The organism is Myroides albus (genome assembly GCF_024722315.1).
GTDB lineage: Bacteria > Bacteroidota > Bacteroidia > Flavobacteriales > Flavobacteriaceae > Flavobacterium > Flavobacterium album_A.
In genome coordinates this window covers 980,416-1,035,924 of sequence record NZ_CP102754.1, presented here as the reverse complement: position 1 = coordinate 1,035,924, position 55,509 = coordinate 980,416, and the positions used below count along the sequence as shown (strand labels likewise).

At 34.5% G+C, this 55,509-nt stretch carries 67 protein-coding genes (2 of these 67 cut by a window edge); 58 read left to right on the top strand and 9 right to left on the bottom strand.

All coding sequences use genetic code 11. From position 1 onward, the window contains the following. The 3 genes from NWE55_RS04955 to NWE55_RS04945 all read right to left on the bottom strand — a co-directional run. A protein-coding gene (locus tag NWE55_RS04955) for a four helix bundle protein (protein WP_155091356.1) crosses the window boundary here: on the bottom strand, nucleotides 1-247 show its 5' portion. Its footprint begins 122 nt before the window's first position; 247 of the gene's 369 nt are visible here — the first part of the coding sequence; the start codon lies at nucleotides 245-247; its stop codon lies off the left edge, out of view. Between the two features lie 114 nt (nucleotides 248-361). Next, on the bottom strand, nucleotides 362-841 hold the full coding sequence (gene purE, locus NWE55_RS04950) for a 5-(carboxyamino)imidazole ribonucleotide mutase (RefSeq protein ID WP_155091357.1): 480 nt from the start codon (nucleotides 839-841) through the stop codon (nucleotides 362-364). A 5-nt stretch (nucleotides 842-846) separates the two neighbouring features. Continuing rightward, nucleotides 847-2,001, bottom strand: a complete 1,155-nt coding sequence (locus NWE55_RS04945; protein WP_155091358.1) for a 5-(carboxyamino)imidazole ribonucleotide synthase — start codon at nucleotides 1,999-2,001, stop codon at nucleotides 847-849. Between the two features lie 1,476 nt (nucleotides 2,002-3,477). Here NWE55_RS04945 and hpt point away from each other — a divergent pair. The 13 genes from hpt to NWE55_RS04880 all read left to right on the top strand — a co-directional run bounded on the left by hpt (nucleotide 3,478) and on the right by NWE55_RS04880 (nucleotide 17,237). Then, nucleotides 3,478-4,011 carry a hypoxanthine phosphoribosyltransferase gene (gene hpt, locus NWE55_RS04940; protein WP_155091359.1) on the top strand — a complete coding sequence of 178 codons (534 nt, stop codon included), beginning with the start codon at nucleotides 3,478-3,480 and terminating at the stop codon, nucleotides 4,009-4,011. Nucleotides 4,012-4,040: 29 nt separating this feature from the next. Continuing rightward, nucleotides 4,041-4,616 (top strand): adenylate kinase, encoded by a 576-nt coding sequence (locus tag NWE55_RS04935; protein ID WP_155091360.1) that lies wholly within the window; start codon nucleotides 4,041-4,043, stop codon nucleotides 4,614-4,616. An 82-nt stretch (nucleotides 4,617-4,698) separates the two neighbouring features. Next, nucleotides 4,699-5,703, top strand: coding sequence for a GTPase ObgE (gene obgE / locus NWE55_RS04930; protein ID WP_155091361.1), 1,005 nt, complete (start codon nucleotides 4,699-4,701; stop codon nucleotides 5,701-5,703). A gap of 159 nt (nucleotides 5,704-5,862) precedes the next feature. Next, nucleotides 5,863-8,181 carry a hydrogen gas-evolving membrane-bound hydrogenase subunit E gene (gene mbhE / locus NWE55_RS04925; RefSeq protein WP_155091362.1) on the top strand — a complete coding sequence of 773 codons (2,319 nt, stop codon included), beginning with the start codon at nucleotides 5,863-5,865 and terminating at the stop codon, nucleotides 8,179-8,181. Next, entirely contained in the window at nucleotides 8,159-8,602 is a 444-nt protein-coding gene (locus tag NWE55_RS04920; protein ID WP_155091363.1) for a Na+/H+ antiporter subunit B, read from the top strand. The genes mbhE and NWE55_RS04920 overlap by 23 nt, the downstream gene beginning before the upstream one ends. A gap of 11 nt (nucleotides 8,603-8,613) precedes the next feature. Beyond that, nucleotides 8,614-8,967, top strand: coding sequence for a Na+/H+ antiporter subunit C (locus tag NWE55_RS04915; protein ID WP_155091364.1), 354 nt, complete (start codon nucleotides 8,614-8,616; stop codon nucleotides 8,965-8,967). Then, entirely contained in the window at nucleotides 8,964-10,475 is a 1,512-nt protein-coding gene (locus tag NWE55_RS04910) for a proton-conducting transporter transmembrane domain-containing protein (RefSeq protein WP_155091365.1), read from the top strand. Before NWE55_RS04915 ends, NWE55_RS04910 begins: the two co-directional genes overlap by 4 nt. A gap of 7 nt (nucleotides 10,476-10,482) precedes the next feature. Continuing rightward, complete coding sequence (locus tag NWE55_RS04905) at nucleotides 10,483-10,965, top strand: Na+/H+ antiporter subunit E (protein WP_155091366.1); 483 nt, start codon at nucleotides 10,483-10,485, stop codon at nucleotides 10,963-10,965. Beyond that, entirely contained in the window at nucleotides 10,962-11,237 is a 276-nt protein-coding gene (locus NWE55_RS04900; protein ID WP_155091367.1) for a cation:proton antiporter, read from the top strand. Before NWE55_RS04905 ends, NWE55_RS04900 begins: the two co-directional genes overlap by 4 nt. Beyond that, the gene (gene mnhG, locus NWE55_RS04895; protein ID WP_155091368.1) at nucleotides 11,230-11,601 is read left to right on the top strand and encodes a monovalent cation/H(+) antiporter subunit G; all 372 of its coding nucleotides are present in this window, start codon (nucleotides 11,230-11,232) and stop codon (nucleotides 11,599-11,601) included. The genes NWE55_RS04900 and mnhG overlap by 8 nt, the downstream gene beginning before the upstream one ends. Nucleotides 11,602-11,695: 94 nt before the next feature. After that, on the top strand, nucleotides 11,696-13,849 hold the full coding sequence (locus NWE55_RS04890) for a S46 family peptidase (protein WP_155091369.1): 2,154 nt from the start codon (nucleotides 11,696-11,698) through the stop codon (nucleotides 13,847-13,849). Between the two features lie 90 nt (nucleotides 13,850-13,939). After that, nucleotides 13,940-14,953, top strand: coding sequence for a hypothetical protein (locus NWE55_RS04885; RefSeq protein ID WP_155091370.1), 1,014 nt, complete (start codon nucleotides 13,940-13,942; stop codon nucleotides 14,951-14,953). After that, nucleotides 14,913-17,237: a hypothetical protein gene (locus NWE55_RS04880; RefSeq protein WP_155091371.1), complete on the top strand. Its 2,325-nt coding sequence runs from the start codon at nucleotides 14,913-14,915 to the stop codon at nucleotides 17,235-17,237. Before NWE55_RS04885 ends, NWE55_RS04880 begins: the two co-directional genes overlap by 41 nt. A gap of 55 nt (nucleotides 17,238-17,292) precedes the next feature. Here NWE55_RS04880 and NWE55_RS04875 read toward each other — a convergent pair whose 3' ends face one another. Together NWE55_RS04875 and NWE55_RS04870 are read right to left on the bottom strand one after the other, a co-directional pair. Next, nucleotides 17,293-17,673: a hypothetical protein gene (locus NWE55_RS04875; RefSeq protein WP_155091372.1), complete on the bottom strand. Its 381-nt coding sequence runs from the start codon at nucleotides 17,671-17,673 to the stop codon at nucleotides 17,293-17,295. A 14-nt stretch (nucleotides 17,674-17,687) separates the two neighbouring features. Next, nucleotides 17,688-18,122 (bottom strand): DUF4190 domain-containing protein, encoded by a 435-nt coding sequence (locus NWE55_RS04870; RefSeq protein WP_155091373.1) that lies wholly within the window; start codon nucleotides 18,120-18,122, stop codon nucleotides 17,688-17,690. A 168-nt stretch (nucleotides 18,123-18,290) separates the two neighbouring features. On the opposite strand from NWE55_RS04870, the gene NWE55_RS04865 reads away from it, so the two are divergent. The 3 genes from NWE55_RS04865 to NWE55_RS04855 all read left to right on the top strand — a co-directional run bounded on the left by NWE55_RS04865 (nucleotide 18,291) and on the right by NWE55_RS04855 (nucleotide 21,226). Next, nucleotides 18,291-19,649 (top strand): UDP-N-acetylmuramate--L-alanine ligase, encoded by a 1,359-nt coding sequence (locus NWE55_RS04865; protein WP_155091374.1) that lies wholly within the window; start codon nucleotides 18,291-18,293, stop codon nucleotides 19,647-19,649. A 128-nt stretch (nucleotides 19,650-19,777) separates the two neighbouring features. After that, on the top strand, nucleotides 19,778-20,470 hold the full coding sequence (radC, locus tag NWE55_RS04860; protein WP_155091375.1) for a RadC family protein: 693 nt from the start codon (nucleotides 19,778-19,780) through the stop codon (nucleotides 20,468-20,470). Between the two features lie 60 nt (nucleotides 20,471-20,530). Further along, nucleotides 20,531-21,226 carry a YjjG family noncanonical pyrimidine nucleotidase gene (locus tag NWE55_RS04855; RefSeq protein WP_155091376.1) on the top strand — a complete coding sequence of 232 codons (696 nt, stop codon included), beginning with the start codon at nucleotides 20,531-20,533 and terminating at the stop codon, nucleotides 21,224-21,226. 25 nt (nucleotides 21,227-21,251) lie between these two features. On the opposite strand, the gene NWE55_RS04850 is transcribed toward NWE55_RS04855, so the two are convergent. Then, nucleotides 21,252-22,529, bottom strand: coding sequence for a replication-associated recombination protein A (locus tag NWE55_RS04850; protein WP_160338884.1), 1,278 nt, complete (start codon nucleotides 22,527-22,529; stop codon nucleotides 21,252-21,254). Nucleotides 22,530-22,685: 156 nt separating this feature from the next. On the opposite strand from NWE55_RS04850, the gene NWE55_RS04845 reads away from it, so the two are divergent. Continuing rightward, nucleotides 22,686-23,444, top strand: a complete 759-nt coding sequence (locus NWE55_RS04845) for a rhomboid family intramembrane serine protease (RefSeq protein ID WP_155091377.1) — start codon at nucleotides 22,686-22,688, stop codon at nucleotides 23,442-23,444. Nucleotides 23,445-23,454: 10 nt separating this feature from the next. Here NWE55_RS04845 and NWE55_RS04840 read toward each other — a convergent pair whose 3' ends face one another. The 3 genes from NWE55_RS04840 to NWE55_RS04830 form a co-directional block, all read right to left on the bottom strand. Beyond that, complete coding sequence (locus NWE55_RS04840) at nucleotides 23,455-24,534, bottom strand: hypothetical protein (protein WP_230381497.1); 1,080 nt, start codon at nucleotides 24,532-24,534, stop codon at nucleotides 23,455-23,457. After that, complete coding sequence (gene rlmB, locus NWE55_RS04835) at nucleotides 24,509-25,243, bottom strand: 23S rRNA (guanosine(2251)-2'-O)-methyltransferase RlmB (protein WP_155091378.1); 735 nt, start codon at nucleotides 25,241-25,243, stop codon at nucleotides 24,509-24,511. Before rlmB ends, NWE55_RS04840 begins: the two co-directional genes overlap by 26 nt. Before the next feature lie 452 nt (nucleotides 25,244-25,695). After that, complete coding sequence (locus NWE55_RS04830) at nucleotides 25,696-26,550, bottom strand: AraC family transcriptional regulator (RefSeq protein WP_155091379.1); 855 nt, start codon at nucleotides 26,548-26,550, stop codon at nucleotides 25,696-25,698. Between the two features lie 84 nt (nucleotides 26,551-26,634). On the opposite strand from NWE55_RS04830, the gene NWE55_RS04825 reads away from it, so the two are divergent. From NWE55_RS04825 to NWE55_RS04625, 41 genes are all read left to right on the top strand, one after another. Further along, nucleotides 26,635-28,017 (top strand): MFS transporter, encoded by a 1,383-nt coding sequence (locus NWE55_RS04825; protein ID WP_155091380.1) that lies wholly within the window; start codon nucleotides 26,635-26,637, stop codon nucleotides 28,015-28,017. Nucleotides 28,018-28,019: 2 nt separating this feature from the next. Then, nucleotides 28,020-28,418 (top strand): hypothetical protein, encoded by a 399-nt coding sequence (locus tag NWE55_RS04820; RefSeq protein ID WP_155091381.1) that lies wholly within the window; start codon nucleotides 28,020-28,022, stop codon nucleotides 28,416-28,418. Between the two features lie 399 nt (nucleotides 28,419-28,817). Beyond that, complete coding sequence (rpsL, locus tag NWE55_RS04815) at nucleotides 28,818-29,198, top strand: 30S ribosomal protein S12 (protein ID WP_002987523.1); 381 nt, start codon at nucleotides 28,818-28,820, stop codon at nucleotides 29,196-29,198. 26 nt (nucleotides 29,199-29,224) lie between these two features. Continuing rightward, nucleotides 29,225-29,701, top strand: coding sequence for a 30S ribosomal protein S7 (rpsG, locus tag NWE55_RS04810; RefSeq protein ID WP_155091382.1), 477 nt, complete (start codon nucleotides 29,225-29,227; stop codon nucleotides 29,699-29,701). A 21-nt stretch (nucleotides 29,702-29,722) separates the two neighbouring features. Continuing rightward, nucleotides 29,723-31,858, top strand: a complete 2,136-nt coding sequence (fusA, locus tag NWE55_RS04805) for an elongation factor G (protein ID WP_155091383.1) — start codon at nucleotides 29,723-29,725, stop codon at nucleotides 31,856-31,858. 12 nt (nucleotides 31,859-31,870) lie between these two features. Further along, entirely contained in the window at nucleotides 31,871-32,176 is a 306-nt protein-coding gene (rpsJ, locus tag NWE55_RS04800; RefSeq protein ID WP_006259497.1) for a 30S ribosomal protein S10, read from the top strand. Between the two features lie 113 nt (nucleotides 32,177-32,289). Further along, nucleotides 32,290-32,907, top strand: coding sequence for a 50S ribosomal protein L3 (rplC, locus tag NWE55_RS04795; protein WP_155091384.1), 618 nt, complete (start codon nucleotides 32,290-32,292; stop codon nucleotides 32,905-32,907). After that, nucleotides 32,907-33,536 (top strand): 50S ribosomal protein L4, encoded by a 630-nt coding sequence (rplD, locus tag NWE55_RS04790; protein WP_155091385.1) that lies wholly within the window; start codon nucleotides 32,907-32,909, stop codon nucleotides 33,534-33,536. The genes rplC and rplD overlap by 1 nt, the downstream gene beginning before the upstream one ends. Before the next feature lie 7 nt (nucleotides 33,537-33,543). Then, nucleotides 33,544-33,834 (top strand): 50S ribosomal protein L23, encoded by a 291-nt coding sequence (gene rplW, locus NWE55_RS04785; RefSeq protein WP_155091386.1) that lies wholly within the window; start codon nucleotides 33,544-33,546, stop codon nucleotides 33,832-33,834. Nucleotides 33,835-33,840: 6 nt separating this feature from the next. Then, nucleotides 33,841-34,665 (top strand): 50S ribosomal protein L2, encoded by an 825-nt coding sequence (rplB, locus tag NWE55_RS04780; protein ID WP_155091387.1) that lies wholly within the window; start codon nucleotides 33,841-33,843, stop codon nucleotides 34,663-34,665. 11 nt (nucleotides 34,666-34,676) lie between these two features. Beyond that, nucleotides 34,677-34,955 (top strand): 30S ribosomal protein S19, encoded by a 279-nt coding sequence (gene rpsS / locus NWE55_RS04775; RefSeq protein ID WP_155091388.1) that lies wholly within the window; start codon nucleotides 34,677-34,679, stop codon nucleotides 34,953-34,955. Between the two features lie 9 nt (nucleotides 34,956-34,964). Next, nucleotides 34,965-35,375, top strand: coding sequence for a 50S ribosomal protein L22 (gene rplV, locus NWE55_RS04770; protein ID WP_155091389.1), 411 nt, complete (start codon nucleotides 34,965-34,967; stop codon nucleotides 35,373-35,375). Nucleotides 35,376-35,383: 8 nt separating this feature from the next. After that, nucleotides 35,384-36,103, top strand: a complete 720-nt coding sequence (rpsC, locus tag NWE55_RS04765; RefSeq protein ID WP_155091390.1) for a 30S ribosomal protein S3 — start codon at nucleotides 35,384-35,386, stop codon at nucleotides 36,101-36,103. A gap of 18 nt (nucleotides 36,104-36,121) precedes the next feature. Beyond that, nucleotides 36,122-36,541 carry a 50S ribosomal protein L16 gene (gene rplP, locus NWE55_RS04760; RefSeq protein WP_155091391.1) on the top strand — a complete coding sequence of 140 codons (420 nt, stop codon included), beginning with the start codon at nucleotides 36,122-36,124 and terminating at the stop codon, nucleotides 36,539-36,541. Nucleotides 36,542-36,554: 13 nt separating this feature from the next. Next, the gene (gene rpmC, locus NWE55_RS04755; protein ID WP_155091392.1) at nucleotides 36,555-36,746 is read left to right on the top strand and encodes a 50S ribosomal protein L29; all 192 of its coding nucleotides are present in this window, start codon (nucleotides 36,555-36,557) and stop codon (nucleotides 36,744-36,746) included. A 17-nt stretch (nucleotides 36,747-36,763) separates the two neighbouring features. Then, complete coding sequence (gene rpsQ, locus NWE55_RS04750) at nucleotides 36,764-37,021, top strand: 30S ribosomal protein S17 (protein ID WP_155091393.1); 258 nt, start codon at nucleotides 36,764-36,766, stop codon at nucleotides 37,019-37,021. 2 nt (nucleotides 37,022-37,023) lie between these two features. Beyond that, entirely contained in the window at nucleotides 37,024-37,392 is a 369-nt protein-coding gene (rplN, locus tag NWE55_RS04745; RefSeq protein WP_155091394.1) for a 50S ribosomal protein L14, read from the top strand. A 12-nt stretch (nucleotides 37,393-37,404) separates the two neighbouring features. Beyond that, entirely contained in the window at nucleotides 37,405-37,722 is a 318-nt protein-coding gene (gene rplX / locus NWE55_RS04740) for a 50S ribosomal protein L24 (RefSeq protein ID WP_155091395.1), read from the top strand. 2 nt (nucleotides 37,723-37,724) lie between these two features. Continuing rightward, the gene (rplE, locus tag NWE55_RS04735; protein ID WP_155091396.1) at nucleotides 37,725-38,276 is read left to right on the top strand and encodes a 50S ribosomal protein L5; all 552 of its coding nucleotides are present in this window, start codon (nucleotides 37,725-37,727) and stop codon (nucleotides 38,274-38,276) included. 2 nt (nucleotides 38,277-38,278) lie between these two features. Continuing rightward, nucleotides 38,279-38,548, top strand: coding sequence for a 30S ribosomal protein S14 (rpsN, locus tag NWE55_RS04730; protein WP_155091397.1), 270 nt, complete (start codon nucleotides 38,279-38,281; stop codon nucleotides 38,546-38,548). 22 nt (nucleotides 38,549-38,570) lie between these two features. After that, complete coding sequence (gene rpsH / locus NWE55_RS04725) at nucleotides 38,571-38,969, top strand: 30S ribosomal protein S8 (RefSeq protein ID WP_155091398.1); 399 nt, start codon at nucleotides 38,571-38,573, stop codon at nucleotides 38,967-38,969. Between the two features lie 17 nt (nucleotides 38,970-38,986). Beyond that, on the top strand, nucleotides 38,987-39,529 hold the full coding sequence (gene rplF, locus NWE55_RS04720; protein ID WP_155091399.1) for a 50S ribosomal protein L6: 543 nt from the start codon (nucleotides 38,987-38,989) through the stop codon (nucleotides 39,527-39,529). 11 nt (nucleotides 39,530-39,540) lie between these two features. Then, nucleotides 39,541-39,891, top strand: coding sequence for a 50S ribosomal protein L18 (rplR, locus tag NWE55_RS04715; protein WP_155091400.1), 351 nt, complete (start codon nucleotides 39,541-39,543; stop codon nucleotides 39,889-39,891). Between the two features lie 6 nt (nucleotides 39,892-39,897). Next, nucleotides 39,898-40,422: a 30S ribosomal protein S5 gene (gene rpsE, locus NWE55_RS04710; RefSeq protein ID WP_155034705.1), complete on the top strand. Its 525-nt coding sequence runs from the start codon at nucleotides 39,898-39,900 to the stop codon at nucleotides 40,420-40,422. A gap of 13 nt (nucleotides 40,423-40,435) precedes the next feature. Beyond that, the gene (rpmD, locus tag NWE55_RS04705; protein WP_155091401.1) at nucleotides 40,436-40,618 is read left to right on the top strand and encodes a 50S ribosomal protein L30; all 183 of its coding nucleotides are present in this window, start codon (nucleotides 40,436-40,438) and stop codon (nucleotides 40,616-40,618) included. An 11-nt stretch (nucleotides 40,619-40,629) separates the two neighbouring features. Beyond that, entirely contained in the window at nucleotides 40,630-41,082 is a 453-nt protein-coding gene (gene rplO / locus NWE55_RS04700) for a 50S ribosomal protein L15 (RefSeq protein ID WP_155091402.1), read from the top strand. A 16-nt stretch (nucleotides 41,083-41,098) separates the two neighbouring features. Further along, the gene (secY, locus tag NWE55_RS04695) at nucleotides 41,099-42,448 is read left to right on the top strand and encodes a preprotein translocase subunit SecY (protein ID WP_155091403.1); all 1,350 of its coding nucleotides are present in this window, start codon (nucleotides 41,099-41,101) and stop codon (nucleotides 42,446-42,448) included. A 5-nt stretch (nucleotides 42,449-42,453) separates the two neighbouring features. Continuing rightward, the gene (infA, locus tag NWE55_RS04690) at nucleotides 42,454-42,669 is read left to right on the top strand and encodes a translation initiation factor IF-1 (protein ID WP_155091404.1); all 216 of its coding nucleotides are present in this window, start codon (nucleotides 42,454-42,456) and stop codon (nucleotides 42,667-42,669) included. A gap of 13 nt (nucleotides 42,670-42,682) precedes the next feature. Beyond that, on the top strand, nucleotides 42,683-42,799 hold the full coding sequence (gene ykgO / locus NWE55_RS04685; RefSeq protein ID WP_002987490.1) for a type B 50S ribosomal protein L36: 117 nt from the start codon (nucleotides 42,683-42,685) through the stop codon (nucleotides 42,797-42,799). A 2-nt stretch (nucleotides 42,800-42,801) separates the two neighbouring features. Next, nucleotides 42,802-43,176, top strand: a complete 375-nt coding sequence (rpsM, locus tag NWE55_RS04680) for a 30S ribosomal protein S13 (protein ID WP_155091405.1) — start codon at nucleotides 42,802-42,804, stop codon at nucleotides 43,174-43,176. Nucleotides 43,177-43,187: 11 nt separating this feature from the next. Continuing rightward, nucleotides 43,188-43,571, top strand: coding sequence for a 30S ribosomal protein S11 (gene rpsK, locus NWE55_RS04675; RefSeq protein ID WP_155091406.1), 384 nt, complete (start codon nucleotides 43,188-43,190; stop codon nucleotides 43,569-43,571). Between the two features lie 85 nt (nucleotides 43,572-43,656). Beyond that, a complete protein-coding gene (gene rpsD / locus NWE55_RS04670; RefSeq protein WP_155091407.1) occupies nucleotides 43,657-44,262 on the top strand; it encodes a 30S ribosomal protein S4 in 606 nt (201 codons plus the stop codon). 25 nt (nucleotides 44,263-44,287) lie between these two features. Beyond that, nucleotides 44,288-45,280 carry a DNA-directed RNA polymerase subunit alpha gene (locus NWE55_RS04665; protein WP_155091408.1) on the top strand — a complete coding sequence of 331 codons (993 nt, stop codon included), beginning with the start codon at nucleotides 44,288-44,290 and terminating at the stop codon, nucleotides 45,278-45,280. A gap of 32 nt (nucleotides 45,281-45,312) precedes the next feature. After that, a complete protein-coding gene (gene rplQ / locus NWE55_RS04660; protein WP_155091409.1) occupies nucleotides 45,313-45,786 on the top strand; it encodes a 50S ribosomal protein L17 in 474 nt (157 codons plus the stop codon). A 106-nt stretch (nucleotides 45,787-45,892) separates the two neighbouring features. Continuing rightward, entirely contained in the window at nucleotides 45,893-47,005 is a 1,113-nt protein-coding gene (gene carA / locus NWE55_RS04655) for a glutamine-hydrolyzing carbamoyl-phosphate synthase small subunit (RefSeq protein ID WP_155091410.1), read from the top strand. Nucleotides 47,006-47,125: 120 nt separating this feature from the next. Then, on the top strand, nucleotides 47,126-48,415 hold the full coding sequence (gene eno / locus NWE55_RS04650) for a phosphopyruvate hydratase (RefSeq protein WP_155091411.1): 1,290 nt from the start codon (nucleotides 47,126-47,128) through the stop codon (nucleotides 48,413-48,415). A gap of 282 nt (nucleotides 48,416-48,697) precedes the next feature. Further along, on the top strand, nucleotides 48,698-49,981 hold the full coding sequence (locus NWE55_RS04645; protein WP_155091412.1) for a citrate synthase: 1,284 nt from the start codon (nucleotides 48,698-48,700) through the stop codon (nucleotides 49,979-49,981). A gap of 116 nt (nucleotides 49,982-50,097) precedes the next feature. Further along, nucleotides 50,098-51,012 (top strand): dimethylarginine dimethylaminohydrolase family protein, encoded by a 915-nt coding sequence (locus NWE55_RS04640; RefSeq protein WP_155091413.1) that lies wholly within the window; start codon nucleotides 50,098-50,100, stop codon nucleotides 51,010-51,012. Nucleotides 51,013-51,022: 10 nt separating this feature from the next. Further along, entirely contained in the window at nucleotides 51,023-51,958 is a 936-nt protein-coding gene (gene ctlX, locus NWE55_RS04635; protein WP_155091414.1) for a citrulline utilization hydrolase CtlX, read from the top strand. Nucleotides 51,959-52,088: 130 nt separating this feature from the next. Then, on the top strand, nucleotides 52,089-54,206 hold the full coding sequence (locus NWE55_RS04630; protein ID WP_155091415.1) for a TonB-dependent receptor plug domain-containing protein: 2,118 nt from the start codon (nucleotides 52,089-52,091) through the stop codon (nucleotides 54,204-54,206). A 12-nt stretch (nucleotides 54,207-54,218) separates the two neighbouring features. Further along, on the top strand, nucleotides 54,219-55,509 hold the 5' portion of the coding sequence (locus tag NWE55_RS04625; protein ID WP_155091416.1) for an HmuY family protein. The gene runs 152 nt beyond the window's last position; the window shows 1,291 of its 1,443 coding nt (coding positions 1-1,291); its start codon is at nucleotides 54,219-54,221; its stop codon lies beyond the right edge, outside the window.

The window sequence follows — 55,509 nt, the reverse complement described above, 5'->3', positions numbered from 1 at the left end:
CTAAAAGGCATATCCAATAATGGGTTTCACGAGCTTCTTTATAAGCAATAGATAATTTAGAAAGAAAGTCTTTTTCACTTTGCGCACCAATAGTTTCTTCTATGTTAGCACCAATAGAAGTGCCTGAACGAAGTAATTGTTTGCTTAATATGTACTCCTTCTTTTCAGTTGTTAAATGTTGGTAAACTTTAATGATTCTTACAGCGAATTTGAAGCTCTTAATCTGTATAATATTGTCTTCTTTCATGCTTTTGATTAAGCTATAGAGGATTGTTTTATTTTAAGTATTACGGCGCTCTTCATATTAACTGCGATTACCTACGTAATTCGTAATTAGCTCGAAGAGCGCCGTAATTTGTAATTATTTAATTGACTCTGCTGCTTTAAGCACCGCTTCTCTTAATCCATTTTTATAATCTACCATCTTATTGAGAAGGTCTTCATTTTGACTACCTAATATCTGTATTGCCAGAAGACCTGCATTTTTAGCACCATTAAGGGCTACTGTAGCTACTGGTACACCTCCAGGCATCTGTAAGATAGATAGTACGCTATCCCATCCATCGATAGAGTTGCTCGATTTAACAGGTACTCCAATCACAGGAAGTGGAGACATTGAAGCTACCATACCAGGTAAGTGTGCTGCTCCTCCTGCTCCTGCGATGATCACATTAACACCGCGCTTATGAGCATTAGAAGAAAAGTCTACAAGTTTCTCAGGTGTTCTATGAGCAGATACGATATCCACTTCTACTTCTACACCGAATTCTTTAATAATATTGATTGCATCTTGCATGACAGGCATATCCGATATGCTGCCCATTACTACTGCTATTTTCATAAGATTTATTTGCTGATTACTTTAATAGTTTCTTTTACTTGCTGAGCTATTTCTCTCGCTTTAGTCATATCACTATTGACAATTGTTACGTGTCCCATTTTTCTAAAAGGACGAGTTTCGCGTTTACCATAGATATGAGGAGTCACACCCTCTATCGCTAAGATATCTTCCATTCCTTCATAGTACACTTGTCCAGTATATCCTTCAGCGCCTACTAAGTTTACCATGATACCAGCCACTTTGCTATCCGTATTCCCTAAAGGTAAATCTAAAATAGCACGGATGTGTTGTTCGAATTGGGAAGTATAACTCGCCTCTATAGAGTAGTGTCCAGAGTTATGAGGGCGAGGAGCCACTTCATTCACTAATACATCGTCATCTTGCGTTTGGAACATCTCCACAGCTAATAAACCTACATGATTAAATTTCTCAGAAACTTGTAGCGCAATAGCCCTTGCCTTATCCGCTACAGCGCTATCGATACGCGCAGGACAGATCACATATTCTACTTGGTTAGCTTCTGGGTGGAACTCCATTTCTACTACAGGGTATGTTTTGATTTCTCCAGAAGCAGAACGGGCTACGATCACAGCTAATTCGTTTTTAAAAGGAACCATTACTTCTGCGATACACTCTACATTAGGTAGTACATCTAAGTCAGTAATCGAGCGAACTACTTTTACTCCATTGCCATCATACCCAAACTGAGCTGACTTCCATACGAATGGCATCGTTACTTCATTAGCTGTAGCTGCTGTTTTTAGAGCTTCTATATCTGAGAATCTCTTATAAGGAGCAGTTGGGATATTATGAGTAGTATAGAAATCTTTTTGATTTCCTTTATTTTGGATTAATCGAAGTGTCTTAGGAGAAGGGAATACTTTAAGCCCTTCTTCTTCTAACTTATCAAGTGCATCTAAGTTGACATTTTCTATTTCGATCGTTAAGACATCCACTGTTTTACCAAAGCGATAAACAGTTTCAAAATCCATTAAATCCCCTTGGAAGAACTGATGTGCTCCATACTGAGAAGGGGCATCTTTGCTGGGATCTAGTACATTGGTAGCGATGTCAAATTTACGAGTGTCATATAGGAGCATTTTACCTAATTGACCTCCTCCTAATATTCCCAAACGGAAATCAGTAGAAAAGTAATTCATTGTGTAGTTGTATTGTTATTAAGGCAAAGATAATTTAAAAAAATATAAAATGAATCATATTGCTATTCGTCTTGTATTGCTTAACTCAATCTAATTGTTGTTCAAGAGAATTTGTTGTTTTTGAAATCAGAATTATTGGTAAAGAATAGGTCTTTTTAAGGCTTAAGTACTAAGATGTTGAGGTTTAAGTCCTGAATATAGTGTGTTTTTCATTTGAGTTTAATGCGAGTTCGATATTAGAATGGCAATTAGACTATCGCCTTCGATTTAGTAATTTATATGTATTTATTCACTATAGAAGATTATCTCTTTTTTATCTATTGACGAAATTACCGAAAATGATGATCAAGTTGTCGAATTTTAAAAAGCAGATTAATCTATTTTATTCGAGGGGTTAGCTTGCACTTTCTTGGAGATTGCTTGCGCTTTTCTTGGAGTTTTCTGGCTTAGAGAGCCTTTTTGTCGAAGAAAGGAGCAAGAAAGCCCCAAGAAATGTGCTTGCATCTCGCTACAAAGCTATAGGAAGATTGTCAATTAATATCAGGTAGTAATTAACTGCTGACTTAGATCGAATTCAGGTTTTTTAACAGAAGGAGGGAGGTCATTTATACAATCTATTTATTAGTTGATTGTTTTGTTTTAGGCAAATGTATTTCTCTTTTAAACGATAAGTAGTCATTGCTGTATTTATGCCTTATTTGCATAAGTTCTTCACAGCAGCTTCAACATTTTTCCGAGATAATACTACTTGAAGGAGGGGGGAAGAAATGTTGAAGGAGTATTAAGGAGATTTTGAATATAATAAGCATAGGTGTAGTGGTTGATGATGTTGTTTTAGTTTTACTGCTTGTATTGGCTGTTTGACTTGTATCTGAATAATTCTTATCAATCTTTTGATCTTGTGGTTGATGATGCCATGAGGTGTCAGTAAAAACACATTCGACAAATGGTTTGAAGTACGGTCCTTGTATTCGTTTGGTTAATTTTATGATATTGTGTTTTTTTGTTTTATTTAAGTGTAGTTTTTTATATTTATAATATTTATGTCTTATTTTTATAAGATATATTTTCATATTTTACAGATGTATTGGTTATTATTCTTTTTTAAGATATTGTTTTGCTAATAAAAAGTTAATTTCTGTTTTGATTTTAATAATAAATTGCGCTATATTTGAAAGGATAGAAATTACAATAATGTTTTTGTAAGATATTTAAAAGTAATCTCAACGATAAGACTCTACTTTGGTTTTAGAGTTAGATTGAATTAGTTTGTTTTAGACGTAGCGTTGTGAAGCGCTACGTTTTTTGTTTCTATTTTTTTGAATAATTGATAAATTTGAATGTTTTTATTTTAGAGAAAACGGAGTTTAAAGAGGAATAATAAGATTATTTATGTGTTTATGTAATTCCTTTGTTAATAAACTGATATAGGTTTTTTCTTTTTGTATATTTGCAAATTATCAATAACACAACACAATGGAAATACAAGTTTTAGACAAAACGTTTGTGCCGTTTATATCAGCAGAGCGTATCCAAAATCGATTAGAAGAAATTGCAACTCAAATAGAAAGAGATATGCAAGGAGACATTCCTGTATTTATTGGAGTTCTTAATGGATCTTTTATGGTATTTAGTGACTTGATAAAAAAGTATAAGGGAGACTGTGAGATGAGCTTTGTGAAAATGGCATCTTATATTGGAACTCAATCTAGCAATCAAGTGAATCAGTTACTTGGTTTAGATATAGACGTGACTGATCGTACAGTTGTAATCATTGAAGATATTGTAGATACAGGTAATACATTAGTAGCTTTAAAAAAGCTATTTGATCAACAACGTCCGAAACAAGTTAAAATATGCACACTTTGTCTGAAGCCAGAGGCATATAAAAAGGATATTCCTTTAGACTATGTCGCTTTTGAAATAGAAAATAAATTTATCGTAGGGTATGGTATGGACTATGATAAATTCGGTAGAAATATACCAGAGATATACCAAATTAAAGAATAATAATACACTAACAGGATAAACAATACATAATGATTGCAATCGTTTTATTTGGAAAGCCAGGTGCAGGAAAAGGAACACAGGCTGAATTTCTTAAAGAAAAATATAACTTAACTCACATTTCAACAGGTGACGTGTTTCGTTACAATTTGAAAAATGGAACAGAGTTAGGTAATCAAGCTAAAGTATTTATTGATAAAGGGGAACTAGTTCCTGATTCAATTACGATCAATATGTTAGCTGATGAAGTAGCTAAGAATATGGATAAAGCTGGGTTTTTATTTGACGGATTCCCAAGAACGATAAAACAAGCAGAAGCTTTAGAAGCATTGTTGGAGGAGAAAGGTATTGACTTTGTAGGTACAATTGGTCTTGATGCTAATGATGAGGTATTAGTAGCGAGAATCTTAGAAAGAGGTAAGACAAGTGGTAGAGCTGATGACCAAGATGAAACTAAAATCAGAAACCGCTATAAAGAATACAATGAGAAAACAGCACCTCTTATTGAGTTCTATAATAATAAAAATCAATATGCTGCTGTTGACGGGATTGGATCAATAGAAGAAGTGACTGAGCGTCTAAGTAAAGTTATAGATACTTTAGTATAAGCACTTTTGTATTTGAAAAAATACTATTTTTGCAGCCCAAAACTTTTTACATATTGTAAAGAGTAATAATAATAAAAGAAAGATGACTGAAGGGAATTTTGTCGATTATGTAAAAATATATGTTGCCTCTGGAAAAGGAGGTAGAGGATCTACACACTTACACCGCGAAAAATTTATTGAAAAAGGAGGACCTGATGGAGGTGATGGAGGTCGAGGTGGACATGTTTATATTGTAGGTAATGAAGGTCTTTGGACTTTGTTTCACTTAAAATTCATGCGCCATATTAAAGCAGGACATGGAGGTGATGGTGGTAGTTCAAGAAGTACTGGTGCTGATGGTGAAGATAGAATTATCGAAGTACCTCTTGGAACAGTTGTAAAAGATAAAGAGACAGGAGAAGTTCTATTTGAAATTACAGAACACGGAGAAAAACAAATTGTAGCTTTAGGAGGTAAAGGTGGTTTAGGTAACTGGCACTTTAGATCTTCTACTAATCAAACACCGCGATATGCTCAGCCAGGATTATCTGGACAAGAGTTAGATGTGATTTTAGAGTTAAAAGTGTTAGCAGATGTTGGACTAGTTGGATTTCCAAATGCAGGAAAATCTACACTTCTATCTGTTTTAACCTCTGCAAAACCTAAAATTGCGGATTATCCGTTTACAACTTTGAAGCCTAATTTAGGTATTGTGGCTTATCGCGATTTTAAATCTTTTGTGATTGCAGATATACCTGGTATTATTGAGGGTGCTGCTGAAGGAAAAGGTTTAGGACATTACTTTTTAAGACATATAGAACGCAACTCAACTTTGCTTTTTATGGTGCCGGCAGATGCTGATGATATCAAGAAAGAGTATGAAATTTTAGTTGATGAATTGCGTAGATATAACCCAGAAATGTTAGATAAAGATCGTCTTTTGGTTGTTACTAAGTGTGATATGCTGGATGATGAATTGAAATCTGAGTTAAAAGAACAACTTGATTCTGAATTAAGCGGAGTACCGTATATGTTTATTTCTTCTGTGGCTCAGCAAGGGCTTACAGAATTAAAAGATAAACTATGGGAAATGTTGAATAAAAAATAGTTAATTAAGGATATTCTATTTTAATCCTTAGAGCCAAGAAAAAGTGTAGAAAAATTAGCGTTAATTATTGTTCTACGGCAAGTTGCAGTCATATTTTTATTTTTTTTGTCTATATTTACCACTAAACTGGAAATATGTAATTAGAGAAATATAACTTATATGCTAACATTAATTTTTCTCACTTTTGTACTTGCTTTTATAGTACTATTTTTGAAAGAGTTCGTAAGAACTAAATATGTTGCAATAATATCCCTACTTCCATTTTCAATTTTTTTATATCTATTATCTTTTTTACCAACAATAAAAGATGGTACAAGTAGCCTAATTTATACGACTGACTGGGTTCCTTCATTGGGAATTAGTTTGGATTTTAAATTTGACGGATTATCTGTTCTTTTTGGGTTATTGATTTCAGGAATTGGAACATTGGTATATTTATATGCAATTTCTTATCTAAAGGGGCATCCGCTCTTACATCGCTTTTTATGCTACCTCACTATATTTATGGGGGCCATGTTAGGTGTTGTTACTTCAGATAACCTTATCACACTGTTTATCTTTTGGGAATTAACGAGTATTAGTTCCTTTTTCTTGATAGGATTTAACAATGAGGAAGAAGAATCCCGTAAAAGTGCTTTATGGGCTTTTTCAATCACTGGTTTAGGAGGTTTTTTCCTTTTGTCTTTTGGGATAATTGTTGGAACTATTACAGGAACTTACTCTATAAGTGAGTTGCTAAACCACAGTGATGTATTAAAAGATAGTCCATACTATTTATTAATCATCTTATTTTTGTTTGTGGCTGCTTTTACAAAGTCAGCTCAATTCCCTTTTCACTTTTGGTTACCTGGAGCAATGAAGGCTCCGACACCTGTATCTGCTTATTTGCACTCCGCTACAATGGTGAAGGCAGGAGTGTTTTTAGTGGCGAGGTTTACTCCTATTTTAGGAGGGGAGTTTTACTGGAATACAATTTTACTTGTGGTAGGAGGAGTGACTATGTTGTTTGGTGCTTTTCACAGCGTGTTCCGAAAGGATATGAAGGGTATTTTAGCTTATTCGACTATATCTGCTTTAGGTTTGTTGATGTTTCTATTGGGAATCGGAACAGAATTAGCAATGTATGCTATGGCGGTATTTGTGTTAGCGCACGCGTTGTATAAAGCTGCCTTTTTCTTAATCACAGGTATTGTTGATCACGCGTTACACACAAGAGATATCAATGAGTTGAGTGGACTGCGTAAGCACTTTCCTTTGCTTGCAGTAACAGCTGTTATTGCAGCTTTATCATGTGCGGGAATTCCTTTGACTTTTGGTTTTATTGGTAAGGAACTCATTTATGAAAGTGGATTGCACTTTTCGGATGACAGTTGGATATTGCTCATTACTGGAGCACTCTTTATTACCAATGTATTTTTGACTGCATCAGGTTTTTTAATTGGGTTTAAACCCTTTTTTGGCAAAGGTATGAAGAAGGTGCGCATTGCTCATAAGCCAGATTGGATGTTATTGACTCCTACGATAGTATTGAGTTTCTTTACTTTGTTATTGGGTATTTTTCCGATTATCGCCTATAAGGAGATTATACTTGCTGTTTTTGCTTCTCTTAATAGAGAAGTAGTTGAGATGCCTTTAAAGATTTGGCATGGTGTTAATAGTAGTTTGCTATTAAGCGGATGTACGATACTATTAGGAAGCATTATTTATTTTGTATTCAAAAAGTGGAAGAATCCGATGTGTTTTGTCCAGCGTTTTGATCGATTAGCTCCTCAGCATATTTTTTCTATACTGGCAGAAAAGTTCAGGTTACTCGCTTATAAGTATACTTTTATCTTTCACAGTAGTTATCTGAGATCGTATTTGGCTGTAATTATTGTTTTTTTCATCGGCTTGGTAGGATATAAATTGTTTACAGACGTGCCTTTGCGAGTGAATACAACAGGGCTATCGGAGTTTAGGATCTATGAGTTAGTTGTATTTTTGATAACGGTAGTGGCTGTAATATTTGCTATTAATACTTCTTCGCGATTGACTGCTATTGCAGCTACAGGAGTTGTAGGATATTGTATTTGTTTGATATTTGTCTTTTACGGTGCTCCAGATCTTGGTATGACACAGTTTGCAATCGATACGTTGACAACTGTTTTGTTTGTATTGGTCTTGTTCAAGCTTCCGCCATTTCTAAGATTCAATAATCGAAGATTACAGATTCGTGATGCTGTTATTTCTATCTCATTTGGAGTGTTAATCTCTATTATCACTCTTCAAGCACTTGTCTCTCCAGCAGATAAGGATATAAGTAGGTTTTATGCCGAGAATGCTTATGTACTTGCGAAAGGGAAGAATGTAGTAAATGTTATTTTAGTTGATTTTAGGGGGTTTGATACAATGATTGAAACTATTGTGTTGTCAATCGCTGCATTAGGGGTTTTCAGTATGTTAAAATATAAAGAAGATGAAGAAGAACTCGAGAATTAGAAAGAGAAGGTTAGACACTACGATTTTGCGAACGGCAACCAACTATTTGTTACCGCTCTTGCTGTTGTTTTCTTTGTTTGTATTACTTAGAGGACATTACCTTTCGGGTGGTGGATTTGTAGGAGGGTTGATCGCATCTATTGCTTTTGTTTTACACTCTTTTGCATATAGTACAAGACGCACACTGAGATTGTTTCAAGTGTCGCCTTTATTGTTAATACCTATAGGACTAACGTTGTCATTTGTCAGTGGCTTTTTACCAGTTATTTTGGGTTCTCCTTTTTTGACCGGTATTTGGTTTGCTGATTCAGTGGCTGTAATTGGTTCTGTAGGAACAGCACTTTTTTTTGATATAGGAGTGTATTTAGTAGTAATTGGAGTAGTATTGACAATATTGTTTACTATTTCAGAAAATGTATAAGAGAGAAGAATATGGAATTACTTTTAGTAGCATTAGTAGGTATTTTATATTCAGCAGGAATATACTTAATACTTAGAAGGAGTATGGTGAAATTACTTTTGGGGTTTATGATGCTTGGAAATGGAGCTAATATTCTCATTTTCTTGATGGGAGAACTGACCAAAGGTAGAGCGCCAATTATAGATGGGGATAGTATTCATTTTACGGATGTGTATGCAGATCCTGTACCACAAGCGTTAATCTTAACGGCTATTGTGATTAGTTTTGGATTAACAGCTTTTGCAATTATTCTATTGAAGAAAGTTCACGCAACAACAGGTACTGATGATCTCGATTCTCTTAATGTACAAGATTTAGATATATGATTTCGAACTTTATTTTAGCACCTATACTTGCACATATGTTAACTGCTATTGTCTTGATGTTCTTTTGGAAGAATGTGCAAGCGCAGAAGACAATTAGCGTTATTGGAAACTGTATTGCTTTCCTGGTTAGCTTGAGATTGTTTGCATTGGTATGGGAGAATGGAAATATGACAATGCAAATGGGAGGTTGGCAAGCTCCATTTGGAATCACTTTTGTTAGTGATACGCTTAGTGCAACAATGGTTGTACTAACTGCTATTGTATCTTTGGCTGTAGGTGTATATTCTACAGCAGCAACAAATATTAGTAGGATAAGATATGGGCACTTTTTTATTTTCCATTTTCTTATTATGGGATTAATGGGAGCCTTTTTGACAGGTGATATCTTTAATCTCTATGTTTGGTTTGAAGTTGTGATTATATCTTCATTTGTGTTGTTAACCTTAGGAGGTAAGAAAAGGCAAATGGAAGGGGCTGTAAAGTATGTAACCATGAATATGTTGGCCTCCTCTATATTTTTGACTGCTATCGGGATTTTATATGGAATCACGGGTAGTTTGAATATTGCGGATTTGCCAGAGCACGTAGCAGCGGTAGAAAACAGGGGATTGGTGACAGTAACTGCTTTATTGTTCTTCGTTGGGTTTGGTATTAAATCTGCGGTGTTCCCTATGTATTTCTGGTTGCCATCATCCTATCATACTCCCCCTTCAGCGATTGGTGCTGTATTCGGTGGGTTATTGACAAAGATGGGGGTTTACTCTATGTTGCGTATTTTTACTGTTGTCTTTGAACCAGATGATTTTATCCTTGGTGTGTTTATTGTTATTGCAATTTTAACGATGATTAGTGGCGCATTAGGAGTAATCAATAAAAGGAATATGCGTCGTATATTTTCCTATTTCATTGTATGTCATATAGGGTATCTGATTGCTGGTATTGGTATCTATACGGAGTTGGCTTTAGTAGGAGTAGTGTTTTACTTGATTCACGATGTGATTGTCAAGAGTAATTTATTCATGATGAGTGGAATCATTCAAAAGATTCGAATGACCCAAGATGTGTACCGCTTAGGTGGTTTCTATAAAGATTACCCAAGGTTATCACTTGTTTTTGCTGTTATCTTGTTTTCACTTGCAGGTATTCCACCTTTATCAGGTTTTTGGCCCAAGATAATGTTGTTTCAAGAAGCATTTAAACAGGAGAGTTATGTGTTGTTGGCGACGTTGATTTTTGCCAGTTTTATTACCTTGTTTATTGTAGCCCGTATATGGTCTGAAGTTTTTTGGAAAGATCTGCCAAAACCTAATGCAGAAGAGATTGACCACTTTGCTACTTTTCACAAGAGAGGAAAGATTGCCTTGGTTTTACCTGTAGTAGGATTGGCGATGGTATCTTTGTTTATAGGTTTGAAGGCATCATTCGTTTTCGAAATAACCGAACGCATTGCTTATGAATTAAAGAATCCAAGTATTTATATAGAATCAGTGATGCATCACTTAAAATAGGGAGAGTATGTTAAAGTATTTTTTATTAAACTTATTACTGGCATTTGTTTGGGTTGCTCTAACGGGACAGCTGAACTACTCTAACTTTATATTTGGTTCCGTAGCAGGTTTCTTTATTTTGTGGATGCTGACGCGTAGATCCAATATGGCAGAGAAAGAGTATTTCTATCGCGTACCTAAAATATTAGTTTTCATTCTGTATTTTTTATATGATATGATGGAAGCAAATTTAAGAGTAGCTATTGATGTAATGACACCGAATTTCCACACAACTCCAGGTATTATTAAGTATCAACTGGATGCCAAAACGGATTTTGAGATTACAATGCTGACAAATATTATTGCACTAACGCCTGGTACAATGGTAATGGATATTGCAGATGATAAGAGCTATGTGTATATACATACGATGTATTTGAAAGACAAGAAAAAGTTCGTCAAGAATATGAAAGAACGTACGGAAACTAAATTATTAGAGATATTGCGATGACAGTAGATGATTATTTATTATATGTTATAATGCCTATTATCAGTTTGTCTTTGATATTTATTTTTATCAGATTTATTAAAGGACCAACTGTTGCAGATCGCGTAGTCGCTTTAGACTTATTGATTACGGTGGGTGTAGGAGTGATAGGTTTATTCAGTTTGATTGCTGATAACCCTATATTTTTGGATGTGGCTATCATTTTGGCTCTAATTGCCTTTTTAAGTACAGTAGCCTTTGCATTTTATTTAGTTAAAAGAAATAGAGATGATTGATATTTTTATAATGATACTTTGTACGGTAGGGGCTATCTTCGTGTTGATCGCTTCGATAGGAATTGTGAGGATGCCTGATTTTTACACCAGGTTATCTATCACTATTAAAGCTGCGACCTTGGGTATAGGATGTATTTTAGCAGGTGCTGCAATTCATTTTTCTGAGTTTTCTACTACTACAAAAGTGTTGGCTATTATATTTTTCTTGTTTATTACATCTCCAGTAGCTGCATTTCTTATTGCGAGAACGGCCTATATTACTGGAATTAAATTATGGGATAAATCTGTAGTCGACGAACTACAAGATCGCTATGATAATAACAATAACATACCGAATAAGGGGTGTAAAGAAGACGAGGAGTAAAGAGTCTTGTTTAGTAGCGTTTGAATTATTTTTTTTATTGTGAAGAAATCTATTGAATTACTTTTATCTTCGCAATCTAACATCTATAACAATTATGAAAAAAATCGTGTTATTTTTATCAGCATTATTATTTGTATTACCTGTAAAGGTTAAGGCTGATGAAGGAATGTGGTTCTTGATGTTTCTTGAGCGTTTGAATCAACGTGACATGGAAAAAATGGGACTACAATTAACTGCTGAAGAAATCTATAGTATTAACAATCATTCATTAAAAGATGCTATTGTGCAATTTGATGGAGGTTGTACAGCGGAAATCGTATCAAGTCAAGGTTTAGTTTTAACAAACCACCACTGTGGATATGATAAAATTGCTAATCTATCTACGCCTGAAGATGATATTCTAACAAATGGATTTTGGGCAAAGGATAAGCAATCTGAAAGAGAGGCAAAGGGACTATCTGTTCGCTTCTTTGTTCGTATGGATAACGTTACAGACCGTATTTTATCTGTAGTTGATGACAAGATGTCTGAATTAGATAGAGAAAAAGCAATTAACAAGGAGATTGCTAAGATTCAAAAAGAGAATGATGAAGGCGGAAAATACACTGTTTCTGTTCGTTCTTTTTTTCAAGGAAATGAATTTTACTACTTTGTTTACCAAGATTACACTGACGTTCGTTTAGTAGGTACACCTCCAAATAGTATTGGAAAATACGGTGGTGATACTGATAACTGGGAATGGCCAAGACATACAGGTGACTTCTCTATTTTTAGAGTATATACTGATAAAGAGGGGAACCCTGCGCCATATTCACCAGAGAATATTCCAATGGCTCCTAAGCACTATTTACCTGTTTCTACAGCTGGTATTAAAGAGGGAGATTTCTCTATGATCCTTGGATATCCAGGACGTACAAATCGTTGGATGCCTGCTCAAGGTGTTGAACAAAATATCAAGTTTGCGTATCCTGCTTGGGTTGAAGGGTCTAAGTTAGGTATGGATGTAATGAAAAAGTATATGTCTGAAAATGACGAAGTACGTTTGAATTATGCCTCTAAATATGCTGGTGTTGCAAACTATTGGAAAAATAGACAAGGGATGATTGATGCCTTAACACAGCATCAAACTGTAGCAGTAAAAACGGAGAATGAAAAGGCATTTGACAGTTGGGCTAACAAAGAAGAAAATAAAGCAAAATATGGCGATGTAATAAATGATATCAATGCGTATTATGCTGCGACTAATGAAAAAGCACGTCATGATAATTATTTGATCTCTATGATGAGAACATCTTCTATGGTGGCTATTCCATACAGATTGGCTGGTGGAGTTGAGAAATTTGCCTTAGGAAAAAAATCTACTCGCGATGAAATGCGTGGAGAGTTTGAAGATTTTGCATCAAATTTATATAAAGGTAAATATGAACCTTTAGAAAGAGAAATGTTGGCAAAACAATTAGAACTTTACGTTTCTAAATCCGAAGGATATGAGATTGCACCTTATGTAGCTCAGATTCAAAAGGAGTATAAGGGCGATTTTACAAAGTTTGTCAATGAAGCATTTTCAAAGAGTATTTTTGCTAATATCAATACATTAAAGGCATTTTTAGATAAACCAAAAGGTGTCGTTATTTCAAGAGATCCGTTGTTTAAATTGTCTTTGGCTTTAATGGAGAAAAGCAGACATAAAACAGAGGAATTAGCTAAGTTAGAGGACAAGTATCAAAAGGCATTTAGATTATTAGTTGACGGATTGCAAAAGAGTAATCCTGATAAAAAGTATTACCCAGATGCAAACTCAACCCTGCGTTTAACTTACGGTACTGTTAAAGATTTACCAAGAGGAAAGAAGGTGAATGATGCAGCGGAAAATTGGTTTACTACTTTGAAGGGAACAGTTGCTAAACACATACCAGGCGATGAGGAATTTGAAAATCCTCAAAAGTTAATTGATTTGTACAATGCAAAAGATTATGGACCTTATGCGGATAAAGCGGGACATCTACCAGTTAACTTCCTAACTAATCACGATATTACAGGAGGTAATTCAGGATCTCCAGTGTTAAATGCAAAAGGAGAATTGATTGGTTTAGCTTTTGATGGTAACATTGAAGCTATGGCAGGAGATGTTATTTACGACCCAGAACTACAAAGAACAATCAATGTGGATATTCGCTATGTACTTTTTATCATTGATAAATTTGCTGGAGCTAAACACATCGTTGATGAAATGACAATAGTAAAGTAATTTGATTTACAGAAAAATATTTATCTTAAGAGCACCTGATTTCAGGTGCTTTTTTTTGCATCTTTGTACCGTGTAACCTAAGTTTAAGGTATGAAATTCATCTTTTTTTTATCCTCTTTTATTTTATTGATCAGTTGTAGTAAGCAACCCAATAAATTAGAAGGTGAAACCAAGCTCTCTTACTACTATTGGAAGACTACTTTCGAATTAGATAGTATAGAGAAACAATCTATTCAAGAGCTTAATGTCACTAAATTGTATATGCGTTACTTTGACGTTGCAATGCAAAATGACGTGGCAATACCTATAAGTCCTATCCTATTTAAAGAGAAAGTGAGTGAAGGTATTTCGATCGTCCCTGTGGTTTATATTAAAAATGAAGTGATGCTTCGAAATAATATTAATCTTCAGGCGTTAGCACAGAAGATCGTTCACTTCATTAAGCAGGTGAATGAGCGGAATGCACTCTCCATTACAGAAGTACAACTTGACTGTGATTGGTCATTACAATCTCGAGAAAACTTTTTTACTTTAATAGAAGAAATTAAGAGAATAGAACAGTGGAAAGTTTCGTCTACTATTCGCTTACACCAGATTAAATATGCTGAGAAAACAGGAATACCCAATGTTGATCATGGTGTCTTGATGTATTACAATATGGGTAGTATAGCTGCGGATAGCCTTAACTCAATCTACGATAGGAATATTGCAAATAAGTACATCGCTTATATCAAAGGATATCCTCTGCGCCTAAACTATGCTTTGCCAATCTATTCTTGGTTGATTCAGAGTAGAAAAGGTAAAGTTGTTCGGATGATTAGCCGCATACGCTTAGAAGATGTGTCAGCAAATGACGCTTTTAAATTAGTGAATGCTAAGCAGTTTGAAGTGGTCAAAACAGGGGATTATTTCGGACAGTTTTTTAGACAAGGTGATCTTATTAAGATTGAAAGTATTACTTCAGAACAGTTGTTAGAAATGAAAAAGGACCTATTAAAGGTGAGTAATGCTTGTCCCAATGAAATTATATTATACGATTTGAATTCAAAAAATATAAACTCTTATGAAAAAGAAGTATTTAAAGAACTTATTACTTGCAAGTAGCTTCTCTGCAGTTGTAGGTGTAGGTATTTATAGTTATGCTTGTGCAGATGGGTATTGGAGTTACGCTATGACTTCCTCTTTTACGCCTGAAGCATTCGTTGATAAATCTTATCAACCCATGTTTTTTGCTCCTTACGAACGGTTTTACAATAATCAATATATTTCGAATACGGATGTTTTTCACAATAATATTGTAGAAGATTGGAGTGTGTATTTAGGAAATAAGGTTTCTAAAGAAGCTATTGCTTATTACCTATTGGATGATTCAGATAGTGAGAATAATAGTCGATTACTGTATTTAGATTTGAATAAGAAAAAGAATAAATCAGGTAAATACGGTTTAGATTTAAAAGATGAAAGAGTAATGAATTTTGTTACTTTTTTGAATATTGCAAAACGGATAGATGCCTATAGTAGTCGTACATATGATTATTGGAATTATTCAGAGTATGTAGAAATTCCTGTGGACAATGATATTGTGACTTTATCACAGCAATTCTACGATAAAATGAATAAGTCAGATAAGTTTTTTAGTAACCGCATGTGGTTTCAAGTGCTAAAAGCAAAGTTTTATTCGGGTAATCGTCAGTCTGTCATAAGCTATTTTGAGCGTACAGCACATAAACAAGAAAAGAACACATTGTATTATAGAGGACTTGGCTATGTGGCAGGTGCTTATTATCAAGCTGGAAATTATGAAACCTCTAATCTATTGTATGCTGAAATTTACAATGCTGAACCTCAATTACGTCAAATAGCCACTTATAATTTTAAACCATTAGATAACACTGCTATCCAAAGGATAGTAGAAATGACAGATGATGTTAATGTACAAACTGCTATTTGGGCTATCATGGGGTATTATAAAGATGAGATTAGCAGCATGAAACAAATTTATGCTATTGATCCGAGTAGTCCACATATTGATTATTTGTTAACGAGATGGGTTAATGTACAAGAGCAGGAAGTCAATATTCCTACGGAGCATAGGTTTAAATCTAAAGCAGATTATTTTAAATCTGTCGAAGGAAAGATTGATCAAAGTACATATCAATGGATAAGGGATGTTAGCAATAAAAAACAGAAACTACACAATCCTGTGTTGTGGAAATTAACGCTGGCCTATTTAGATATTTTTCAAGGAAACTTTAGCAGTGCATCAAAGTATTTGGAGGATGCTAAAGCGTTAGTGAAAAGTGATGATGTAATGATTCAAGATCAGATACGTTTATTTTCTTTAATCAATGCTGTTTCTCAAGTTGAAAAAGTGGATTCAAAGGTGGAGGCACGTCTTTTAACTGAAATGCAATGGTTGTTTCAAAATTTGAATACGCGTGATTATTCAGATCCTTTTAGATATGAATATGCAGCACATTGGGTGAAACGCTTTCTTTCAACAGTGTATAAAGAGAATAATAATACTATTATGGCTGAAGTATTAGTTTCAGAAGGACCTTCTTATTACAGTAATTTGAAGCAATCTCGTGAAATGGAAGAGTACCTATTGAGCAAGAATAAAAGTGCTTTCGAACAATTGTTTGTTGATAGTTATGGGTTTAATCTAAGTGATATTTATGAAAGTCGTGCGCTGTATTTTTTCTATCAAGATAAAATTGAGGAAGCTATTGTTGAAATGGAGAAAGCACAGCCTGTCAAGAGAAAAAATGCTTATTTTTCTAATGAATATGAGACCTTATTATATAAGGATACTGAATTATTAGGAAATCCATTTAACGGAAATATCAAAGATTGTAACGATTGTGATCATCAAGCAAAACAAAGAGTGAAGTATACCAAGCTTTCTTTCTTGAAAAAAATCAAGGAAATGAAAGATAAGATTGCAAAGGGAGAAGATGTTTATAATAATGCTCTTTTATTAGGTAATGCGTTTTACAATACGACTTACTTTGGAAATGCAAGGGTGTTTTATTACAATAGTATCCTAAACGAATATGGCAGTAACTCTATTAGTAGTAACAATAAAGCTATCTTATTAAGTATGAAGTTAGCTGAAAAATACTATGCAATTGCCCAAAAACAGGCTACTACAAGAGAACAAAAAGCGAAGTTAGCCTATTTCGAAGCAAAAATTGAGCGAAACAATTTTTATGTAAAAGAATACCATAGCAAGGATTATTATTACGGCGCGTGGGGGGATGATATTATGTTTAAAAAGTGGAAGGGATTCGCTAAATTGAAAGAACAGTATAGCGACACGAATTTCTACCAAGAAGTAATTCAGGAATGCGAATACTTTGATCGTTATCAGGCAAGTAGAAGATAATGTTTTTTATTTATAGGGTAAATAGTATTTATTATCTGTATTTACATGTGTTACTTTACCCAAGGAGTAAGGGAAAGAATGCATACGCAAATAAGAGTGTAAGCACCGTTATATCTAATATAAAAACTTTTTTACTCGTGAACCATTGCAAGACAATTGTGCTGAGTATTCTCGTAACAAAGGCATAGATGAAGAATGTAAATATGCGTTGACTATATGGATTAATGTATATGGTCTGGCTATACCCCTTTTGCATAATTGAGATAAAGTCTCTCGTCAAACCTCTACTTCTACAATATTGGATAGGCATTCCTTCACAAGAGGAACGTATATGGATTCCACTTATGTCTGTAAAAGCTAAGATGCTGATATAGCCAAATAAGATTGCAAGTAAGGCAGCGAATATACTATTGATCAGTACGTATTCTCTCTTCAAGATATTAATTGTATTTAATCGTCTTCTTCTGTATCTTCTGTCCAAATGTATTCTGTATCTTCTTGTATGCTATCCGTTTGATATTCATCTTGATATAGTGTATTGTCGTAGTATGAGTTTGTATTATCTATATCTCTGGCAACAGAAGTTAATGCCGCAGCAAATATGGTATGCCAGACAATACAAATAAGCATTCCTACACTGCCAACGACTGTGGCTGCGATAGCAAACCCCTTAGGAGTACGGTTTTTTGTAGTCTTGCTAATCGCTACGATTCCAAGTATTAATGAAGGAATTAAAAACAACAGAGCAAACCAGTAAAAACATGGGATAAAAGAGGTGATTAAACCTATAATACCCAGTACTAAACTGATAATCTCTAAAGTGTAGTCAGGTGATCTTTGGGGATACTGGTTGTTATTTTGGTATTCGAAATTTTGATTTTCCATAGTTTTAAATTTTTGTTAAAATTAAACAATAAAATTGATTTTCATTCTACTGCATTTTTATTTCTAAAAAGCGTAATTTATACCGAAATAGTATACTTCATTTCAAAAAGTGTTCATGTTCAAGTTTAAAGTATTAATTTTACATTTCAAGTTTAAAAAATATATAAAATGCGTGTACATTTTATCGCAATAGGAGGGAGTGCAATGCACAATTTAGCTTTGGCATTACACGATAAAGGTGATCAAGTGACAGGTAGTGATGATGCTATCTTTGAGCCATCTAAATCAAGATTACAAGAGAAGGGACTTTTACCTGAAAAGGAGGGATGGTTTGAGGAAAAGATAACAGGTGATATCGATGCTGTTATTTTGGGAATGCATGCTAAGAACGACAATCCTGAATTGATTAAAGCAAAAGAATTGGGTTTAAAAATTTACTCTTACCCAGAATTTATATATGAACACTCAAAGAATAAAACAAGAGTTGTAATTGGTGGATCTCATGGGAAGACGACGATTACTTCAATGGTTTTACACGTAATGCATTATCACGATAGAGAAGTTGATTATTTAGTTGGAGCACAGTTAGAAGGTTTTGACAGGATGGTGAATTTAACAGCGGAAAATGACTTTATGTTGATTGAAGGTGATGAGTATTTATCTTCTGCTTTAGATCTTAGACCTAAATTTCATTTGTATCAACCTAATATTGCTTTGTTGAGTGGAATCGCTTGGGACCATATCAATGTGTTTCCTACATTTGAAAATTATGTAGAGCAGTTTAAGATTTTTATTGATAAGATTGTCAATGGTGGAATACTTGTGTACAATGAAGAAGACCCTATTGTTGAAAAACTTGTCGAAGAAACAGCTAATCCCATTCGAAAGATAGCTTATAATACTCCTGCTTATTCGATTGAGAATGGAATTACTTATCTTGAAACTTCAGAGGGACCTATGCCACTTGAAGTTTTTGGAGCACATAACTTAAGTAATTTGAATGGAGCCAAGTGGGTATGTCAAAATATGGGAATAGATGAAGATGACTTTTATGAAGCAATAGCTACCTTTAAAGGTGCTTCTAAGCGATTAGAAAAGCTATTCGACAAGGGAGGGGCTATCGTCTATAAGGATTTTGCTCATTCACCAAGCAAGGTGATTGCAACCACAGAAGCTGTAAAATTGCAATACCCAAATAAGAAAGTTATTGCATGTCTTGAACTACATACTTACAGTAGTTTGAATGTTGACTTTTTGCAACAGTATAAAGGAGCCTTAGATAAAGCAGACGAAGCAGTTGTGTTTTATTCTTTGGATGCATTGAAGATCAAACGTATGCAAGAGATTTCCTCTGATCAAATGCTAAGTGCTTTTGCAAAAGAGGGATTGAAAACTTATACTAATGCTGAAAGTTTTAAATCTTACCTTTATGCTTTGGATTTATCTGATACTGTATTGTTATTTATGAGTTCAGGTAACTATGGAGGGTTAAATATGGAAACCTTTATTTCAGAAAGATTACAATAATTTTATTTTAAAAGTATAAATACTTAAAGCTTCTAATTGAATTCTATTAGAAGCTTTTTTTATAACGATCCGCAAGTTTTAACAGGCTTGATTTTTGTTGCTCTTGTACAAGTGTTAATCTAATATGTATGGAGCAAACTAATTTTACTATTAAACATTGGGCAGAAGATGATAGACCAAGAGAAAAATTGATTCTCAAAGGTAAGGCTTCTTTGAGTGATGCAGAACTTCTCGCTATTCTGATTGGATCGGGAAGTAAGCAGGAAACAGCAGTGGAATTATCAAAGCGATTATTGCAATTCTATAGCAATAACTTAGCTTTACTCGCAAGACAAGGAGTAAAGCAATTAACCACCTTTAAAGGGATAGGAGAAGCTAAAGCTGTTTCTATTATAGCGGCCTTAGAAATTGGTCAAAGAAGAAGATCTGCAGATCAGCTGACTCAGGATCAAATTACTTGTAGTCAAGATGTATTTGAAATTATGCAACCTGTTTTAGGTGATTTAGATCATGAAGAATTTTGGGTTTTACTTTTGAGTAATTCGAATAAGGTTAATCACAAATTATCTTTGAGTAAAGGAGGAATGACGGGAACAGTTGTCGATGTTCGCATTCTTTTTAAGTCGGCTTTAGACTATCGCGCAACAGGATTGATTCTTGTTCATAATCATCCTTCGGGTAAGCTAAAACCAAGTGAGGCAGATATTGCGATTACCAAGAAGATTAAGGAAGGTGGGAAAATCATGGATATCTCTTTGTTGGACCATGTGATTATAACAGAACACAGCTATTATAGCTTTGCGGATGAAGGTTTAATGTAACTTGTACAAACAGTATTTAATTTTAAGTCTTACTTTTGCAGTTATTAAAAATAACGAGTTATGAATTATCCTTTTAAGGACAAGACAGATATATTTTTTGATTTAGATCATACATTATGGGATTTTGAACGCAATTCGGCTTTGGCTTTTGAACAAGTTATCGACGAGATGAAATTTCCCTTTTCTATTGAAGACTTTCTGAAGTTTTATGTAGATATCAATGCAACATACTGGGATAAATACAGTCTTAATCAAGTGTCACAAGAGGAATTGAGAATTGGCAGAATACGCGATACGTTTGACCAATTAGGTTATTCAACTACGACTACAAAACAACTTGAAATGGGAGATAAGTATTTGAACTATTTACCTAATTACAATTATTTGTTTGATGGGGCTATCGATCTCTTAGACTATTTACAAGAGTCCTATCGTCTACATATAATTACAAATGGGTTTAATGAAGTTCAGAACAGAAAATTAATAAACTCTGGTATCTATGATTACTTCCAGACAATTACAAACTCTGAGAATGCTGGGGTTAAGAAACCGGATCCTAAAATATTTCAATACGCGTTATCTCAAGCACAGGTTCACGTTGGCAAGACTGTCATGGTAGGAGATAATCTCTTAGCAGATATCGAAGGAGCAAGGAGTGTTGGTATGGATGCTATTTACTATCATCCTCAAGAAGTTGTTAGTGATAAATCTCTTGTCCAAGTGCAAGAGTTACTACAAATAAAAAACCTGCTTTAACAGCAGGTTTTTGGTTCTATATATATTAGTATTCATATTTGATCTCCCATCTGTTTTTCAGAAATTCACGTGTACTCTTTTCTCTTGCATTATCTCCTGGTTCATAAAATACTGTACCACTTAAATCATCTGGCAAGTATTCTTGAGTGATGAAGCTGTTATTAAAGTTATGCGGATAGTCATACTCCTCCCCATAACCAAGCTCTTTCATTAATTTTGTAGGAGCGTTTCGCAAGTGGATTGGAACAGAGAGGTCTCCAAACTGTTTGACTGCTTGTTGTGCTTTGCCAATCGCCATATAAGAGGAATTGCTCTTGGGAGAAGTAGCCAGGTAAATAGTACATTGACTCAGTAATATTCTACTTTCTGGATAACCAATGACAGATACAGCCTGGAATACATTAGTTGCCATAATCAGTGCAGTCGGATTAGCTAATCCTATATCTTCAGATGCGTGAATTACTAAGCGTCTTGCTATAAACTTCAAATCTTCACCTCCTTCAATCATCCTGGCTAACCAATATACAGCACCATTGGGATCACTTCCTCTTATGGATTTGATAAAAGCAGAAACTATATCATAGTGTTGTTCTCCTGTCTTGTCGTATAGTACAGTATTTTGTTGTACTACTTTGAGCACCATCTCATTATTGATTTCTATATAGTCACCACCTGTAGCATTGATGATAAGTTCAAAAGTGTTTAGCAGCTTCCTACCATCTCCTCCCGAAAGCCTAAAGAGAGCTTCGGTTTCTTTTAATACTATCTTTTTTGTTTTTAACACCTCGTCTTGGGTAATTGCTCTTTCTAACAAGGCTTGTAAGTCGTCTTTGCTAAAAGCATTCAAGGTATAGACTTGGCATCTGGAAAGCAGTGCAGGGATAACTTCAAAACTTGGATTTTCAGTAGTAGCACCTATTAAAGTAACCCATCCTCGTTCGACAGCAGCAAGTAGTGAATCTTGTTGTGACTTGCTGAAACGGTGAATCTCGTCAATGAATAAGATTGGATTTTTCGTCGTGAATAATCCTGTGTTTTGCTTGGCTTTCTCAATTACTTCTCGAACATCTTTTACTCCTGAATTGATTGCACTTAGCACATAGAAAGGACGTTCGCTTTGTTTAGCAAGTATTTCTGCCAATGTGGTTTTACCTGTACCTGGAGGTCCCCAAAAAATTAGGGACGGTATAAAGCCCATTTTCAATTGGTTTGTTAGTATTCCATTTTCACCTACCAAGTGAGCTTGGCTGACGTAATCTTCTAAGTGATTTGGTCTTACTCTTTCTGCTAATGGTGCATCCATCATAATCATATTCTTAGTAATTGTAGAAACAAAAATACAATGCTTTTTGAAACTTCCTTTCATTCTTGAAAAGACTTTGTTCGATTAATTAAAGTACTGCGGTTAGTAGCCGGAGTTTTGAATGGATTTTATGAATAAATGTCTTACATTAGTTTTATGAAGAAAGTGCCTGCCTTTTCAATAAACATCATTTTATTGCCCCTATTTTATGTTTTATTCATATGGGGTGCCTTTTGGTGTGATTGGACTTACTTCTTAGAATTGTATGAATATGGTGTGTATCCAAGGACTTGGTCTGGGTTAAGGGGAATCTTTTTTAGTCCTTTTATTCATGGAGGGTTAAAGCATTTGTACAATAATTCGGGTGCATTGTTTATTCTACTTATCATCCTGCAGTATTTCTATAAGAGGCAAACGTGGAAAGTTGTTGTTTTGGGTATTCTGCTGTCGGGATTTGGTACTTGGTTGTTTGCAAGACCAAGTTATCACATTGGAGCAAGTGGTCTTGTTTATGTGCTCGTCAGTTTTATTTTTTTTAAGGGGATGCAGACGCGTTATTATAGATTAATGGCTGTGTCGTTAGTCATTGTAGTCTTGTATGGAGGAACTGTCTGGTATATGTTTCCATCTGTAGAAGAAGGGATTTCTTGGGAAGGTCACTTGAGTGGATTTATCGCAGGTTTAATTCTTAGCTATGTGATTGAAGAACCTGAAATACCTGAGAAATACTATAAGTACGATTGGCAAAAACCTAGTTATGATGCCTCGCAAGATCCCTTTATGCAGTGTTTTGATGAAAATGGTAATTTTATTGTAATCCCGAAGGAAAAACCTATTGATTATTCTAACTGTTATCGACCTACTTTACCCATAGTTTACGTGGATTACCTTCAGAAGTATAGGGAGTATAAATAAAAAGCGTCTTCTAAAAGACGCTTCTGTAATTCTTAATTGTAAACTTTATTGCCGTTTCAAGTATCTCTCCCATATTGTTACAATACTTAAAAGCTTTTTCATGAACAAAGTCATACATCTCCATTTTTAATTGGTCAATGTGCTCTTTAGGAGCTATTGTATCTTGTTTCATGACATTGAGTATGTCTTGAATCCTGTCTTGATTACTTATAACCCTTCTCACTAATACTGAGCGAATCTCTTTTCTATATTGTTCTATAGAAATATCTTTAAACTTATCTAATACTAATTGTACGATTGTGTTATTCTCTTTAAAGAATTGAGGTAGATAGAACTTTAGATTGCCCTCATAACATTGTTGATCAAAGTCAATTGGTCGTATGCGATAGACAACGTGATCAAAATCGTGAGTGGGAATAATGACATAATTGTACGAACGCATATCACCTAATAATCCAATTAGACAACGCTCGTTGAACTTTACGTATTCCTTTGCGATTTGTGATTTTTCTAACTCAGTACATTGAGGCAAATACTCTTTGATGAACACATCTCCTGGTATTCCCATGATGTGTTCTTCAATCAATGTATCTTTGTGTACAAGGTAGTTTACGGTATTTGGAGACATCATTTCTTCTAATTCTAATCCGTAGATACGAGAGGCATCTGCTTTTTTGACGTAGAAATTAGTATAGATGTCATTTAATTTGTTTCTAATTTTAATGCGGAACGGTTGTGAGTTTCCAAAAGAACAAAAGTCTATGGTATCGACCACCAAGTGCTCTAATAGGGTCACATCTCCATCAGAATGAAGTAAAGTGTACACTTTCGCAAGATTGGCTTCGATTTCTGCATATTCATGTTCTGGATAATAAACTCTGTACCACAGCGTGTCATTACCAAATTTATCTTCCACGCTTACATAGCCACTAAAGCGCAACAAGTCCTCATATAAAATACTAATCTTTGTAGTACGTTTATACTTTTTAAGGTACCTCGCTAAATCATCTGATACAGGATAGCTTGGTTTGCGCATTTGTCTTTTAGCGGGTTGTTCCATTTGTCTATCTTCTTTGACGAATTGCTTCATATAAGAATGCTCCACATGCCACAGAAACATTTAATGAATCTATTGTGCTAAACATAGGTAATTTTGCTTTCTCATCTATGATTTTAAGTACAGAGGGGTTAATACCTTTATCTTCACTACCCATAATGATTGCTAAAGGAGTATTAAGATCTATATCGTAGATTTCTTTTTCTGCTTTTTCTGTCGCTCCTAATGTAATAACTCCAGAACCTTGTAAATAAAAGACAGCGTCTTTGATGTGGTCTACTTTACAAATAGGTATATTAAACACTGCTCCTGCAGAAGTCTTTACCGTATCACCATTCACAGGTGCTGCACCATTTTTAGAAACAATGATTCCATCTGCACCACAGCATACAGCTGTACGGATAATCGCTCCAAAGTTACGAGCATCTGATATTTGGTCTAAAATAACAAATAGAGGTTTCTCTTTTTCTGCTAATACACCTTCTACTAATGTTTCTAACGAGACAAAAGAAATGGGAGCAATACTTGCTATTGCGCCTTGGTGATTCTTTTTTGTTAATCGATTTAGTTTTTCAATTGGAACATATGAGAAATTAATGTTGTTCTTTTTAAGTGCTTTAAGCAGCTCATTCATTAATTCTCCACTTGCTTCTTTTTGAATAAAAACTTTGTCGATATCTTTTCCTGCCTCTATGGCTTCGATAATTGCACGAATACCAAATATTTGATTGTCCTGTTCCATGGTGCAAATGTAATATAAAATGTTAGGTTATATGACTGTACAATTACTGAAGTTAAAACTTAGTAATATACGACTACAAAATTACTGCGTATATATAGGATAATCAAGTGAAAAAAGAGGATGCGTATAGAGCGCCTTTTAATTCGATTACTTGTCTGCTCTTGCAACTTTTTGAGATTATTATCCTTTGAGCGGTATACAGTTACTAAAACTGAAAAAATAGTCAATTAACTAATTATACTGTTTGTAGAGAAATGCAATATAAAATCATCGATAAAGAGATATACACTGTACGTGTTATCAATAATTAATATAATGATTTTATTAGTTGAAATAGTATCGTGAAGGAATAAGTAAAATAGATTATCGATAATATCTTAATATATTTACTACTGAAACTATTCAATGTCTTGTACATAGACTAGATGCAGTATGATTGTTTGCATGTGTTTTTACTTTTCCCTGTGTAAGTTTCTATATTGTGTTGGGCTTAATTGTGTATGCTTTTTAAAGAATTTAGATAGATGACTCTCGTCATTGAAGTCTAATTCAAAGGCGATTTCCTTTAATCGCATTGTACTGTACTTCAGTCTTGTTTCTACTAGTTTTAGTTTGTAGTTTAAGATATAGTCTTGTAGGGATATACCTATTTGCTTTTTGAAGTATTCTCCGAAGTAGTTTTTTGAAATTCCAAAGGTGTTTGCTAAGACCTCTATGGATAGTTTCTCTCTATCCTTAATATTCTTTTGTACATAGGTGATGATACTCATGACATCTTGTACTTTCTTGTTTTCGTTTACTTGTTTGTAGTCACACTGTATAAGATTGCGTGCAATAAGATTGAGCAAAATAGACACACTCTGTCTGATAATTAAATAATCCAGTGCTTGCTGTTGGTACTCTCTCTGTATATTTCTAAGCAGGTGCTCTGCAAATGTTTCGTCTTCTTTGCTATGGAAGACACATCCTCCTTTTGCGTGATAGTTGTGGGTGATATAGGTTAGCTTGTTGATATTATCACAAGTCTCGATGCGGTCTGCCTCCATGCGTATCTGTGTGATGAAGGTTTGAGGGCATTCGATGACTAGTAGGGTACATTCTTTACTCAAGAAGAGGTAATGCGTATTAAAAGGAATAACGTATAGTTTTCCTTTTTGGAAAGGTACTTCATGGGATTCATATACACTGACTCCTTTGCCCTGTAGGATATAAACAAGCAGCAATTGGGAAGTGGATTGTATTTCTACACTATCTTCATGTAGAGTAATCTCTCGTATAGCTATTGATTCAAGTGTGTCGTAACGCATATTTCCGTACTAGAAAAACCTTTTATAGTACAATTAATTTTGTACTTAAGGTGCTTTCTTTGCAAAGGAATAAAAAAAATGAATATGAGTGCGTATAAAAATAGATGGAGTGTATTGCGCTATTTAGTAATCGGTGCTTTTCTTTCTCCTTTAGACTATTTTATTGTGAATATGGCTTTACCTGCAATAAAGGATTCTTTTGAAGCAACAGAAAATCAATTGCAAATGGTTATTGCTATTTATGGACTGACGTATGCTGCCTTAGTGGTGTGTAGTGGTAAGTTGGGGGATATATATGGTAGACGTACCATTTTTACTACTGGGCTTTGGATATTTCTATTGTCTTCTATAGCGTGTGCTTTTTCCCCTACGATTAGTTTACTTATCTTTTCTAGGTTTCTACAAGGTATAGGAGCATCGCTATTGGCTCCTCAGGTATTAGCATCTATTCGACTCCTATTTGATGATTCAGAGCGAGCAAAGGCATTAGGCTTTTTTGGTTCTGTATTTGGATTAGCTGCTATTGTAGGACAATTGTTAGGAGGTGTATTATTGAGTGTTCATTTGTGGGGAATGACTTGGGAGATTATCTTCTTGGTTAATGTACCAGTGGCAGCAGTTTGTTTATATGGGATATATACGCATATGTCTAAAGAAACATTAAAGAAACAGCCCTTAGATATAGGTGGTGTATTGTTAGTAATAGGAGCACTACTGTGTTTTATTACACCTTTAATATATGGGCGCGCTTATCAATGGGCTTGGTGGATTTTTGCGATTATTGGATTGAGCATTGTTCTATTGATTGGCTTTGTGCAATATGAATGTTATCGAGAACGACACGCTTACCCTGTATTGTTGTCTATGAAATTGTTTGACAATAAAGGTTTTGCTTTTAGCTTACCTATTATCTTGTTCTATAATTTTACAGCTGGACTCTTTGTTTGTTATCCTTATTATTTACAATCCTATTTGGATTGGGGAGTATTAGCGTCTGGATTGGCTATTGTTCCTTATGGAGTAGGATTTTTCTTTGGGCCAATCTTATTTGCGAAAGGAGGGAGAAAGAGTGGGTTTTGGATTAAGTTAGGTTTAGGGTTGTTGCTTGTTTCATTTATCCTCTTGGGAGGATTGTTTAGTAAGTATGAAACACCAACATTAGGAATGCATTTGATTTTCTTATTTGCTGGATTTGGACACGGAATCATTATGCCTGTGATGATGAAAGAGAGTATTCGATACATTGAAGTGGATCAAGTAGGACAAGCATCTGGAATAGTAAGTACTGTCATTCAAGTGGGAAGTGTCTTGGGTGGGGCTATTATAGGAACATTGTTTTTCAGTTTAAAAAGTGTATGTGGCTATTCTCAGGCTTTTGCAATTGCTTTAATAGGTTTAGGTGTAGTACAATTAATAGGTATAGTATTTTATAGCATGTTGAATAGAGAAGTTAATAAAAGTAAATAATTATGTATACAACAAAAGAAATAGGGTTAGGGGTACAACAAGTGCAAGACTTTTGTAAAAACATAGAGATGTGGTTCTGTGGAGAGTTAGCTAATCAAGATGAAGTATTAGGCCGTATAACAAGTACATTCGATCAGTCATTTGTTATGGTCAATGGAGATGAAAAGCAAATGGACTACGCAGCGTTTGTACAATGGTTGCCTTCTGTTTATGGAAAGTTTCCAGGAAGAAAAGTGTTTTTAGAAGATGTAAAAGCTAGTGCTACATTCTCACATATACTTGTTCAGTATAAAGAAATTCAAGTAACAGGAAAGGATAGAAATGAGCGAAAATCTTCTGCGGTATTTAGAATTATTGAGGGTAAAGCTTTGTGGTATCACTTAGTGGAAGTATGGCTATAATCTTAATGCTTGTGTAAGTTTATCAATCGGAAACCTATTTATACTATTTTGTATGGATAGGTTTTCTTTTTTACAAAAGAGTAACTATATGTATCTATATAATTACGCGGTGAGAACGTATTCTTTTGTATAAAAGTGCTATAGAATTGCTTGAAACGCAATAATATTGAATTTGGTTGCTTTGCATATAATGATTTAAATGAAGGTGTTTGATAATATTAGTTTAGGAGAAAGCTAATTTTTAATAGCAAAGCGCAATGAAATAAAATGATTTAAAAAAAAAGTTTAATATGATTGAAAATTAATGAATTGAGTTTTGAATAATTCAAAAAAGTTTTTACATTTGCAACCCCGTATAGTGTGCGGGAAAATTATTTGTGGAAATTATTAATAAACATTATGCCAACAATTCAACAATTAGTAAGAACAGGGAGAACCCAATTGACTAAGAAGAGTAAATCGGTTGCTTTGGATTCTTGTCCTCAAAGAAGAGGAGTTTGTACGCGTGTTTATACTACTACACCTAAAAAACCAAACTCTGCAATGCGTAAAGTTGCAAGGGTACGTTTAACAAATGGTAATGAAGTAAACGCTTACATCCCAGGAGAAGGACACAATTTACAAGAGCACTCGATAGTATTAGTTAGAGGTGGAAGGGTAAAAGACTTACCAGGTGTTAGATACCACATCGTACGTGGAGCTTTGGATACTGCTGGAGTAAACGGTAGAACTCAAAGAAGATCTAAATATGGTGCTAAACGCCCTAAAGACAAAAAGTAATCGTATAAACGTTTAAGAAGGAAGACATGAGAAAAAGACAGGCTAAAAAGAGACCTCTTTTACCGGATCCGCAATTTAATGATCAATTAGTTACGCGTTTTGTGAATAACTTAATGTGGGATGGTAAAAAGTCTACAGCTTTTAAAGTGTTCTATGATGCTTTAGCTATCGTAGAGGAGAAAAAACAAGACGAGGAGAAAACTTCATTAGAAGTTTGGAAAGATGCATTGACAAATGTTATGCCTCACGTAGAAGTACGTTCTCGTCGTGTTGGAGGGGCAACTTTCCAAATTCCAATGCAAATTCGTCCGGATAGAAAGATTTCTATGGCGATGAAATGGATGATTTTGTATGCGAGAAAAAGAAATGAAAAGTCAATGGCTGCAAAATTAGCTTCTGAAATCTTAGCTGCTGCTAAAGAAGAAGGTGCTGCAGTTAAAAAGAGAATGGATACTCACAAAATGGCTGAGGCAAATAAAGCATTCTCTCACTTTAGATTTTAATCCATACAGAAACTATATACAATGGCAAGAGATTTAAAATATACAAGAAACATTGGTATCGCTGCTCACATCGATGCTGGTAAAACAACTACGACAGAGCGTATTTTGTTCTATACAGGTAAAAACCACAAAATGGGAGAGACTCACGAAGGATCTTCTACAATGGACTGGATGGAGCAAGAGGCTGAAAGAGGTATTACTATTACATCAGCAGCTACTACTTGTACTTGGAATTTCCCTACAACTCAAGGAGCTGTGATTCCTGAGTCTATGGAATATCACTTCAACATTATCGATACTCCGGGACACGTTGACTTTACAGTTGAAGTTAACCGTTCATTACGTGTATTAGATGGATTAGTTTTCTTATTTAGTGCTGTTGATGGTGTTGAGCCTCAATCAGAAACTAACTGGAGATTAGCTGATAACTATAAAGTTCCTCGTATGGGATTTGTTAATAAGATGGACCGTCAAGGTGCTAACTTCTTAGCAGTATGTCAGCAAGTAAAAGATATGTTGAAATCTAATGCAGTGCCGATTGTTTTACCAATTGGTGATGAAGCTGATTTCAAAGGTATCGTTGATTTAGTGAAAAACCGTGCAATCGTATGGCATGATGAGAATCATGGTTCTACTTTTGATGTTGTTGAGATCCCAGCGGATATGTTGGATGAAGTTAAGCAATACAGAGGTCAGTTAATCGAAGAGATTGCTGCATACGATGAAAATTTATTAGAAAAATACATGGAGGATGAAAACTCTATCACTGAGGATGAGATTCACGTTGCTTTACGTGCTGCTACTCTTGATATGAGCATCATTCCTATGACTTGTGGATCTTCTTTCAAAAACAAAGGAGTTCAGTTTATGTTAGATGCTGTTTGTCGTTACTTACCTTCTCCAATGGATAAGGAAGCTATCGAAGGAACTAATCCTGATACAGAAGAGCCAATCTTACGTAAGCCTTCAGTTACTGAGCCGTTTGCTGCATTAGCGTTTAAAATTGCTACTGACCCATTCGTAGGTCGTTTAGCTTTCTTTAGAGCTTATTCAGGACACTTAGATGCTGGTTCTTATGTATTGAATACTCGTTCTGGAAACAAAGAGCGTATTTCTCGTATCTACCAAATGCACGCTAACAAACAAAACCCAGTTGAATATATTGAGGCTGGAGATATTGGAGCTGCTGTAGGATTTAAAGATATCAAAACTGGAGATACTTTATGTGATGAGAAGAATCCTATCGTATTAGAAAGTATGATATTCCCAGACCCTGTAATCGGTATCGCTATTGAACCAAAAACAAAAGCGGATATGGATAAAATGGGTACTGCTTTAGCTAAATTAGCTGAGGAAGATCCTACTTTTACAGTTAAAACTGACCAAGCGTCTGGACAAACTGTAATCTCTGGTATGGGTGAATTACACTTAGACGTTCTTATTGACCGTATGAGACGTGAGTTCAAAGTTGAAGTTAACCAAGGTGAGCCTCAAGTTGAGTACAAAGAAGCTCTTACTCGTTTCGCTGATCATAGAGAAGCTTATAAAAAGCAATCTGGTGGACGTGGTAAATTCGCGGATATCGTATTCAAAATGGGACCTGCTGATGACGTAGATGGAAAACCATTCGTTGGATTACAATTCGTAAACGAAGTTAAAGGTGGTAACGTTCCTAAAGAATATATCCCTTCTGTAGAGAAAGGATTTAGAGAGGCAATGAAACAAGGTCCTTTAGCTGGATTCGAAATGGATTCAATGAAAGTAACTTTAGTGGATGGTTCTTACCACGCGGTTGACTCGGATGCATTATCTTTCGAATTAGCTGCTAAGATGGGGTATAAAGCTGCTGCTAAAGCTGCTGGAGCTATCATTTTAGAGCCTATCATGAAATTAGAGGTATTGACTCCTGAAGAAAACATGGGTGATATCGTTGGAGATTTGAACCGTCGTCGTGGACAAATCAACAGTATGGATGATAGAAATGGTGCTAAAGTTGTTAAGGCTTCTGTTCCATTATCAGAAATGTTCGGTTATGTTACTACATTGAGAACATTATCGTCTGGTAGAGCAACTTCTGTAATGGAGTTCTCTCACTACTCTGAGACGCCATCAAACATTTCAGAAGCAGTAATCACTAAAGCAAAAGGTAACGCTTAATTTTAGAGTAAAATGAGTCAAAAAATCAGAATAAAATTAAAATCTTACGATCATATGTTGGTTGATAAATCAGCAGAGAAAATCGTAAAAACTGTAAAAAGTACAGGTGCTGTTGTAACAGGTCCAATTCCGTTACCAACTCACAAAAAAATCTTTACTGTTCTTCGTTCTCCTCACGTGAACAAAAAAGCAAGAGAGCAGTTTGAATTAAGTTCATACAAAAGATTGTTAGATATTTATTCATCATCTTCAAAAACAATTGATGCTTTAATGAAATTAGAGTTACCAAGTGGAGTTGAAGTTGAAATCAAAGTGTGATAATAACTAACTTTTCTTAACTGAAAATAATATTCTAGCTAAGTATTAAGAGTTGCTCTTAATACTTAGCTCTTTAAATGAATAAAACAATTTATAATTAATAATTAATATTTATGTCTGGGTTAATTGGTAAAAAAATCGGCATGACTAGTATTTTCGATGAGAATGGAAAAAACATTCCATGTACAGTAATCGAAGTAAGTCCTAATGTCGTTACCCAAGTCAGAACCAATGAGGTTGACGGGTATGAAGCGTTACAACTTGGTTTCGATGACAAATCAGATAAACATGCTACTAAAGCTGAGTTAGGTCACTTTAAAAAAGCTGGTACATCTGCTAAAAGAAAAGTTGTTGAAATTAAGGATTTTGCTGGAGAGTATAAACTAGGTGATGCAATCACTGTAGATTTGTTCTTAGAAGGTGAGTTTGTTGACGTACAAGGTGTTTCTAAAGGTAAAGGATTCCAAGGGGTTGTTAAACGTCACGGTTTTGGTGGGGTAGGACAAGTTACTCACGGTCAAAAAAACCGTTTAAGAGCGCCAGGATCTGTAGGTGCATCTTCTTATCCTTCTAGAGTATTCAAAGGAATGCGTATGGCAGGAAGAACAGGAGGAGTAAATGTAACAGTACAAAACCTTAGAGTTTTAAAAGTAGTTGCTGATAAGAATCTACTTGTTGTTAAGGGAGCAGTTCCAGGACACAAAAACTCTTATGTAATCATTCAGAAGTAATGGAAGTAAAAGTTTTAGATATCACAGGAAAAGATACTGGTAGAAAAGTTGAACTTTTAGATTCAGTATTCGGTATAGAGCCAAACAATCACGCAGTATATCTTGATGTTAAACAATATTTAGCAAATCAAAGACAAGGAACTCACAAGGCTAAAGAAAGAGCTGAGATTTCTGGAAGTACTCGCAAGATTAAAAAACAAAAAGGAACTGGTACTGCAAGAGCAGGAAGTATTAAATCTCCAGTATTCCGCGGAGGAGGTAGAGTTTTCGGACCAAGACCAAGAACTTACTCTTTAAAATTGAATAAAAGTTTAAAACGATTAGCAAGAAAATCTGCTTTCTCAATTAAAGCAAAAGAATCAAATTTAATCGTTGTTGAAAACTTTAACTTTGAAGCTCCAAGCACTAAAGATTTTATCAAAGTGTTGAGTGGTTTAGGGTTGGAAAATAAAAAATCTCTATTTGTGTTTGGTGAATCAAATAAAAATGTATATTTGTCATCACGCAATTTAGAGAAGGCTGCTGTTGTAACTACTTCAGAATTAAGCACTTACGGTATTTTAAATGCTGGTAGTTTAGTGTTAACTGAGGGTTCTGTAGCTGGAATTGTCGAAAATTTAAGTAAATAATAGGAAGATGAGTGTTTTAATTAAGCCTATAATTACAGAAAAAATAACTAAAGACGGCGAAATATTCGGTCGTTTTGGTTTTGTAGTTGATAGAAGAGCTAACAAAATTGAGATCAAAAAAGCAGTAGAAGCTGCTTATGGAGTTACTGTTGTTAGTGTAAATACTATGAACTATGCTGCTAAGCGTTCTGTTAAGTACACTAAAAGTGGAATGATCAACGCTAAAACTAATGCTTACAAGAAAGCAATAGTTGAATTGAAAGAAGGAGAGAGTATAGACTTTTATTCAAATATCTAATAAATAATGTCAGTTAGAAAATTAAAACCTATTACCCCAGGTCAGCGTTTTAGAGTTGTGAATAGTTTTGACGCTATAACAACTGATAAGCCGGAGCGTAGTTTACTAGCACCGAAAAAAAAATCTGGAGGTAGAAATAGTCAAGGGAAAATGACCATGCGCTACACAGGTGGTGGTCATAAACAAAGATACCGTGTGGTAGATTTTAAAAGAACTAAAGTTGGAATTCCAGCTACTGTTAAAACTATCGAGTATGATCCAAACCGTACAGCATTCATCGCTTTGATTGCTTACGCAGATGGAGCTAAATCATACGTAATTGCACAAAGCGGTATGAAAGTTGGTCAAACTGTAGTTTCAGGACCAGAAGCATCACCAGAAGTTGGGAATGCGATGCCTTTAAGAAATATTCCTTTAGGAACTGTTATTTCTTGTATCGAATTACGTCCAGGACAAGGTGCTGTTATTGCTCGTTCAGCAGGTACATTTGCACAATTAGTTGCTAGAGATGGTAAATATGCTACTATTAAAATGCCTTCAGGAGAAATCCGTTTAATTTTATTAGAGTGTGTAGCTACTATCGGAGCTGTGTCTAATCACGATCACCAATTAATCGTTTCAGGTAAAGCTGGTAGATCTAGATGGTTAGGTAGAAGACCAAGAACAAGAGCTGTAGCGATGAACCCAGTAGATCACCCAATGGGAGGTGGAGAAGGTCGTTCTTCAGGAGGACACCCACGTTCAAGAAACGGGATGCCTGCTAAAGGTTACAGAACTCGTTCAAAAGTTAAAGCGAGTAATAAGTATATTGTTGAACGTAGAAAGAAATAAAAGATTAAGACATGGCACGTTCGTTAAAAAAAGGACCTTATGTTCACTTTAGATTAGAGAAGAAAGTTCAACAAAACGTAGAGAGTGGAAAAAATGGAGTTATCAAGACTTGGTCAAGAGCTTCTATGATTACTCCAGACTTCGTTGGACAAACTATCGCAGTGCACAATGGTCGTCAATTTGTTCCTGTATATGTAACAGAGAACATGGTAGGACATAAATTAGGAGAATTTTCACCAACAAGATCTTTTAGAGGTCACGCTGGTGCAAAGAATAAAGGTAAAAAATAATAAGAAGCTATGGGAGTTCGTAAAAGAGAGAGAGCTGAGCAGATTAAAGAGGCTAACAAGCAAGTTGCTTTCGCTAAGCTAAATAATTGCCCTACTTCTCCAAGAAAAATGCGCTTAGTAGCGGATTTAGTTAGAGGACAGAAAGTAGAAAAAGCTCTAAATATATTAAGATTCAGTTCAAAAGAAGCTTCTCGTAATTTAGAGAAATTGCTTTTATCTGCAATCGCTAACTGGCAAGCGAAGAACAGTGATTCAAATATTGAAGAAGCTGGTTTAATCGTTAAAGAAATCAGAGTTGATGGTGGTATGATGTTAAAAAGATTACGTCCTGCACCTCAAGGAAGAGCACATAGAATAAGAAAACGTTCTAATCACGTAACAATCGTGTTAGGATCTAATAATAACACACAAAGCAATTAATAAGCAGTATGGGACAAAAGACTAATCCAATCGGGAATCGCCTTGGTATTATTAGAGGATGGGACTCAAACTGGTATGGTGGAAATGACTACGGTGATAAAATCGCTGAAGATCACAAAATCAGAAAGTATATCCATGCTCGTTTATCAAAAGCTAGTGTTTCTAAAGTAATCATCGAAAGAACTTTGAAACTTGTAACCGTTACTATCACTACTGCAAGACCTGGTATTATTATCGGGAAAGGTGGACAAGAGGTAGACAAGCTAAAAGAAGAGTTAAAAAAGATTACTGATAAAGAAGTTCAGATTAACATTTTTGAAATCAAACGTCCTGAATTAGACGGATATCTTGTGGCTGCAAGTATCGCTCGTCAAATTGAGAACAGAATTTCTTACCGTCGTGCGATTCGTATGGCTATGGCTGCTGCGATGAGAATGAACGCTGAAGGAATTAAAGTTATGATTTCTGGTCGTTTGAATGGTGCTGAAATGGCACGTTCTGAAACTTTTAAAGAAGGACGTATTCCTTTATCAACTTTCAGAGCTGACATCGATTACGCACTTGCTGAAGCTCACACTACTTATGGTAGAATGGGAATTAAAGTGTGGATCATGAAAGGTGAAGTTTATGGAAAAAGAGATCTTTCTCCGTTAGCTGGAATGGATAAAAAACAATCTAAATCAGCAGGATCTCCAAAAGGTAAAACTAACCAACGCAAAAGAAAGTAATTTTTAAACTGAAGAAAAATGTTACAGCCTAAAAGAACAAAATACCGTAAGGTACAGAAAGGTAAAATGAAAGGGATTTCTCAAAGAGGGCATGAACTTTCAAATGGTATGTTTGGAATCAAATCGATGGACACTTCATTTATTACTTCTCGTCAAATTGAGGCAGCTCGTATTGCAGCTACTCGTTTCATGAAACGTGAAGGACAGTTGTGGATCAAGATTTTCCCAGATAAACCAATTACTAAAAAGCCTCTTGAAGTACGTATGGGTAAAGGTAAAGGTGCAGTAGAGTACTGGGTTGCTGTGGTAAAACCAGGAAGAATTATGTTCGAAGTTGGTGGAGTGCCAATTTCAGTTGCTAAAGAAGCATTGCGTTTAGCAGCACAAAAACTTCCAGTTAGAACTAAATTTGTAATCGCTAGAGATTTCGAAGCATAATCTAAAATTTATCATGAAACAATCAGAAATAGTAAGTCTATCTGTAGCTGAATTACAAGATCAACTAACGCAGTTGACAAGCGCATATAATAACTTAAGATCTGCACACGCGATTTCTCCAATTGAGAATCCTCTTCAAATCAGAACGGTTAGAAGAAGCATCGCTAGAGTTAAGACAGAGTTAAGTAAAAGAGAGTTACAATAATTGTATTCTGCCGAAAGATGGAAAATAGAAAAGAAAGAAAAGAAAGAATAGGTGTTGTTACTAGCAACAAAATGGAGAAATCTATTGTTGTGTCTGAAGTAAAGAGAGTAAAACACCCTTTATACGGAAAGTTCGTGTTGAAAACTAAGAAATATGTTGCACACGACGAAACAAATGACTGCAACATTGGTGATACAGTTAGAATTATGGAGACTCGTCCATTATCTAAATCTAAATGTTGGAGATTAGTTGAAATCATTGAAAGAGCGAAATAATTATGGTACAACAGGAATCTAGACTTAAAGTAGCAGATAACACGGGAGCAAAAGAAGTTTTGACAATCCGCGTGTTAGGAGGAACGAAACGTCGTTATGCCTCTGTAGGAGATAAAATTGTAGTTTCAATCAAAGAAGCAACTCCAAACGGAAACGTTAAGAAAGGTGCTGTTTCAACTGCAGTTGTTGTTCGTACCAAAAAAGAAGTGAGAAGAGCCGATGGATCTTACATCAGATTTGATGATAACGCATGTGTATTATTGAATGCTGCAGGTGAGATGAGAGGAACTCGTGTTTTTGGTCCAGTAGCGAGAGAACTTCGTGAAAAACAATTCATGAAAATTGTATCATTAGCACCAGAGGTGTTATAATTCTTTCAAAAGATGACTAAGCTAAAGATAAAAACAGGAGATACAGTACGTGTAATTGCTGGAGACCATAAAGGTTTAGAAGGTAAGGTAGTACGTGTATTACGTGAAAAAAACAAAGCTATTGTTGAAGGGTTAAACATCATTTCTAAGCATGTTAAGCCTAGTGCTACTAACCCTCAAGGTGGAATTGTTAAAAAAGAAGCTCCAATCCACATCTCTAACTTAGCGATCGTAGATCCTAAGACTAACGAAGTTACAAGAGTAGCTATCGAGAAAGATGAGAACGGAAAAAATGTTAGAGTTTCTAAAAAATCAAAACAAGTATTATAGTTATGGCTTATATACCAAGACTTAAAGAAGAGTATAAAAGCAGAGTAATCTCTGCTCTTACTGAGGAATTTGGTTACAAAAACGTTATGCAAGTTCCAAAACTTGAGAAAATCGTTGTTAGCCGTGGTGTTGGAGCAGCTGTATCTGATAAAAAATTAGTTGATTACGCAGTTGAGGAATTGACTAAAATTACAGGACAAAAAGCTGTTGCTACTATCTCAAAGAAAGACGTTGCTACGTTTAAATTGAGAAAAGGTATGCCAATTGGAGCTAAAGTAACTTTACGTGGAGAGAAAATGTATGAGTTCTTAGATCGTTTAGTAACTTCTGCTTTACCACGTGTTAGAGATTTCCAAGGAATTAAATCTGACGGATTTGACGGAAGAGGAAATTATAACTTAGGTGTTACTGAGCAGATTATTTTCCCTGAAATCAATATTGATAAAGTAAACAAAATCGCTGGTTTTGATATCACTTTTGTAACATCTGCTAATACAGATAAAGAAGCGAAATCTTTACTTGCTGAATTAGGATTACCTTTTAAAAAGAATTAAGTATGGCTAAAGAATCAATGAAAGCCCGTGAGGTAAAAAGACAAGCATTAGTAGATAAATATGCTGATAAGAGAAAAGCTCTTTTAGAAGCTGGAGACTACGAAGGGTTACAAAAATTGCCTAAAAATGCTTCTCCAGTACGTTTACACAACAGATGTAAATTAACAGGAAGACCAAGAGGGTATATGCGTCAGTTCGGTATTTCTCGTGTTACTTTCCGTGAAATGGCAAATAATGGATTGATACCAGGAGTTAAAAAGGCAAGTTGGTAATTAAGATTTAAAGGTAAAAACAATGTATACAGATCCAATAGCAGATTTCCTTACAAGAATTAGAAATGCTGTGCGTGCAAACCACAAAGTAGTTGAGATTCCAGCATCTAACTTTAAGAAAGAAATCACGAAAATTTTATTCGATCAAGGATATATCTTAAGCTATAAATTTGATGATAGTTCAGTTCAAGGAACAATCAAAATAGCTTTAAAATATGATAAGGACACTAAAGAGTCTGTAATTAGAGATATCCAAAGAATTAGTAAACCAGGTTTGCGTAAATACGCTTCTGCAGCTGACCTTCCTAGAATCTTAAATGGTTTAGGAATCGCTATTATTTCAACATCAAGAGGATTGATGACTGGAAAACAAGCGAAACAACTTAATGTTGGTGGAGAAGTAGTTTGTTACGTATACTAATTTAAAAAGACTAAGAGATGTCAAGAATAGGAAAAAGTCCAATAGCAATCCCTGCTGGTGTAACGGTTGACGTTAAAGAAGGAGAGATCGTTGTTAAAGGTAAATTAGGAGAGCTTACTCAGAAATTTGATACAGTTAGTGTTAAAGTTGAAGAAAATAATGTAATTGTTGAGCGTTCATCTGACGATAAAGATGAGAGAGCAAAACACGGTTTATACCGTAGTTTAATTAACAATATGATTACAGGTGTATCTGAAGGATTTACAATCACTTTGGAATTGGTAGGGGTAGGATATCGTGCTTCTAACCAAGGTCAAAAGTTAGATTTAGCTTTAGGTTTTTCACACAATATCGTAATAGATGTTGCTTCAGAAGTAAAAGTGGAAACTATATCTGAAAAAGGGAAAAACCCACTAGTGAAATTGACTTCACATGACAAACAATTAGTAGGTCAAGTGGCAGCTAAAATCCGTTCATTCCGTAAACCAGAACCTTACAAAGGAAAAGGTATCAAGTTTGTGGGTGAAGAGTTAAGAAGAAAAGCAGGTAAATCAGCTTAAAAATTAAGACTATGTCATTAACAAAATCTGAAAGAAGACAACGTATAAAATTCAGAATTAGAAAGGTGGTTACTGGAACTACAGCAAAACCAAGACTTTCTGTATTCAGAAGTAATAAAGAGATCTATGCGCAAATCATAGATGACGTGAATGGAGTAACTCTAGCTTCAGCATCTTCAAGAGAAGCTGGTATAACAAGAGGAACCAATATTGAAACTGCTGCATCGGTTGGGAAACTAATTGCAGAAAAAGCTTTAAAAGCTGGTATAGAAAATGTATCTTTCGACAGAAATGGTTATTTATACCACGGACGTGTTCAATCATTAGCGAACGGTGCTAGAGAAGCTGGATTAAAATTCTAATTAGTTATGTATCAAAATTATAAAAACGTAGAATTTGTAAAACCAAGTGGTCTTGATTTAAAAGACCGTTTGGTTAGTGTTAATCGTGTAACTAAAGTAACTAAAGGTGGGCGTGCTTTCGGATTCTCAGCTGTAGTTGTAGTAGGTGACGAGAACGGTGTAGTGGGTCATGGTTTAGGTAAATCAAAAGATGTTTCTGAAGCAATCGCTAAAGCGGTGGAAGATGCTAAGAAAAACTTAGTAAGAATTCCTTTGAATGGTCATACTATTCCTCACGAACAAAAAGGTAAATTCAGTGGAGCAAGAGTATTATTGATGCCTGCATCTTTGGGTACTGGAGTAATTGCTGGAGGTTCTGTGAGAGCAGTTGTAGAATCAGTAGGGATTAAAGATTTATTATCAAAATCTCAGGGTTCTTCTAACCCACACAACGTGGTTAAAGCTACTTTCGATGCTTTATTACGCTTAAGAAGTGCTTCTACAGTTGCAAAACAAAGAGGAATTTCTTTAGAAAAAGTATTTAAAGGTTAATTTGAAGGAAGTTATGTCAAGAATAAAAGTAAAACAAGTAAAAAGCCAAATCAACTGTCCTCTTATTCAAAAGAGAACATTAGAGGCTTTAGGACTTCGTAAAATTGGACAAGTAGTGGAGCATGAAGCTTCAAGTGCAATTTTAGGAATGGTAAAAAAAGTTCAACACTTAGTTTCTGTAGAAGAAATTAAATAATTTTGTAAAGTATGAATTTAAGTAATTTACAGCCAGCAAACGGTTCAGTACACAACCAAAACAAACGAGTTGGTCGTGGTGAAGGTTCTGGAAAAGGAGGAACTTCTACAAAAGGACATAAGGGAGCAAAATCACGTTCAGGATATTCTAAAAAGATCGGATTTGAAGGAGGGCAAATGCCACTTCAAAGACGTGTACCAAAATTTGGTTTCAAAAATATTAATAGAGTTGAGTACAACGTTGTTAACTTAGAAACTTTACAAGGTTTGGTTGATAATGGAGTAGTTACAGATACTGTAGATTTCGCTCTTTTAGTAGATTTAGGTTTAGCTTCTAAAAATGGTTTAGTGAAGGTTTTAGGACGTGGCGAATTAAAAGCTAAATTAAAAGTTTCTGCTCATAAATTTTCAGCTTCTGCTAAACAAGCAATCGAAGCTGTAGGAGGAGAAATTGTAACGTTATAAAATCTTAGTAAACAAGATGAAGAAGTTTTTTGAAACATTAGCCAATATTTGGAAAATTGAAGAACTAAAAAATAAAATTCTAATTACATTAGGATTATTACTTGTGTACCGATTCGGTACACAAGTTACTCTTCCAGGTATTGACGCTACAAAATTGCAAGCTTTAACAGAGCAAACTAATCAAGGTGTTGGTTGGTTAATAAATGTGTTTACAGGGGGAGCGTTCTCGCAAGCTTCTGTTTTCGCATTAGGTATTATGCCTTATATTTCTGCTTCCATTGTAGTACAGTTGATGGGAATCGCGGTTCCTTATCTTCAAAAACTGCAAAATGATGGAGAAAGCGGTAGAAAGAAAATGAACCAAATTACGCGATGGTTGACAATTGGTATCACCTTGTTACAAGGGCCAAGTTACATTTATAATTTGTACTTGCAGTTGCCATCAGATGCATTTTTGCTAGGTTTCGATTCTTTCTCATTCTTGTTTTCTTCAGTAATTATACTAGTTACCGGAACTATTTTTGCAATGTGGTTAGGTGAAAAAATTACTGATAAAGGTATTGGAAATGGGATCTCATTGTTAATTATGGTTGGTATTATCGCAAGATTGCCAATGGCGTTCGTTCAAGAGTTTCAATCGAGAACAACTGAAAGTAGTAATGGTGGTCTTATGTTGGTGGTGATTGAAGTAATTTTATGGTTGTTAATCATTATTGCTTGTATTTTATTGACGCTTGCTGTTAGAAGGATTCCTGTTCAATATGCAAGAAGAAGTGCTTCTGGAACTTATGATCAATCAATGTTAGGTGGTAACCGTCAATGGATACCTTTAAAGCTTAACGCATCTGGAGTAATGCCAATCATCTTCGCTCAAGCGATTATGTTTGTGCCAGCAGCAGTTGCTGGATTATCAACTTCGGATACTGCAAAATCTATAAGTACAACCTTCCATAATGTATTTGGTTGGGAGTATAATTTACTTTTTGCTTTATTAATCATAATTTTTACGTACTTTTACACCGCAATTACAGTACCTACTAATAAGATGGCTGATGATTTGAAACGAAGTGGAGGATTTATACCTGGTGTTAGACCAGGAACAGAAACTGCGGATTTCTTAGACAGAATCATGTCTTTGATTACTTTCCCAGGTTCGTTATTCTTAGCTTTGATCGCTGTTTTTCCTGCAATAATGAAAACAGTGATAGGTGTTCAAGATCATTGGGCTATGTTTTATGGTGGAACATCGTTACTAATTATGGTTAGTGTTGTAATTGATACTATCCAACAAATAAACTCATACTTGTTAAATAAACAGTATGATAGTATGATGACTAGTGGTAAAAATAGAAGAGCAATAGCTTAATTTTTATGGCAAAACAAGCAGCAATAGAACAAGACGGAGCAATCGTAGAAGCGTTATCAAATGCAATGTTCCGTGTAGAATTAGAAAATGGACATGTCGTAATTGCTCATATCTCTGGTAAGATGCGTATGCACTATATTAAGTTACTACCAGGTGATAGAGTAAAATTGGAAATGAGTCCTTACGATCTGACCAAAGCAAGAATTACTTATAGATATTAAAGAGGCTATTAAAATGAAAGTAAGAGCATCAGTTAAAAAAAGAAGTGCCGAGTGCATTATAGTACGTAGAAAAGGTAGACTTTACGTTATTAATAAAAAGAATCCTAGATTTAAACAAAGACAAGGATAATTATGGCAAGAATCGCAGGGGTAGATATACCTAAACACAAAAGAGGAGTTATTGCTTTAACTTATATCTTCGGAATTGGTTCAAGCAGAGCTAAAGAAATTCTTGAAAAAGCAAACGTTAGCGAAGATAAAAAAGTTCTAGATTGGAACGATGATGAAATCGGAGCAATTCGTGAAGCTGTAGCTCACTACACTATTGAAGGTGAATTAAGATCTGAAATTTCTTTAAACATCAAACGTTTAATGGATATCGGATGTTATAGAGGAATCCGTCATAGAGCTGGTCTTCCATTAAGAGGACAAAGAACTAAGAATAACTCTAGAACTAGAAAAGGTAAAAGAAAAACTGTTGCTAACAAGAAAAAAGCAACTAAATAATAAGTAGTAATATGGCTAAAGCGAATACAAAAAAACGTAAAGTACTTGTTGAATCAACAGGTGAGGCTCATATTAATGCGACGTTTAACAATATCATCATTTCATTGACTAATAAAAAAGGTGAAGTGATTTCTTGGTCATCTGCAGGTAAAATGGGATTCAGAGGTTCTAAAAAGAACACTCCATACGCTGCTCAAATGGCTGCAGAAGATTGCGGTAAAGTTGCACTTGAGGCAGGACTTAAAAAAGTTAAAGTTTATGTAAAAGGACCTGGAAATGGTAGAGAATCTGCTATCAGATCATTACATAACGGTGGAATTGAAGTAACTGAGATTATCGATATTACTCCAATCCCTCATAATGGATGTCGTCCTCCTAAGAGAAGAAGAGTTTAATTTATAGTATAACCAAAGGTAGGAATAGATTATCGGAGGAAAGTGACCTGAATTCATAATCCCTACCTTTTTTTAATTTTTAGAAATGGCAAGATATACTGGTCCACAAACTAAGATCGCTCGTAAATTCGGCGAAGCTATTTTCGGAGATGATAAATCTTTCGAAAAAAGAAATTACCCTCCAGGACAACACGGATTAGCAAAAAAACGCGGAAAAAAATCTGAGTATGCTATCCAGTTAATGGAGAAACAAAAAGCTAAATATACTTACGGTATTTTAGAAAAACAATTCCGTAACCTTTACAAACAAGCAGCTGCTGCTCGTGGAGTTACTGGTGAAGTTTTGATTCAATTATGTGAGTCAAGATTAGACAACGTTGTATTCAGAATGGGTATCGCTCCTTCTCGTCGTGCAGCTCGTCAAGTTGTTTCTCACAGACACATTACTGTAAACGGAGAGGTGGTTAATATCCCTTCTTATCAACTAAAACCTGGTGATAAAGTTGCAGTTCGTGAAAAATCTAAAACTCTAGAAATTATCGAACGTTCGTTATCTAATTCTAGTGCTGTTTATGAGTGGATTACTTGGAATCCTGAAACTTTAGAAGGTACTTTCGTAAATGTACCACAAAGACTTCAAGTTCCTGAAAACATCAAAGAACAGTTAATCGTAGAGTTGTACAACAAATAATAATTGACATTCAGTCGAAACAAATATGGCAATATTTAATTTTCAAAAGCCCGATAAAGTTATCATGATTGATTCGACCGATTTTAAAGGTAAATTCGAATTTAGACCTTTAGAACCGGGATATGGATTGACTATTGGTAATGCATTAAGAAGAGTTCTTCTATCTTCACTTGAAGGATATGCTATTACTTCAGTTCGTATAGAAGGTGTAGATCATGAGTTTTCTACTATAGCAGGTGTTGTTGAGGATGTAACTGAAATCATTCTTAACTTAAAACAAGTTCGTTTCAAACGTCAAATCGAAGATGTTGATAATGAAACTGTAAGTATCTCTTTTTCTGGTAAAGAACAAATGACTGCTGGTGATTTCCAAAAGTTCATTTCAAGTTTCCAGATCTTGAACCCAGATCTTGTAATTTGTAATTTAGATGCTAACGTGTCTATTACATTAGATTTGACGATTGAGAAAGGAAGAGGGTACGTTGCTGCTGAAGAGAATAGAAAGCCAAATGCACCTATCGGAACTATCTTTACTGATTCAATTTATACTCCAGTTAAGAACGTTAAGTATGCTATTGAAAACTATCGTGTAGAGCAAAAAACTGATTACGAAAAATTGGTTTTTGATATTATCACTGATGGTTCTATTCATCCAAAGGATGCTTTAACTGAAGCAGCAAAAACTTTGATTCATCATTTTATGCTGTTCTCTGACGAAAGAATTACTTTAGAGGCTGATGAAATTGCTCAAACTGAGTCTTATGATGAAGAATCATTACATATGAGACAGCTTCTAAAAACTAAATTGGTAGATTTAGATCTTTCAGTTCGAGCATTGAATTGTTTAAAAGCGGCTGAAGTAGATACATTAGGAGATTTAGTTTCATTTAACAAAAACGATTTAATGAAGTTTAGAAACTTTGGTAAAAAATCTTTATCAGAGTTAGAGGAACTAGTTGCAGTTAAAGGGCTAAATTTTGGTATGGATCTATCAAAATACAAATTAGATAAAGAATAATGTAGGCTGTGAAGTCTAAATTCTAGAAAGCAATGAGACACGGAAAAAAAATAAATCATTTAGGTAGAAAAGCTGGTCATAGAAATTCTATGTTAGCGAATATGGCTTGTTCTTTAATCGAGCACAAGCGTATCAATACTACTGTTGCTAAAGCTAAAGCTTTAAAGCAGTTTATTGAGCCATTAGTAACTAAAGCAAAAACTGACGATACTCATAATCGTCGTGTTGTTTTCTCTTACTTAAGACATAAAGATGCTGTAACTGAATTATTCAGAGAAGTAGCTGTAAAAGTTGGAGATCGCCCAGGTGGATATACACGTATCATTAAATTGGGTAACCGTTTAGGAGATAACGCAGATATGGCTATGATTGAATTCGTTGATTTTAACGAAATTTACAATGTAGCTAAGAAAGAAGCTAAGAAATCTACTCGTAGAGGGAAGAAAAAAGCTACTGAAGCTGATGCACCTGCTGTAGAGGCTACTAATGCTGAAACTAATGAATAGTATTACAATAACATATTGTAATTTATGATATAAAAAAGACATTCTTTTTAAGAATGTCTTTTTTTTTATTCTATTTTTGCCACAAATTCAATACAACTAAATTATAATGGAATACAATAAAAGAGATGAAGCTATCATAGTTCTATATGATGGTACTGTTTTTTACGGTAAATCTGTTGGTATTAAGGGTACCGCTTACGGTGAAATCTGTTTCAATACAGGGATGACTGGTTATCAAGAAATTTTTACAGATCCTTCTTACTATGGTCAAATCATGTTATCAACTACCGCACATATTGGTAATTATGGTGTTAATAGTGAAGAAGTAGATTCAGACAGTATTAAAATAGCCGGCTTGGTTTGTAAGAATTTTAGTTTTTACCACTCAAGACCTAATTCTTTGTCTGATTTGTATACTTATTTAGAAGAGCATCAGCTTGTCGCTGTATCTGATGTAGATACACGTGCATTAACTGCTTATATTCGCGATAATGGCGCTATGAATGCTGTGATTTCTACAGATGGAAAATCTATTGAGGAGTTGCGCGCTCTTGTTAAGAGTATTCCTAGTATGGATGGGCTTGAGCTTGCTTCTAAAGTATCTACTAAAGAACCTTATTACTTTGGAGATCAGAATGCGCGTTTTCGCGTAGCAGCTTTGGATTTTGGAATCAAAACTAATATTTTACGTTGTTTAAGTGAGCGTGATTGTTTTGTAAAGGTATTTCCTTATGATTCTTCTTACGAAGAATTGATGGCTTTTAAACCAGATGGTATTTTCTTGTCGAACGGACCTGGTGACCCAAGTGCTTTAGGTAAGTTAGGAGTATTGTCTGTTGTAGAATCGATTTTAGAAGGAGATTTGCCAGTATTTGGTATTTGCTTAGGGCATCAGTTAATTGGTTTGTCGCAAGGAGTTAATACTTTTAAAATGTTTAGTGGGCATAGAGGAGTTAATCACCCTATTTTAAATACGATTACAGGTCGTGGAGAGATTACTTCTCAAAATCACGGATTTGCTGTTATTAAAGAGGATGTGACTGCTAATGGTAATTTTGAAATATCACATCTACATTTGAATGATGGTACTGTAGCAGGTATGAGAATGAAGAATAAGGATGTATTTTCTGTGCAATATCACCCAGAATCTTCTCCGGGGCCACATGATTCAAGATATTTATTTGACGAATTTGTTGAGAATATGTCAAAAAGAAAGTAGCTAGTATTTTAGCTACTTTTTTTATGGTTTTAAGTTATTGGAAAAGAGATTGAGGAATTTATTAATTCATTATTTTATTCGTAAATTTGTTAATACTAAATTTTAAGACACAAAAAAGATATGGGTACAATTGTTAGTGTTCACGCACGTCAGATTTTAGATTCTAGGGGGAATCCTACTGTAGAAGTTGATGTAATCACAGATGGTGGTTTTATTGGTAGAGCAGCTGTTCCATCAGGTGCTTCAACTGGAGAACATGAAGCTGTTGAATTACGTGATGGTGGAAAGGCATTCATGGGCAAAGGCGTTATGAAAGCTGTTGAAAATGTTAATTCTATTATAGCTGAAGAAGTTGTAGGATTAAGTGTTTTTGATCAAAATGCAATTGATCAGTTGATGATTGATTTAGACGGTACTTCGAATAAAGGTAAATTAGGTGCTAATGCTATTTTAGGTGTTTCTTTAGCAGTAGCAAAAGCTGCTGCAGCTGAATTAGGTATGCCTTTATATCGTTATGTAGGTGGTGTTTCTGCTAATACATTGCCAGTTCCAATGATGAATATCATTAATGGTGGTTCTCACTCTGATGCTCCTATTGCTTTTCAAGAGTTTATGATCATGCCTGTAAAGGCTCAGAATTTTAGTCATGCTATGCAAATGGGAACTGAAATTTTTCACAACTTGAAGAAAGTATTACACGATCGTGGTTTAAGTACAGCTGTTGGTGATGAAGGAGGTTTTGCACCTACTTTAAAAGGTACTGAAGATGCATTAGACTCTATTAAATTAGCTGTTGAAAAAGCTGGTTATAAATTCGGTGATGAAGTTATGATTGCTTTAGATTGTGCAGCTTCTGAGTTTTATGTTGATGGCAAATATGATTACACTAAGTTTGAAGGCGATAAAGGAAAAGTTAGATCTGCTAAAGAACAGGCTGATTATTTAGCTGAGTTAGCTTCTAAGTACCCAATTATTTCAATTGAAGATGGTATGTATGAAGATGACTGGGAAGGATGGAAATACTTAACTGAAAAAATTGGTGATAAAGTACAGTTAGTGGGTGATGATCTATTTGTTACTAATGTTGAACGTTTAGAGAGAGGTATCAATCAAAATATTGGTAACTCTATTTTAATTAAAGTGAATCAAATTGGTACTTTAACTGAAACTATTGCTGCTGTGAATATGGCGAAAAATGCAGGATATACTTCTGTAATGTCTCATAGATCTGGAGAAACTGAAGATAGTACTATTGCAGATTTAGCTGTAGCATTAAATTGTGGTCAGATTAAAACTGGTTCTGCGTCAAGATCAGATCGTATGGCAAAATACAACCAGCTGTTGAGAATAGAAGAAGAATTAGGAGATGTAGCTTATTATCCTCAATCTAAAGCTTTTAAAGTAAAATAGATAAATCTTTAAATATATACGGCCTTATTGAAAAATAAGGCCGTATTTTTTTTATACTATTTTAAGTATTTTAGTATTGATTCTTCAATACACTTTATAACCTTTTTTTGTTAGGATAAACACAATGTAAAAGAGTTGTGATAATGATTTTAGTCGTTTTTTATGCTATTTTTTAACTTGTATGTATGCATATTAATTCTTACCTTTCCTACTGAAAACGTTTTGAATGTTTAAAACATAAGAAAAATAGAAAACTAGTAAAAAAAATAAAATAATAACAATATGTCTAAAACAGCTTATATAGAGGTTGATGGCCAAAGACACGAATTTCCTGTTATAGTAGGTACTGAGAATGAAGTAGCTATTGATATCTTGAAATTACGTGCTTTAACTGGAGCTATCACTTATGACCCTGGTTATAAAAATTCAGGTTCTTGTCAAAGTGCAATAACTTATCTTGATGGAGAAAACGGAATTCTAAGATATAGAGGGTATTCGATTGAAGATTTAGCAACAAATTCAAATTTCTTAGAAGTTGCTTATTTAATTATTTTTGGTGAGTTACCAACTAAGGCTGAAATCGAACAATTTGAAAAAGATATTCGCAAGTATTCATTAGTTAATGAAGAGATGAAGAATATTATTGATGGTTTTCCTAAAACGGCTCACCCGATGGGAGTTTTAGCTTCTTTGACTAGTGCTTTGACTGCTTTTAATCCTAAAGTTGTTAATGCAGATTGTAAAAAAGATTTGTATGAGGCTGTATGTAAAACCATGAGTAAATTCTTGGTTATTGCAACTTGGACATATAGAAAAGCTAAAGGGTATCCTTTAAATTATTATGATAACACGCAAAGTTACGTTGATAACTTTTTGAGATTAATGTTTGCGTTGCCAACTGAACCTTATGAAATTGATCCTGTTGTAAAAAATGCAATTGACAAGTTATTTATTTTGCATGCAGATCACGAACAAAACTGTTCTACGTCAACAGTGCGTATAGTTGGATCTTCACACGCTGGTTTGTTTGCTTCGATTTCTGCTGGAGTGTCTGCACTTTGGGGACCATTACATGGAGGAGCAAATCAAGCTGTTCTTGAAATGTTAGAAGCAATTCAGAATGATGGTGGTGATGTTGAGAAATATATTGCTAAAGCTAAGGATAAAGATGATCCTTTCCGTTTAATGGGATTTGGACATAGAGTGTATAAGAACTTTGATCCTCGTGCTCGTATCATTAAGAAAGCTGCTGATGAAGTATTAGGTAAATTAGGAGTAGATGATCCAGTTTTAGATATTGCTAAAAAGTTAGAAGAGGCAGCATTGAAAGATCCTTATTTTGTAGAAAGACATTTGTATCCAAATGTTGATTTTTACTCAGGTATTATCTATAGAGCGTTGGGAATTCCTACAGAAATGTTCACTGTAATGTTTGCTATAGGACGTTTACCAGGATGGATTGCTCAATGGAAAGAGATGAGAATAAACAAAGAACCTATTGGAAGACCACGCCAAGTTTATGTAGGTGAACCATTAAGAGAGTTTGTTTCTATCGATAAAAGATAATTTATTATCAGAGTATCTAAAAGCTGTATTTGTTAATGCAGCTTTTTTTATTGTCAAACTTTAGGATACACGTTTTTAGTATTGTTTTTTCCTATATTTGTGGAAAACACAAAGATATGTTACAGTTAAATGTAAAGAATGAAACTGCTCGTTTGCGGGCTGTGGTCCTTGGTACAGCTACCAGTAATGGACCCACACCAACTTTAGAAGAGGCTTATGATCCTAAATCATTAGAACATATTAAAGCAGGTACGTATCCTGTAGAAAGAGATATGGTCAATGAGATGGAGGCTTTTAATAAGGTTTTTCAAAAATATGATGTTAAAGTATTTAGACCAGAAATTATACAAGACTATAATCAAATTTTCACTCGTGATATTGGTTTCGTAATTGATGATAAGTTTATAAAGGCGAATATATTACCTGATAGAGATCGTGAGCTTGATGCAATACATGAAGTTTTAGACCAGATTAATCCCCAAAATATTATATCAGCACCTGAGGAAGTGCATTTCGAAGGTGGCGATGTAATGTTGTGGAATGATTATGTATTTATTGGTACATATAAAAGACCAGATTATAAATCACATATTACAGCTAGAACTAATAAAGAAGGTGTGGAGTTTATTCGAGATTTGTTTCCAAATAAAAAAGTATTGAGCTTTGATTTGGTGAAATCAAAAGTAGAGCCTCGTGATAATGCATTGCACTTAGATTGTTGTTTTCAACCAGTAGGGCTTGATAAAGCAATTATCTATAAAGGAGGTTTTTATGATGAAGCAGAGTATAGTGAGTTGGTGAAAATTTTTGGAATGGAAAATTTATTTCATATTGAAAGAGAGGAAATGTATCATATGTTTTCTAATGTTTTTTCAATTTCTCCTGATGTTGTTGTTTCTGAAAAGAATTTTACAAGATTGAACCAATGGCTCAGAAATAATAACTTTACAGTAGAAGAGATTCCTTATGCTGAGATTGCCAAGCAAGAAGGGCTTTTGAGATGTTCTACTTTACCGTTAATTCGCGATTAATTTTATTTATATGTTACAGACTACTAATACAATTTTAATGATACGCCCTGTTGCTTTTCGTATGAATGAGCAAACAGCAGTCAATAATTACTACCAAAAAGTTTTAGATAATCTTACACCTGCAACTGTTAATGCAAAAGCTCAAGAAGAATTTGATGCTTTTGTTGCTAAATTGCGAGCAGTAGGTGTTGATGTTATTGTTGTCGATGATACTGTTGAACCAGATACTCCGGATAGCATTTTCCCGAATAACTGGATTTCCTTTCACGAATCAGGTGAGATTGTTTTATATCCTATGTTCGCTGAGAATAGGAGATTAGAACGCCGTGAGGATATTTTAGATCTATTAGAGGAGAAAGGTTTTGAGATTACGGATGTATGGGATTATACTTCTGCGGAAGAAGATGATTTATTTTTAGAGGGTACAGGTAGTTTATTGTTAGATCGCAAGAATGAAAAAGCTTATTGTGCTTTATCTCCTCGTGCAGATGAAAGTTTAGTTATTGAGTTTTGCGAGGATTTTGATATGCATCCAATCATTTTTGAAGCATTTCAAAATGTTAATGGAGAGAGAAAACATATTTATCATACTAATGTGATGATGTGTTTAGCTGAGACATTTGCTGTAATTTGTGCTGATTGTATTGATGATAAACAAGAGCGAAAATTAGTTTTAAATCAATTGAAAGATTCTGGAAAGGAAGTAATTACTATTTCCGAAGAGCAAGTGAATAACTTTGCAGGTAATATGTTGCAAGTTAAAGGAACTAATGATGAGCTTTTCTTAGTAATGTCTACTCAAGCTTATAATAGTTTAACGAAGGAGCAGGTAAAAGCAATAGAGAAACACTGCTCTATCTTACACAGTAGTCTTGATACGATCGAGGCTTGTGGCGGTGGTAGTGCACGTTGTATGATGGCTGAAGTATTCCTTCCTAAAAACTAAGAGATACTATATAAAACGCATAACAAGATGTTATGCGTTTTTTTTATTTCTTTTTATTATTTAAAATGAGTTTAAATAATATTAATTATTATATTTGCATCAAACAAAATCAAATAGAGTAAATAAAAATATGGCTCATAAATTGGGATTAATACTTGGTTTATTTTCTTTAACATCGTTAATAGGTTATAGTCAAGATACACTTACAACTCCTAAACAAAAGTTAGAAGAAATTGTTATTTCAGGACAATACAACCCACAATCAATAAATAAGGCTATTAATAATGTTACAATTGTTAACCGTCAAAGAATTGAAAATCTTGGTGCAGTTACTCTAGCAGATGCTTTGAATCAAGTGATGAATATCTCAATCTTGCCAAACGCAAAGTCGGGTAGGTCATCCGTAAAAATGTTTGGATTAGATGGTCAGTATTTTACTATTCTAATTGACAATATTCCGATGATTAGCGATGAGGGTTTTGGTAATAATACTGATTTGACTCAGATTAATTTGGATGATGTTGAGCGTATTGAGATCGTTGAGGGTGCTATGGGGGTTGATTATGGTGCAAATGCTGTTACAGGTATAATTAATATTATTACGAAGAAAAGTAATATTCACGATTGGAATGTAAGAGCTTTTATTCAAGAAGAATCTGTAGGGAAGGAATATAATCTTAAGAACAAAGGTAAACACGTTCAAGGATTAACGCTAAGTCATAATATTAATGATAACCTTTTTGCTAGTTTGTCTTATACACATAATGATTTTAAAGGTTGGTATGATGATCGTAAGGGGTTTACATATTATGGAGACGAGAATAAAAGGGGGCATGAATGGCTTCCTAAGAATCAGAATAATGTAAAGGGTTTATTGACATATCACAAAGATTCTTACCGTGTTTTTTACAAGTTTGAATACTTTAACGAACGCATGAAGAATTACAATAAGTTATTTGAAGTTAACGAAGATCCAACTTTTGATACTTCGGATCCAATAGCCTTAGATAGAATAAATAATACAAAAAGGTGGTCTAATATTCTTAATACTGTAGGAAATGTTAATGATCTGTTTCGATTTGATCTATCCTTTTCTTATCAGAAACAAGAAAAAGAAGTTGATTTGTATCGTTATAGAATTAGGTATGATGAAAAGTTTGACAGATCTAAGTACCGAACAGAAAGTAGAGAGGTGTTTTTCTCCAGAGGTACTTTTAGTGATTTTATTAAATGGGAGAGAGCTAAGTTTCAAGTAGGTTATGAAATTACTGAGAATAAAGGTTATTCAAGTATGACGGAATCTTTTGGTGAAACTCCTCAGAGAAAATCTATTGGTAGTTATGATTTCTATGCATCGTCTGAAATTAATGTTCTTCCTAAGTTAACTTTGAGACCAGGATATCGTTTGATGACTTCGAATTTGTTCGATAGTCAGCACCAATTTAATGTTGTTGCCAAGTATATTCTACCTGGAGATTATGAATTAAGAGCTACTGTAGGAACATCTCCAAGATTACCTAATTATGAGGAGTTGTATACTTATTTCGTTGATGTAAATCATGATTTACAAGGTAACCCTAATTTAACACCTGAAAAAGGTAAGACTTTTTTTATGAACATTAAGAAAAGTATTGAGTTAGGCAATGATGTGGAAGTTTCTACAAATTTAACAGGAAGATATCTTGTAGTTGATGATAAAATAGATGTAATTGAAGTTGTGTCACCAGAGGGATTGAAGTTTAAATATGAAAATGTTGATAAATACAGAAATCTTGGTATTACATTCTTAAATCAATTGTCGTGGAATAATTTGGATTTAGGTATAGGATTCACTCTTTCAGGAGCTGCTCAGCAAATCTACGGAGCACCTGATGCTACGGATAAGTTTTTGTATACTCCTGAAGTTACAGCAAATGTGAGTTATCGTTTACCAAAATGGAATACTTCTCTGTCTCTATACTATAAGTATAATGGGGAAGAAACAAAATATAAGATGGAGAGTGATTTAACAGGAGATTATTATATTAAAGGAAAGCAGGAAAGCTATTCATGGCTTGATTTTACAATTCGTCAACCTTTTTTGGATCGAAAACTTGTGACAACATTAGGGGTTAGAAACATATTTGATATTACTGATATTAAGTCTAGTACTAGTTCTGGAACAGCTCATGCAGGTGGAGCTTCCTCAATTCCTTTGGGATATGGAAGAAGTTTCTTTGTTAAGCTACAATATGATTTAGGTTTTTAAATTTTTGAATATATGGAGAGTGTTTTTAAACACATATTATCACTTATTATTATTAGTACTTTATTTGTTTCATGCGAAAAGGATTCAAGTAACGGAAATAGTGAATCAAGGGAATTTATTGTTGCATTTCAAGAACAGTCTATTATTTATGAAAATATAAAAGAGGACAGAGAAATCGTTATGAACTTTTCTGATGTTGCCGAAGAAGATGGTACTGTTGAAATTGTTTTTCATGAAATCAATGCTACTTATGGTATCGATTATCGTTTGTACCCGGAGGCAAATAACAATAGATTAGTAGTCCCTTTTAAAAAAGGTACAAGAACTGTAAGTTTTCAATTTAAGAATTTAATCTATCCTTTTGATCGCAGAGATAAAACAATTCAGTTTCATATAGATAAGGTTAATTATAGTATAAAAGAACCTTCTATTAAAGGATACAGCTCGATGGTTATTACATTCGACGCTGCTCTTGGAGGAGTAATCTCTCCTAATTTGGGAGGCCCAAATGAAGAAAATCAGGTTTATGTTGATTTAGGTGGTATTGCTACTTACGAGGTAAAGAGAGATTCTTGGGATTTAGCTTTTTTTAGTGGAAACGAGCATGTTGTCAAACTCAATAGCTCTATTTATATGGCTGCTGGAGAATTTGATAGTGTTAATCTTGATCAAGTAACTGAAGGTCAATTAGAGTCTCTTAAACAGTCTGTTCAAATAGGTACTTTTGATGCTACTAATGTGAAATACATTGATTTTCCAGATGGAGATCTTAATAAAACTGCTATCTCTAAAGTTAAGAATGAAGACAATGAAAATAAAGTTTTTCTTTTGAATTTAGGATTTAAACCAGGTATAAATGATGGCGTATCAGTCGGTTCGGTGAATGTTAGTGGTGAATCTAGAGGATGGATGAAAGTTAGAATATTGAAACGTGACAATGGATATTTATTGCAGTATGCACGTCTTAATGAGAAGACACACCAAGAAGTTCTTATTACTAAGAACAATGCTTATAATTTTCAATTTTTTAGCTTTGATAGTGAATCATTAGTCGCTGTTGAACCAAGTAAAGGTAAATGGGATTTAAACTTTACAGTATTTACTAATACAGTTGATCAACAGGGAACTCCTAAAGGATCATATGGTTTTTCAGACTTTATTTTGCATAATCGTTATGGCGGTGTCCTTGCTTATAGAGTTAAAATGCCATTACATAATAAAGATTACTATAAGAGTTTTAGCAAAGAAGATGTTGAAGAGAATCTATTTAGTGATGATTTGCGTACAATAGGAAGTACATGGA

What these genes read in the sequence shown, in the direction of transcription:
- rplF (WP_155091399.1), top strand. Translation starts at nt 38,987, where the DNA reads ATGTCAAGAATAGGAAAAAGTCCAATAGCAATCCCTGCTGGTGTAACG.
- NWE55_RS04900 (WP_155091367.1), top strand. Translation starts at nt 10,962, where the DNA reads ATGACAGTAGATGATTATTTATTATATGTTATAATGCCTATTATCAGT.
- carA (WP_155091410.1), top strand. Translation starts at nt 45,893, where the DNA reads ATGGAATACAATAAAAGAGATGAAGCTATCATAGTTCTATATGATGGT.
- mnhG (WP_155091368.1), top strand. Translation starts at nt 11,230, where the DNA reads ATGATTGATATTTTTATAATGATACTTTGTACGGTAGGGGCTATCTTC.
- rpsN (WP_155091397.1), top strand. Translation starts at nt 38,279, where the DNA reads ATGGCTAAAGAATCAATGAAAGCCCGTGAGGTAAAAAGACAAGCATTA.
- fusA (WP_155091383.1), top strand. Translation starts at nt 29,723, where the DNA reads ATGGCAAGAGATTTAAAATATACAAGAAACATTGGTATCGCTGCTCAC.
- rpsC (WP_155091390.1), top strand. Translation starts at nt 35,384, where the DNA reads ATGGGACAAAAGACTAATCCAATCGGGAATCGCCTTGGTATTATTAGA.
- rpsJ (WP_006259497.1), top strand. Translation starts at nt 31,871, where the DNA reads ATGAGTCAAAAAATCAGAATAAAATTAAAATCTTACGATCATATGTTG.
- NWE55_RS04855 (WP_155091376.1), top strand. Translation starts at nt 20,531, where the DNA reads ATGAATTATCCTTTTAAGGACAAGACAGATATATTTTTTGATTTAGAT.
- rplN (WP_155091394.1), top strand. Translation starts at nt 37,024, where the DNA reads ATGGTACAACAGGAATCTAGACTTAAAGTAGCAGATAACACGGGAGCA.
- rpmC (WP_155091392.1), top strand. Translation starts at nt 36,555, where the DNA reads ATGAAACAATCAGAAATAGTAAGTCTATCTGTAGCTGAATTACAAGAT.
- rpsD (WP_155091407.1), top strand. Translation starts at nt 43,657, where the DNA reads ATGGCAAGATATACTGGTCCACAAACTAAGATCGCTCGTAAATTCGGC.
- NWE55_RS04945 (WP_155091358.1), bottom strand. Translation starts at nt 2,001, where the DNA reads ATGAATTACTTTTCTACTGATTTCCGTTTGGGAATATTAGGAGGAGGT.
- NWE55_RS04910 (WP_155091365.1), top strand. Translation starts at nt 8,964, where the DNA reads ATGATTTCGAACTTTATTTTAGCACCTATACTTGCACATATGTTAACT.
- NWE55_RS04935 (WP_155091360.1), top strand. Translation starts at nt 4,041, where the DNA reads ATGATTGCAATCGTTTTATTTGGAAAGCCAGGTGCAGGAAAAGGAACA.
- rpmD (WP_155091401.1), top strand. Translation starts at nt 40,436, where the DNA reads ATGTCAAGAATAAAAGTAAAACAAGTAAAAAGCCAAATCAACTGTCCT.
- NWE55_RS04845 (WP_155091377.1), top strand. Translation starts at nt 22,686, where the DNA reads ATGAAGAAAGTGCCTGCCTTTTCAATAAACATCATTTTATTGCCCCTA.
- infA (WP_155091404.1), top strand. Translation starts at nt 42,454, where the DNA reads ATGGCAAAACAAGCAGCAATAGAACAAGACGGAGCAATCGTAGAAGCG.
- NWE55_RS04830 (WP_155091379.1), bottom strand. Translation starts at nt 26,550, where the DNA reads ATGCGTTACGACACACTTGAATCAATAGCTATACGAGAGATTACTCTA.
- NWE55_RS04915 (WP_155091364.1), top strand. Translation starts at nt 8,614, where the DNA reads ATGGAATTACTTTTAGTAGCATTAGTAGGTATTTTATATTCAGCAGGA.
- radC (WP_155091375.1), top strand. Translation starts at nt 19,778, where the DNA reads ATGGAGCAAACTAATTTTACTATTAAACATTGGGCAGAAGATGATAGA.
- NWE55_RS04825 (WP_155091380.1), top strand. Translation starts at nt 26,635, where the DNA reads ATGAGTGCGTATAAAAATAGATGGAGTGTATTGCGCTATTTAGTAATC.
- rplE (WP_155091396.1), top strand. Translation starts at nt 37,725, where the DNA reads ATGGCTTATATACCAAGACTTAAAGAAGAGTATAAAAGCAGAGTAATC.
- NWE55_RS04870 (WP_155091373.1), bottom strand. Translation starts at nt 18,122, where the DNA reads ATGGAAAATCAAAATTTCGAATACCAAAATAACAACCAGTATCCCCAA.
- NWE55_RS04890 (WP_155091369.1), top strand. Translation starts at nt 11,696, where the DNA reads ATGAAAAAAATCGTGTTATTTTTATCAGCATTATTATTTGTATTACCT.
- NWE55_RS04920 (WP_155091363.1), top strand. Translation starts at nt 8,159, where the DNA reads ATGAAGAAGAACTCGAGAATTAGAAAGAGAAGGTTAGACACTACGATT.
- NWE55_RS04885 (WP_155091370.1), top strand. Translation starts at nt 13,940, where the DNA reads ATGAAATTCATCTTTTTTTTATCCTCTTTTATTTTATTGATCAGTTGT.
- purE (WP_155091357.1), bottom strand. Translation starts at nt 841, where the DNA reads ATGAAAATAGCAGTAGTAATGGGCAGCATATCGGATATGCCTGTCATG.
- rpsK (WP_155091406.1), top strand. Translation starts at nt 43,188, where the DNA reads ATGGCTAAAGCGAATACAAAAAAACGTAAAGTACTTGTTGAATCAACA.
- obgE (WP_155091361.1), top strand. Translation starts at nt 4,699, where the DNA reads ATGACTGAAGGGAATTTTGTCGATTATGTAAAAATATATGTTGCCTCT.
- rplQ (WP_155091409.1), top strand. Translation starts at nt 45,313, where the DNA reads ATGAGACACGGAAAAAAAATAAATCATTTAGGTAGAAAAGCTGGTCAT.
- mbhE (WP_155091362.1), top strand. Translation starts at nt 5,863, where the DNA reads ATGCTAACATTAATTTTTCTCACTTTTGTACTTGCTTTTATAGTACTA.
- ykgO (WP_002987490.1), top strand. Translation starts at nt 42,683, where the DNA reads ATGAAAGTAAGAGCATCAGTTAAAAAAAGAAGTGCCGAGTGCATTATA.
- NWE55_RS04640 (WP_155091413.1), top strand. Translation starts at nt 50,098, where the DNA reads ATGTTACAGTTAAATGTAAAGAATGAAACTGCTCGTTTGCGGGCTGTG.
- rplO (WP_155091402.1), top strand. Translation starts at nt 40,630, where the DNA reads ATGAATTTAAGTAATTTACAGCCAGCAAACGGTTCAGTACACAACCAA.
- NWE55_RS04665 (WP_155091408.1), top strand. Translation starts at nt 44,288, where the DNA reads ATGGCAATATTTAATTTTCAAAAGCCCGATAAAGTTATCATGATTGAT.
- secY (WP_155091403.1), top strand. Translation starts at nt 41,099, where the DNA reads ATGAAGAAGTTTTTTGAAACATTAGCCAATATTTGGAAAATTGAAGAA.
- rplB (WP_155091387.1), top strand. Translation starts at nt 33,841, where the DNA reads ATGTCAGTTAGAAAATTAAAACCTATTACCCCAGGTCAGCGTTTTAGA.
- rplR (WP_155091400.1), top strand. Translation starts at nt 39,541, where the DNA reads ATGTCATTAACAAAATCTGAAAGAAGACAACGTATAAAATTCAGAATT.
- NWE55_RS04645 (WP_155091412.1), top strand. Translation starts at nt 48,698, where the DNA reads ATGTCTAAAACAGCTTATATAGAGGTTGATGGCCAAAGACACGAATTT.
- hpt (WP_155091359.1), top strand. Translation starts at nt 3,478, where the DNA reads ATGGAAATACAAGTTTTAGACAAAACGTTTGTGCCGTTTATATCAGCA.
- rplW (WP_155091386.1), top strand. Translation starts at nt 33,544, where the DNA reads ATGAGTGTTTTAATTAAGCCTATAATTACAGAAAAAATAACTAAAGAC.
- NWE55_RS04880 (WP_155091371.1), top strand. Translation starts at nt 14,913, where the DNA reads ATGAAAAAGAAGTATTTAAAGAACTTATTACTTGCAAGTAGCTTCTCT.
- eno (WP_155091411.1), top strand. Translation starts at nt 47,126, where the DNA reads ATGGGTACAATTGTTAGTGTTCACGCACGTCAGATTTTAGATTCTAGG.
- NWE55_RS04850 (WP_160338884.1), bottom strand. Translation starts at nt 22,529, where the DNA reads ATGGATGCACCATTAGCAGAAAGAGTAAGACCAAATCACTTAGAAGAT.
- rplX (WP_155091395.1), top strand. Translation starts at nt 37,405, where the DNA reads ATGACTAAGCTAAAGATAAAAACAGGAGATACAGTACGTGTAATTGCT.
- NWE55_RS04905 (WP_155091366.1), top strand. Translation starts at nt 10,483, where the DNA reads ATGTTAAAGTATTTTTTATTAAACTTATTACTGGCATTTGTTTGGGTT.
- NWE55_RS04865 (WP_155091374.1), top strand. Translation starts at nt 18,291, where the DNA reads ATGCGTGTACATTTTATCGCAATAGGAGGGAGTGCAATGCACAATTTA.
- rpsE (WP_155034705.1), top strand. Translation starts at nt 39,898, where the DNA reads ATGTATCAAAATTATAAAAACGTAGAATTTGTAAAACCAAGTGGTCTT.
- NWE55_RS04840 (WP_230381497.1), bottom strand. Translation starts at nt 24,534, where the DNA reads ATGAAGCAATTCGTCAAAGAAGATAGACAAATGGAACAACCCGCTAAA.
- rpsG (WP_155091382.1), top strand. Translation starts at nt 29,225, where the DNA reads ATGAGAAAAAGACAGGCTAAAAAGAGACCTCTTTTACCGGATCCGCAA.
- rplV (WP_155091389.1), top strand. Translation starts at nt 34,965, where the DNA reads ATGGGAGTTCGTAAAAGAGAGAGAGCTGAGCAGATTAAAGAGGCTAAC.
- rpsM (WP_155091405.1), top strand. Translation starts at nt 42,802, where the DNA reads ATGGCAAGAATCGCAGGGGTAGATATACCTAAACACAAAAGAGGAGTT.
- NWE55_RS04630 (WP_155091415.1), top strand. Translation starts at nt 52,089, where the DNA reads ATGGCTCATAAATTGGGATTAATACTTGGTTTATTTTCTTTAACATCG.
- rpsQ (WP_155091393.1), top strand. Translation starts at nt 36,764, where the DNA reads ATGGAAAATAGAAAAGAAAGAAAAGAAAGAATAGGTGTTGTTACTAGC.
- ctlX (WP_155091414.1), top strand. Translation starts at nt 51,023, where the DNA reads ATGTTACAGACTACTAATACAATTTTAATGATACGCCCTGTTGCTTTT.
- rpsS (WP_155091388.1), top strand. Translation starts at nt 34,677, where the DNA reads ATGGCACGTTCGTTAAAAAAAGGACCTTATGTTCACTTTAGATTAGAG.
- rplP (WP_155091391.1), top strand. Translation starts at nt 36,122, where the DNA reads ATGTTACAGCCTAAAAGAACAAAATACCGTAAGGTACAGAAAGGTAAA.
- NWE55_RS04820 (WP_155091381.1), top strand. Translation starts at nt 28,020, where the DNA reads ATGTATACAACAAAAGAAATAGGGTTAGGGGTACAACAAGTGCAAGAC.
- rplC (WP_155091384.1), top strand. Translation starts at nt 32,290, where the DNA reads ATGTCTGGGTTAATTGGTAAAAAAATCGGCATGACTAGTATTTTCGAT.
- rplD (WP_155091385.1), top strand. Translation starts at nt 32,907, where the DNA reads ATGGAAGTAAAAGTTTTAGATATCACAGGAAAAGATACTGGTAGAAAA.
- rpsL (WP_002987523.1), top strand. Translation starts at nt 28,818, where the DNA reads ATGCCAACAATTCAACAATTAGTAAGAACAGGGAGAACCCAATTGACT.
- rpsH (WP_155091398.1), top strand. Translation starts at nt 38,571, where the DNA reads ATGTATACAGATCCAATAGCAGATTTCCTTACAAGAATTAGAAATGCT.
- rlmB (WP_155091378.1), bottom strand. Translation starts at nt 25,243, where the DNA reads ATGGAACAGGACAATCAAATATTTGGTATTCGTGCAATTATCGAAGCC.